The sequence below is a fragment of the Cupriavidus sp. 86D6 genome, from assembly GCF_057815095.1.
The window spans coordinates 1,023,202-1,079,761 of the sequence record NZ_JBYPSB010000001.1 but is presented as its reverse complement, the minus strand read 5'-3'; the positions used below and the strand labels follow the sequence as shown (position 1 = coordinate 1,079,761).

The window sequence follows — 56,560 nt, the reverse complement described above, 5'->3', positions numbered from 1 at the left end:
TCGTAAGCCGGCAGGATCTCGCCGGTAATCTTCATGCCCGCGGGCAGCGTGATAGCCATCAGTCTTCTCCTGTAGGTGCGATGGTGCGATGGTGTGTTCAAGGGGGCCCGCCTGTCAGACCGTTGCGCCCGAGGCGGCAACGAAGGCAAGCAGGTCGTTCATGTCGTGCCCGGTGCCGGTGGGCGCCACGTCCAGGCGCTCCGCCGGATGGCCGGCACGGTTGATCCAGTAGGTGGTGTAGCCAAACCACGTGGCGCCACAGGCATCCCAGCAGTTCGACGAGACAAAGAGGATCTCGCCGGCCGGCAGGTCGAAGGCTTTCGGGCCCAGCGCGTACGCGGCCGGCGCGGTCTTGTACTGCTTCACGGCATCGACCGACAGCACATGGTCGAACAGCCCGTGCATGCCGGCGCTCTTGACCGCGATATCGAGCATCTCCGGGTTGCCGTTGGACAGGATGCCCAGCGGCAGGTTGGCCCGCCGCAGGCGCTTGAGCGCCGCCAGGTTTTCCGGAAACGCCGACAGGCACGCATATTCCTTGAGCAGCTGCGCCTGCGCGGTGTCATCGAGCTTCAATGCCAGCCGCTCGGCGGCATAGCGCAGGGCATCGATCGTGATGTCCCAGAACGGCTTGTAGCGCGCCCCGTCCGGCGCGGCCAGCGAACGCAGCCGGGTGTAGTCGATCTGCCGCTCGCGCCACAGCAGGGCCAGCGCCTCGCCCTTGCCCGGGAACAGCTGCTCGGCGCGCGCCGTGACCGAATACACGTCGAACAGCGTGCCGTAAGCATCGAAGAGGACCGCGCGGATTTTGTTCATCTCTCAAAACGCCAAGGACTGAATGGACCTGTACACGATTGAATGCATGGAATTCTAGTGATGCGCTGCAGTGCGGCAAATAGGCGCGCTGTCACTTGATCTTTTACTTTTGCACTACTAATCTTGGCCATCCTTCTCAAGACTCGCCTACAACCGAGCTATCTTTCGTGGACCACTTCAAGCAACTGGAGACATTTGTATCGGTGGCGTCACGTGGCAGCCTGTCCGCTGCCGCAGCCGCCGAAGGCGTTGCGCCGGCCATCATCGGCCGCCGCATCGATGCCCTGGAAGAGCGGCTGGGCGTCAAGTTGCTGGTGCGCACCACCCGCAAGATCACCCTGACGTTCGAAGGCTCCGCGTTTCTCGAAGACTGCCAGCGCATCCTCAACGACCTCCACAATGCCGAAGCCAGCGTCTCCGCCGGCGGGGTCAAGGCCAGCGGCCACCTGCGCATCACCGCGCCGGCCGGTTTCGGCCGCAAGCACGTGGCGCCGCTGGTGCCGCTGTTCATCGAATCCCATCCCGACGTCACGCTCACGCTCGACCTGTCCGACCGCGTGGTCGACCTGGTCAACGAGGGCTTTGACTGCGCCATCCGCCTGGGCGACCTGCCCGATTCCAGCCTGGTGTCGATCCGCCTGGCCGAAAACCGTCGCGTGGTCGTGGCGTCGCCCGAATACCTGGCGCGCGCCGGGACCCCGGCCCTGCCCGATGACCTGGCCCGCCACAACTGCCTGCACTTCGGCGCCAGCGCCAACGTGCAGCGCGGCTGGGTGTTCCAGCAGGACGGCCGCGCCGTCACCGTCAAGGTGGGCGGCAACATGGAATGCACCGACGGGGCCGTGCTCCACGCCTGGTGCCTGCAGGGTCACGGCCTGGCCTGGCGCTCCTGGTGGGAAGTGGGGCAGGAAATCGGCAGCGGCCGGCTGGTGACCGTCCTCGACGAATTCCAGGCGCCGCCCATCGGCATCCACGCCGTCTTTCCACAACGCAAGCACCTGCCGCTGCGCGTGCGACTGTTTATCGACCATCTCAAGAACACCTACGGCAACCCGGCCTACTGGCGCCGCGCCGAACAGGCGCCCAGCAGCGCCGCCGCCGAAGTCCACGCCGTCGTCGCGTAGCACCGTCCGTGCGCTGTCAATCGCAGAATCTTGATATTTCACAATGACGAACACTGCACACTGACTACAATCGATGCAGACAGGCGCCGCGCTGGCCTGCACCCGTTCCCACTCGCGAAAGGAGTCCGGTATGTTCAAGCACATCCTGCTGCCCACCGACGGTTCGGAGCTGTCCAAGAAGGCCATAGACGGCGGCCTGGAACTGGCCAAGGCCATCAATGCCCGCGTTACCGCCTACGTCTGTCTTGAGGAATATCCGTATACGCCCTTCAGCGAGATCGTGGTCGAGGCGCCCCAGGCGTTCAAGGAACGCATCGAGAACCAGGCCCGGCTGTACCTGAAGGAAATCGAGAACGCTGCCGTGGCCGCCGGCCTGCCCTTCGACGCCGACATGACCACCTTCGCCGTGCCGTACCTGGGCATCATCGACGCGGCGGAACGCCATGGCTGCGATGTGATCTTCATGGCCTCGCACGGCCGGCGCGGCCTGTCAGGCCTGCTGCTCGGCAGCGAAACGCAGAAAGTGCTCACGCATACCGATATTCCGGTGATCGTCTACCGATAGCTCCCACACCGAGAGGTGCCAGAAAAACGAAGGTGCCTCTCGAAAAAAGCCGCGCCGCAGGTCTTGCGGCGCGGTGCCAAACTGACGGCGCGATGGTCGCGCGCCGTCCCCGAATCCCCTTTCCGGTCAGGTGGCTCAGGCCACCTTCTTGTCGAAGAACTGTTCGTCTTCGGTCGATCCCTTGAGCGCGGTCGTCGACGACTGGCCGCCTTCGATGGTCTGCGTCACGGCGTCGAAGTACCCGGTGCCCACTTCGCGCTGGTGCTTGACGGCGGTGAAGCCCTTCTCGGCGGCGGCAAACTCGGCTTCCTGCAGTTCCACGAAGGCCGACATCTGGTTGCGCGCGTAGCCGTGGGCCAGGTTGAACATCGAGTAGTTCAGCGAATGGAAGCCGGCCAGCGTGATGAACTGGAACTTGTAGCCCATGGCGCCCAGTTCGCGCTGGAACTTGGCGATCGTGGCATCGTCGAGGTTCTTCTTCCAGTTGAACGACGGCGAGCAGTTATAGGCCAGCATCTTGCCGGGAAATTTGGCATGCACGGCTTCGGCAAACTTCTTCGCAAACTCCAGGTCCGGCTTGCCGGTTTCGCACCACACCAGGTCGGCCACTTCGGCGTAGGCCAGCGCGCGGGCAATCGACTGGTCGATGCCGGCCTTTGAACGGAAGAAGCCTTCCACGGTGCGCTCGCCGGTCAGGAACGGCTGGTCGCGCTCGTCCACGTCCGAGGTCACCAGATCGGCGGCCTCGGCATCGGTGCGCGCGATCACCAGCGTGGGCACGCCCGACACGTCGGCGGCCAGGCGCGCGGCGGTCAGCTTGGCCACGGCCTCGCGGGTGGGCACCAGCACCTTGCCACCCATGTGGCCGCACTTCTTCACCGACGCCAGCTGGTCTTCGAAATGGACGCCGGCGGCGCCCGCTTCGATCATCGACTTCATCAGTTCGAATGCGTTCAGCACGCCGCCGAAGCCGGCCTCGGCATCGGCCACGATCGGCGCGAAGAAGTCGGTGTCGCCCGTACCTTCGCTCCACTGGATCTGGTCGGCCCGCTGGAACGTGTTGTTGATGCGCTTGACGACCATCGGCACCGAGTTGGCCGGGTACAGCGACTGGTCCGGGTACATCTCGCCGGCCAGGTTGGCATCGCCAGCCACCTGCCAGCCCGACAGATAGATGGCCTTCAGGCCGGCCTTGACCTGCTGCAGGGCCTGGTTGCCCGTCAGCGCACCCAGCGTATTGACGAACGGCTCGGTGTTCAGCAGCTGCCAGAGCTTTTCCGCGCCCCGGCGGGCCAGCGTGTGCTCGATCTGGACCGAACCCCGCAGCCTGACCACGTCTTCGGCCGTGTAATGACGTTGCACGCCCTTCCAGCGCGGGTTGCTATCCCAGTCCTTTTGAAGGGCATCGATCTGTTGTTGGCGGGTCGTCATGTTCACTCTCCTGTAGCAATGTCGAGATGGCATGGAAATCGGCGACGGCTCCCCGGCGGCGGCTTGCCCGGGGGACCCGGGACGCTGTGTCTTTGGCGTCTCAGGTCATGTGTCTTATATAAGAGTGTAGAGAACCTTCCCGCGTTGCAACAAGCGCCGATGGTCGCCGGCGCACAGTTTTTTAATTGATAAAAATCAAAGCGTTAGCTTCGTCTTTTCACGATACGGCAAGACATTTTTCAGGATGAGAAATGCCGGGGCCGTTATCACGCCCGGATTTTTGCGGACCAAAACATCATTCCGCATCATGAAATTCTGGCAGCCTCCGGGTCGACACGGGCGGCTTCCAGCGCAGGTGAAGCGGCCGCGCCATCGAGATGGTCGACAAACTCGCCCACCATCGCCGCCATGCGTTGCGGATGCGACAACGGCAGCCAGTGATGCGCATCGATCTGGCGGCGCCATAGCCGGGCCACCCAGCGGCCCAGATCCTCGGTCACGGCGGGCCGCACGTAGCGGTCGCGCGTAGGCACGATGACCTGCACCGGCGCATGCGCCCGGCGTTCGCGCAGCGCGCGCAGCCGTGCGCGGAGATTGGCGCGATACAGCCGCAGCCCGTGGATGCCGTCCGCCGTCTGCGTGGGATTGGCTGGCACGTGCAGCCCTTCGGTGTGGCGCAGCCAGAACGGCCAGCCGCGCCCGAGCCAGAGCTTCCAGTTCCATTCGGGCAGCAGCGGGATATGAAAGAACACGATGTACCACGACGCCAGCGCCTGGCGCAGCGTGGCGCCCCATTGCCCGAGACTGCGGCGGCCACCGGCACGCAACGCGCTGGCGGCGTGGTCCAGGCACGGCCCCGAGCACGACGTGAACGAGGCGATGCGGCCGTACAGGCGCGGATCGGTCACGAACTCCCAGCCCTGGATCGATCCCCAGTCATGGCCCACCAGATGCACCGGCCGGTCCGCCGACACGGCGTCGATCACGGCAATGAAGTCGTCGGCCAGCCGTTCCAGGCGATAGTCGGCCACGTCAGGCGGTGCATCGGACTGCCCCGCCCCGCGCACGTCGTAGGCAATGACATGGAACCGCGCCGCCAGTGCCTGCGCCACGCCGTGCCACACCTCGCTGTTGTCGGGATAGCCATGCACCAGCACCACCACGGGATGCGTGGGATCGCCCCAGGCCGAGGCGGCAAGGCGGACACGGCCGGACTGGACATGGAATCGAAGCGGAGCCCTTGCGGAAGGCGCGGGCGGGGGCGGCTGGGTCATGGGCGGGCGTTGTGCGTTGACAGCACCGGATGTCATCGCCAGCCATGCTACCGCCGTCACGTGCCGCGTGACGGCGTTTGAAATGTTTCGTCTTCAGGCCGCCGCGGCGGTGTCACGCGCCTGGCGATAGGCCACCCAGTCACCCCCGTCGATGCGGGCCAGCCCGGCCACCGCAGCGTCCGCCACCGGGTACAGCAGGCAATCGGTCGGCGCGCCGTCCAGCATCACGGCCTGCGTTTCGCGGATGAACAGCGTGGCCTGCCCGGGATAGACCTCTTCGATCTCGTCGAGCACCGGCAGCAGCGCGTCGGGAATGTCGTACACGTCGCCCAGCACCGGGCCGGCCGACGCATCGAGCACCAGGCCGGGATACGTGCCGAAGTCATAGAGCCGCCCGGCAATGCTGGCCGTGCCGACCAGCGTCGCCGCGCCGATGCCATGCCGCGCGGCGGCCCGGTTCAGATCGTTGACCTCGCCGGCACGAAGGGTGCCGTAGACAAACACTCGCTGCATGGCGCAATCCTTGGCTGACGGAACAGGGAACAGGGAACAGGGAACAGGGAACAGGGAACAGGGAACCCCATGGTAGAGGAAGCCGCGTGGCAGCGGAACCTTCGCGCCCGTTTTCCCCGCCGTGGTGCAGGCGGCCCATACCGGCCCGGTCGGCCCCGTTCGGCACCGGCCCGGGAGGCCCTACATCTGCTTGAACAGGTGCGCGTACTGCCGCGCAACCGGCAGCGACTCCGGCCGGTCGCGCAGCTTCAGCGACAGGCGCCCCAGCGACTGGTTCACGGCGCTGGCCACGCAATCGATATTGACTACCGTGCCGCGATGGATCTGCCAGAAGCGGTCGGGGTCCAGCCGCTGCGTCAGTTCGCGCAGGCTGGTGCGGATCAGCGCCTCGCCGCCGGTGGACACCACGTTCACGTACTTGTCGGTGGCCTCCAGATACACCACTTCATCGACCGGGATGATGCGTACTTCCTGCCCTACCAGCGCCTTGATAAAGCGCAGGTAGTGGCCGCGCGGGGCGGCGGCGGGCTGCTCCAGCGACTCCAGCCGCTGCAGCAGTTGCGCCAGCCGGTCGGTGTCGACCATGGTGCCGATGTCGGTGGCGGCTGCCTCGTCGCCGTCATCCCCCTCGTCGTTGCCGGCCGCCCTGCCCGCTTCGGCGGCCTTGGCACTCAGGCGCGCCTTCAGGCGCCCCACCGTGGCCTCCAGCCGTTCGTGCTGCACGGGCTTCAGTACGTAGTCCACCGCCGCGCGCTCGAAGGCTTCCAGCGCAAACTGGTCGTACGCGGTGACGAACACCACCAGCGGCGGGTGGTCGAACTCGATCAGTTCGCGCGCCACGTCCATGCCGCTCATGCCCGGCATGCGGATATCCAGGAAGGCCACGTCGGGCCGGTGGGCGCGCGCGGCGTCCAGCGCGGCCATGCCGTCATGCACCACGGACACGATCGTGGCTTCGGGCCACAGGGCTTTCAGTTCGGCTTCGAGAACGCGGGCGAGCAGCAGCTCGTCGTCGGCGATCAGCAGGGTCGGAGACATGGGGGACGGATGTCAGGGACAGAACGGTTCAGGGGGCGGGGCTCGGGCGCGCTCAGGTACGGGAGATGGCCGGCGCCACGGTGGCGGGCGGCGCAGGGCGCGCGTCCGGCGCGGCGCGCATCGGCACGAAGGTCGGCTCGGTGCTGCGCGTGAGCGGCAGCGTCAGCCGCACCACCACGCCGCGCGGCACGTTTTCTTCCATCTGCATCGTGGCCGCCGCGCCAAAAATGCGCGCCAGCCGTTCGCGCACATGGGTCAGGCCCAGGCCGGACCCGCTCTTGCCGCTCTGGCAGAAGCCCACGCCGGTATCGGCAATCAGCACCTGCAGGCTGCCGTCCTCGGCCTGACGTGCGGACAGCACGATCTTGCCGCCGCGCATGCAGGGTTCGATGCCATGCGTGACCGCGTTTTCCACCAGCGGCTGGATCAGCATCGGCGGAATCTCGGCATCGGCCAGCGCCGGCGGCAAATCCACGGCGTAGTCGAGCCGCGCGCCGAAGCGCATGCCCTGGATGTCGAGGTAGCTGCGCAGCAGTTCGAATTCCTGCGCCAGCGTGCAATGCTCGGCGCGCGTGTGCGACAGCGACATGCGCAGGAAGCCGATCAGCCGCTGCAGCAGCTGGCGCGCCGCACGCGGGTCGGTGGCGATCAGGCCGTCCAGGTTGGCCAGCGAATTGAACAGGAAGTGCGGCTCGATCTGCGCCTGCAGCGCCATCAACTGGGCGCGCACCAGCTGCTTTTCGGCCTCCTCGCGCTGCAGGGCGTCCAGCGCCGCCTGGCGTTCCAGATAGGCCAGCTTTTCACGCGACCAGTAGAAATAGATCATGCTGGCCGACGCCAGCATGCCGACGATCAGGCACATGCGCAGCATGTCGCCGGTGGCGGCCGCGGATTTCTCGGGCAGGTGCAGCAGTTCGCGCGTGGCCCAGCTGCCCAGCACCACGCCCATCGGCACGGCTACCACGGCCAGGCACATGAACGGCCAGCGGCGCGGGCGGTCGTTCCACCAGATCAGCACGCGCGGCACGTCGATCAGTACCCAGATCGACAGGCCGATCAGCTGGCTGTAGACAAAGTTCTGTACCAGCGTGCCGCCGGTCTGGAAGCCATAGTTGAGGCTGACCGCGATGACGGTGTTCATGCAGAGCACGAACAGCAGGTCTCGCGCAAGAATATTGAGCCGTGACGGCACCGCGCACGACATGCGCATATCTCTCTCCCTCCTTCTGCTCCACAAACCGCGTGCAAATCTGTGATGCACTGCAGCATAGGCAGCGGCCCGGGCATTCGGTGGCTGCCGGGCGCTGCGATGAAGGGCACTTTACGCCGGAGCGCGACGGGAAGAAAGCGTCGTGCGACGAACCGGCGGGAAATGGCGCGATTGGTGCAGGGATTCGACCAGCGGGTCGTACGCCCGTTTGAAGGCATGCGGCGTCCCGGGCTGGCGCGGGACGGCCCGCCCGGGCGGTGCATCGGGTGGCGGGCCGGTGGCTGCCCGGATGGCCCGGGCAGCGGTCAAGGCGGCGATCGGGCCAGTATCCGGCGGCCCTCAGGCGGCCTCAGGCCGCCACGGCCAGGCGACTGGTCGCTTCGGCCAGCGCGGTTGATACGGTGTCGCGCGACAGGTGCGGCGCGAACATGTTGATGAACGCATGGGCGTAGCCGCGCAGGTAGGCGCCGCGCCGCACGGCCACGCTGGTGGTATTCGGCTCGAACAGGTGAGCGGCCGAAATCTGCGTCAGGCCGGCGTCCTTGCGCGAGTCGTAGGCCATCGACGCGATGATCCCCACGCCCAGTTCCAGTTCGGCATAGGTCTTGATCACGTCGGCATCCATGGCGGTCAGCACGATCTCCGGCTGCAGCCCGGCGGCGGCAAACGCGCCATCGATCTTGCGGCGCCCGGTAAAGCCGGCGTCGTAGGTGATGATGGGGAAGTTGCACAGGTCCTCTAGCGTGGGCTCGGGCAGGCGCGTCAGCGGATGCTCCGGCGACACCACGATCACGTGCTGCCAGCTATAGGCCTCGAACGACGTCAGCCCCGCCTCGCTCGCCACCGCCTCGGTGGCGATGCCGATATCGGCCTGCCCCGTCAGCAGCAGTTCCACGATATGCGACGGCGACGCTTCCTGTAGCGCCAGCGTGACGTGGGGATATTCGCGCCGGAAGCTCTGCACCACCTTGGGCAGCGCGTAGCGCGCCTGCGTGTGCGTGGTGGCCACGGTCAGGCGGCCGGTATGGCGGCCCGCGAACTCGTCGCCGGCCTGGCGCAGGTTTTCGGCTTCGAGCAGCAGCCGTTCGACGATGCGCACGATCTCGCGCCCCGGCTCGGTCAGGCCGGTCAGCCGCTTGCCGTAACGCTCGAAGATCTCCACGCCAAGCTCTTCCTCGAGCTCGCGGATCTGGCGCGACACGCCGGGCTGCGACGTGTACAGCGCGTTGGCCACTTCGGTCAGGTTGAACTGGCGGCGCACCGCCTCGCGAATCGAACGCAGTTGCTGGAAATTCATCGTGCCGCCCCTTGTTCCTGTGTTGTTGTCTGGTTGCGGTTGAACACGCGCAGCTGGCGCGGACGCACCGCCAGCAGTTCGCCCTCGCGGAAGCCCTGGTGCCGGAAGCGTTCCAGCGGCAGCGCCACCTCGATCACGTCCTGGTTGTCTTCGCGCTCCAGTTCCAGCTGGGCCACCGGGCCCAGCGTCAGCGCACGGCGCAGCGTGACAGCAATGCCATCGGTGCCCGGCGCGTAGCGTTCCAGTTCCAGGTCGTGCGGCCGGACGTAGGCCACCGCATCGCCCGCCGTCTCGTGGCCGCTGCCCACCACGGGCAGCACCGCCTCGCCCGTATGCAGCAGCCCGCCGCTGTCGCCCACTTCCAGCCGGCCGTGGAACAGGTTCACGTTGCCGAGGAAGCCGAACACGAACGGTGTGGCCGGATGGTTGTAGACCGCCTCGGGCGTGCCGAACTGCTCCACGGCGCCACGGTTCATCAGCACCACCTGGTCGGCCACTTCAAGCGCCTCTTCCTGGTCGTGGGTCACGAACACGCTGGTCACGTGCAGTTCGTCATGCAGGCGGCGCAGCCAGCGGCGCAGTTCCTTGCGCACCTTGGCGTCGAGCGCACCGAACGGTTCGTCGAGCAGCAGCACACGCGGCTCCACGGCAAGCGCCCGGGCCAGCGCGATACGCTGGCGCTGGCCGCCCGACAGCTGTGCCGGGTAGCGGTCGCCCAGCCAGTCCAGCTGCACCAGTTCCAGCAGCGACTTCACCTTCTCGCGGATCCTGGCCTCGGACGGGCGCTCGGCGCGCGGTTTCACGCGCAGGCCGAAGGCCACGTTCTCGAACACAGTCATGTGCTTGAACAGCGCGTAGTGCTGGAACACAAAGCCCACGTTGCGCTGGCGCACATGCGTCGACGAGGCATCCTGCCCGGCCAGCACCACCTGGCCCGCGTCGGCCCGTTCCAGGCCGGCGATGATGCGCAGCAGCGTGGTCTTGCCGCAGCCGGACGGCCCCAGCAGCGCCGTCAGTTCTCCTTCGGCAAAGTCCAGCGAGACGTCGTTGAGCGCCACAAAATCGCCAAACCGCTTTTGCACGTTCCTGACCTGAATGCTCATGATGGCTGCCCTTCCGATGCGTGTTCACGGCTGGCGCGCACTTCCACCAGCGTCTTGATTCCGAGTGTGACCAGCGCCAGCAGCGTCAGCAGGGACGCCACGGCGAACGCGGCCGCGAAGTTGTATTCGTTGTAGAGAATTTCCACGTGCAGCGGCATGGTGTTGGTCAGGCCCCGGATATGGCCCGATACCACCGACACGGCGCCGAACTCGCCCATCGCCCGCGCATTGCACAGGATCACGCCGTACAGCAGACCCCAGCGGATGTTTGGCAGCGTCACGTGCCAGAACGTCTGCCAGCCCGACGCACCCAGCACGATGGCCGCCTCTTCCTCTTCGCTGCCCTGCGCCTGCATCAGCGGAATCAGCTCGCGCGCCACGAACGGGAAGGTCACGAAGATCGTGGCCAGCACGATGCCCGGCACCGCGAACATGATCTTGATGTCGTGGGCCTCCAGCCACGGGCCGAACCAGCCCTGCGCGCCGAACATCAGCACGTAGATCAGGCCCGAGATCACCGGCGACACCGAGAACGGCAGGTCGATCAGCGTGATCAGCAGGTTCTTGCCCCGGAAGTCGAACTTGGCGATGGCCCAGGCCGCCGCCACGCCGAACACCACGTTCAGCGGCACCGCGATGGCCGCCACGGTCAGCGTCAGCTTGATGGCCTCCACCGCGTCGGGCTCGGTCAGCGCCGCCAGGTAGGTGTCCAGGCCCTTGCGCAGCGCCTCGTAGAACACCGAAGCCAGCGGCACGAACAGGAACAGCGCCAGGAACAGCACCGCCACGGTAATCAGCGTATAGCGCACCCACGGCGATTCGCCCGTGGCGTCGTGCGGATGTCGGGCGGCAGCCTGGCCGCCCAGTCGGGATACAGCGCCGGCCATGTCAGTTCGCCTCCGGGTTGCCGTCAGGCAGCGCGGCCGCGCGGGCACCGGTCTGGTGGCGGCGCGTCCAGGCCTGCAGCAGGTTGATCAGCAACAGCAGCACGAACGAGATCACCAGCATCACCACGGCCACCGCGGTGGCGCCGGCATAGTCGTACTGTTCCAGCTTCGAATAGATCATCAGCGGCGCGATCTCGGACACCATCGGCATGTTGCCGGAGATGAAAACCACCGATCCGTACTCACCGGTGGCACGCGCGAACGACAGCGCGAAGCCTGTCAGCAGCGCCGGCAGGATGGCCGGCAGGATCACCCGCCCGAACGTCTGCAGGCGCGACGCGCCCAGGCTGGCCGCCGCTTCCTCCAGTTCGCGTTCCACGTCTTCCAGCACCGGCTGTACCGTGCGCACCACGAACGGCAGCCCGATAAAGGTCAGCGCCACCACCACGCCCAGTGGCGTGAACGCCACCTTGATCCCGTGCGGCTCCAGCCAGCGGCCGATCCAGCCGTTGCCGGCGAACAGCGCGGTCAGGGCGATACCGGCCACGGCCGTGGGCAACGCGAACGGCAGGTCTACCAACGCATCGATAAATCGCTTGCCGAAGAAGCGGTAGCGCACCAGCACCCAGGCCACCACCAGCCCAAAGGCCGTGTTGACGATGGCCGCAATCAGCGACGCGCCAAAGCTCAGTTCCAGCGATGCCACCACGCGCGGGTTGCCCACCGTCGCCCAGAAGCCATCCCAGGTCAGCGTGAAGGTCTTCAGGAACACCGCCGACAGCGGGATCAGCACGATCAGCGTCAGGTAGAAGATCGTGAAGCCAAGCGACAGCCCGAAACCCGGCAACACGGTAAATCGCTGGGCCGGCGCCGCGCGCAGGGGCGCGGCATTGACCGTCGGCGGGGGCGCGTCCGCCAGGGATATCGAGGAAGGCATGCGTGTCTCGTCTTATGAAACCGGCGCATAAGGCGCCGGCGTACGAGACAAATTTTGCAGATGCGCCCTTATAAAAAGAACGAATCTTTCCGAATTTTCTTAGACGTTTTAGATATAAGGCGATGTCTGTGCGACATCCGCGGACGCTTCCCAGCTGTCCGATCCATCGCCAAGGTGCAGGATACGGCCCTCGGAGTCGATCCGTTGCAGCAAAGTGGCGAGCAAGGCTTGGCCTGCCGGCCAGTCGTCGAGGTGCGAATCGGCATTGATATGGCCAAGCGCCCCCGCATCCACCAGTTCGCTGCCCCACAGCGTGCCCCAGCTGAACGCGGTGCGTTGCGACATCCACGGATCATTGGTGCTGGCCACCAGCACCGTCGGAAACGGCAGCCGCCACGTGGGCAGCAAGCCGCCCACGCCGAACTTGTCCGGATCGGCCGGGGCCACCAGCAGCGCGCCGGCGATGCCCACCGGATCCAGCGACGCCTGGCGCAGCGTCGCCAGGCAGCCAAAGCTGTGCGCCACCAGCACCGCGCCGCGCGACGCCACGCGAAGTGCCCGCGATACCCCTTCCGAGACCCGCTCGGCCCACAGCGGCAGGCTGGGGCGTCCCCAGTCGTGCTGCTCGATGCGCTGCCAGTCCGGGTAGAGCCCTTCCCAACGGCTTTGCCAATGTGCGGGCCCGCTGCCATGCAGGCCCGGTACGGTCAGGATCTGCAGGCCGCGCGGCACTTCCAGCCGCGCGACACCGCCCGATAGAGTCGATGCCGCCATACGCGCTCTCCTTCTCTGCTTCGGTGCTTCGTTGTTCAGGACTTATGGGGAACTGCAACAAGATTGCCGAGCGCCGGTCGATGTTCGCAGACAGGCGCTACCGGCCAGCCAGTGCCGCCAGGGCGATGCCGCCTAGGAAGCACTGCCTGTCTGCAACGGCTCTCGCAAATGCCGTGCCGGCACCGGACCGCCGGCCACGGCCTCGCCCTGCCCCAGCGCGATGCCCGCGTTCTGCAGCCGCTCCACGGCTTCGTCGTTCTGCAGCCGCCGGCCGATCAGCGTGACACCGGCGCCCTCGGCGCTGGCGCGCAGGCCGGCAAGCTGGCGGTCCGTCCAGATACGGCGCATGTCGAGCTTGAGCCAGTCGGGCAGCGCATGCGCCATCAGTGCGCCGGCCTCGGCCGGGTCGGATGCCTGCAGGCTCACCGCAAACCCGTTGCGGCGATAGTTGCCCACCACGTGCAGCAGCAGCGGCAGGTCGTCATTGGCGCTGGCAGGCACCTGAATCACGAAACGGTCCACGGGCAGGCCCAGCGATTCCAACGCGCGTCGGAATGCCGCGCCGTGATCGTCGGCCACCGCCGCCAGCAGGCGGTTATGCACATTGAGCACGAGCTTGCGCTCGCCGTGCGCCGCGAAGTAGTTCATCGCGTGCACCAGCCGCGACAGGCGGTCCAGCGACACCAGCGACGCATCGTCGGCCGCCATCGCGAACAGCTTCCAGGCGGCCAGCCCCACGCCGTCTTCGGCATAGGTGCGGATGGAGCCCTCGTGGGCCACCACCTCGCGGTCGGCCAGCGTCACCAGCGGGTCGAACGCGCTGGTCAGCGAACAGTTGAAGTACTGGCCCTGCACCTGCCCGCGCGCGTCGCGCCACAGCTCGCGGCCGGGCACCGGCTCGCGCGGCAGTGTTTCAAGGTAGCGTTCGAGTGCGGAGGTTGCGGAAGGTGCAAAAGCTGCGGAAGCGTGGCTCATGGTGACGTCCATGTCGGTACGCGCGGTTCGCCTGATTGCTCATGATAGAAGCTCCTCGGCGGGCCGGGCGTGAAGATTCGTTGATGGTGCAGACACTGTCGATGGCTGCCGCATCACGCGGCGCAGGACGGTGTCTTCGAGTTGCGCAAACGCCGCCGATCCGCGCTGGCGCGGACGCTCAAGCGCCACGCGCTGGTCCAACGCGATGCGGCCGTCCTCGATCAGCACCACGCGATCGGCCAGCGCAATGGCCTCCGATACATCGTGTGTGACGAGTAGCGCCGTGAAACCGAGCCGGCGCCACAGCGATTCGATCAGCGCCTGCATGTCGATGCGGGTCAGCGCATCGAGCGCGCCCAGCGGCTCGTCCAGCAGCAGCAGGCGCGGATGGTGGACCAGCGCGCGCGCCAGGGCCACGCGCTGGCGCTGGCCGCCCGACAGCCGCGCAGGCCATTCGTCGGCACGCTCGGCCAGCCCCACCTGCGCCAGCACGGCCGCGGCATCGGCGCGGCGCTCGCGCGGCAGGCCCAGCGCGACGTTGTCGAGTACACGCTTCCAGGGCAACAGCCGCGCATCCTGGAACATCACGCGGATACTGTCCTGCAAGGTCCGGCTTTGCTGGCGATCCAGCTGGCGCCCATGCTGATGGTCGAGCAGCACCGCGCCCTCGTCGGCCGGCTCCAGCCCGGCCACCAGCCGCAGCAGCGTGCTCTTGCCGCAGCCGCTGCGCCCGACGATGGCGACGAACTCGCCCGGCGTCACATCGAGGTCGATGCCATGCAGCACTTCGCGGCCGTCGTAACACTTGACCACCTGCTGCACGCGCAGCGCGATGCCAGCGGCCGCCGGCGTCTGGCGCGCTTCGGCAGCTGCCTCGCGGCGGGCCACGTCACGCCGGGCCAGATCGCGCTCGGCCCACGCCAGCGCGGCCTGCTCCACGGGAAATAGCGTTTGCATGGGGATCTCTCCTTGTCAGTTGGTCTGGTAGCCCGGATGCCAGCGCAGCCAGAACCGCTCCAGCGCGCGCGACAGCACATCGGCCAGCTTGCCCAGCAGCGCGTAGAGCAGGATGCCGACCAGCACCACGTCGGTCTGCAGGAATTCACGCGCATTCATCGTCATGTAGCCAATGCCCGACTGCGCCGAAATGGTCTCGGCCACGATCAGGATCACCCACATCAGGCCCAGCGAAAACCGCACGCCCACCAGGATGTTCGGCAGCGCGCCGGGCAGGATCACTTCGCGATACAGGCGCCAGCCCGACAGGCCATAGCTGCGCGCCATTTCGACCAACCCCGGGTCCACCGCGCGGATGCCGTGGTACGTGTTCAGGTACACCGGGAAGAACACCCCCAGCGCCACCAGGAACAGCTTGGCGGTCTCGTCGATGCCGAACCACAGGATCACCAGCGGGATCAGCGCCAGCGTGGGGATGTTGCGCACCATCTGCAGCGTGCTGTCGAGCAGCGTGGCCGCCGTGCGGAACGTGCCGGTCAGCAGGCCCAGCGCCAGGCCCAGCCCGCCGCCCACGGCCAGCCCGATCAGCGCCCGCCAGGTGCTGACCCAGACGTGGCGCCAGAGCTCGCCGGATACGGCCAGCGACCACGCCGCCTCCACCACGGCCAGCGGTGCCGGCAACACCCGGTTCGACAGCCACCCCAGTTGCGAGGCGGCCTGCCAGACCACGATCAGCAGCACCGGCACGATCCACGGTGCCACGGCCTGCGCCGGGGTTCTCTTCGCCGCCTTGTTCGCGGTTTTTTTGGCGGCCTGGTTCGACAGGGGCGTCGTCATGTGTGCGCCTCCTCAACTCTGCGATGCCCGTGGCACGATGCCGGTGGCCATCACTTCGCCAAACGGGCCCGACAGCACCTGCCCGGGCAGCTTGTCGCGCACCGAGCGCGGCAGCAGCGGGAAGACCAGTTCGGCAAAGCGGTACGCTTCTTCCAGATGCGGATAGCCCGAGAAAATGAACGTGTCGATGCCCAGCGCGGCGTATTCCTCGATGCGCGCCGCCACGGTCTGCGGGTCGCCCACCAGGGCCGTGCCCGCGCCGCCGCGCACCAGCCCCACGCCGGCCCACAGGTTCGGGCTGATTTCCAGCGCCTCGCGGGTCCGCTTGGCGCCGCCGGCATGCAGGGCCGCCATGCGGCGCTGGCCTTCGGAATCCATCTTCGCGAAGACGGCCTGGGCACGGGCCACGGTGTCGTCGTCGAGCCGGCTGATCAGTTCGTCGGCAGCCGCCCATGCCGCCGCTTCGGTTTCGCGCACGATCACGTGCAGGCGGATGCCGAAGCGCACCGTGCGGCCATGCTTCGCGGCCCGGGCGCGCACATCGGCGATCTTCTTCGCCACCTCTGCCGGCGGCTCGCCCCAGGTCAGGTAGGTCTCTACCTGCTCGGCAGCCAGGTCATGCGCGGCCGCCGACGATCCGCCGAAATAGACCGGCGGATGCGGGCGCTGCACCGGCGGGTACAGCACCCGCGCGCCCTTCACGGTGATGTGCTTGCCCTCGAAGCTGATGTCGCCGTTGTCGTGGCTGGCCGCCAGCACGTCGCGCCAGACGCGGATGAACTCGGACGACGCCTCGTAGCGCGCCGCATGATCCAGGAACAGCCCGTCGCCTTCCAGCTCGGCCACATCGCCGCCGGTCACCAGGTTCACCAGCAGGCGGCCGCCCGACACGCGGTCGAACGTGGCGGCCATGCGCGCAGCCAGCGTTGGGGTCATCAGACCCGGCCGCACGGCCACCAGAAACTTCAGCTGGCGCGTCACGGCAGCCAGGGCCGACGCGGCCACCCAAGGGTCTTCGCACGAGCGGCCGGTGGGAATCAGCACGCCTTCGTAGCCCAGCGTATCGGCGGCCACGGCGATCTGCTTCAGGTAGTCGAAGTTGACTTCGCGCGCCCCTTCGGAGGTGCCCAGGTAGCGGCTGTCGCCGTGGGTGGGGATGAACCAGAAAACTTGCATGTCGAGCCTCTTGTTTTATCGGTTGCGATGTACGGCCTTGGCGATTCGACGATTCGGCGATTCACCGCTTCAGCGTTGCGCCGTGGCGGCCGGCGGTTGCCAGGCGGCATCGGCCACCTTGATCGGCTTCGGAATCAGCTTCAGCGTCACGAAGGCGTCGGCAATGCGCTGTTGTTCGGCCAGCACGCCAGCCGTCACAGGCTTCGCGCCATAGGAAAATCTTGAAACAGCAAGATCCAGCACGCTCGGGTCAAGCCCGGTTTCCTTGGCCAGGAACTGCGTGGTGTCCTTCGGATTTTTCTCAGCCCACTGGCCCAGTTGCGCCAGTTCGTCGAGGATCGCGTTCACCACGTCGGGGCGGGCATTCGCATAGGGGCGCGACGCCAGGTAGAACTGATGGTTGCTGACCAGGTTCTTGCCGTCGGCGGTACGGCCATCGGCCAGCACGCGGGCATCGAGCTGCTTTTCGGCGGCGGCCAGGAACGGGTCCCAGATCACCCAGGCATCCACGGCGCCGCGCTCGAACGCCGCGCGGGCGTCGGCGGGCGGCAGGTAGACGGGCTGGATCTCGCTCCAGGGAATGCCGGCCTTTTCCAGCTGGCGCACCAGCAGGTAATGCACGTTCGAGCCCTTGTTCAGCGCCACGCGCTTGCCGCGCAGGTCGGCCACGGACTTCAGCGTCGAGGTCTTCGGCACGACGATGGCTTCGGACGTCGGCGCCGGCGGCTCGTTGCCGATATAGGCCAGCTGCGCCCCCGCCGCCTGCGCGAAGATCGGCGGGGCCTCGCCGACGGTGCCGAAGTCGATGGCGCCCACGTTCAGGCCTTCCAGCAACTGCGGGCCGGCCGGGAACTCGGTCCACTTCACGGTGATGCCCTGCTGCGCCAGGCGCTTTTCCAGCGTGCCCCGCGCCTTGAGCAGCGTCAGCGTGCCGTACTTCTGATAGCCGATGCGCAGCTGCTTCGGATTCACGGTCTGCGACTGCGCCTGGGCCGGCTTGGCCAGCAGGCCGTAGGTCAGGCCGGTGGCCACCACGAGCGCGCCCAGCAGCAGGCGCCGGCGCAGGGAAAGCGGTTTGAACGATGTCATATCGGGGTTCCGGATGAGGAGAAGTTCGAAATCGATGGCGGCACGACGCCCTGCCGGCGCCAGCGCGCGGCATGCGGAAAACGTCATGCGTGGAGGAAACTTCAGGTCAGGCGGGACATCGCCCCATGGCGACGCGGGAAGGCAGGACAGCGCGAACAGCGGACATCTCGGGCTCCTTCGTCAGGCGCACCGGGGCGGCGGGCACGATCGCTGGCGCAATCGGCCGGGGCCGCCCCCGGCACTGTGATTACCGCTTGCCGGGCTGGTACACCTGGTCAAACGAACCGCCATCGGCAAAGTGCGCCTTCTGGGCCTTGGCCCAGCCGCCAAACACTTCGTCGATCGTGAACAGCTTCACCTTCGGGAAGTTGGCGGCGTACTTGGCAGCCACCTTTTCCGAGATCGGACGGTAATAATTCTTGGCCGCGATTTCCTGGCCCTCGTCGGTGTACAGGAACTGCAGGTAGGCCTCGGCGGCCTTGCGCGTGCCCTTCTTGTCCACCACCTTGTCCACCACGGCCACCGGCGGCTCGGCCAGGATGGAGACCGACGGCGCCACGATGTCGAACTTGTCCGGACCCAGTTCCTTGATCGCCAGGATGGCTTCGTTTTCCCATGCGATCAGCACGTCACCCAGGCCACGCTCGACGAACGTGGTGGTGGCGCCGCGCGCGCCCGAATCCAGCACCGGCACATTCTTCAGCAGCTGTCCCACGAATTCCTTGGCCTTGGCTTCATTGCCGCCCGGCTGGCGCAGCGCATAGCCCCAGGCAGCCAGGTAGTTCCAGCGGGCGCCGCCCGACGTCTTCGGGTTCGGCGTGATGACCTGCACGCCCGGCTTCACCAGGTCGTTCCAGTCCTTGATTTGTTTCGGGTTGCCCTTGCGTACCAGAAAGACGATCGTCGACGTGTACGGCGAGGCGTTGTGCGGCAGGCGCTTCTGCCAGTCGGGCTTCAGCAGGCCCTTCTCGGCGATGGCGTCGATGTCGTAGCCCAGCGCCAGCGTGACCACGTCCGCGTCCAGGCCGTCGATCACCGACCGGGCCTGCTTGCCCGAACCGCCGTGCGACTGGCGAATCTGCACCGTATCGCCGCTTTGCGCCTTGTAGGCCTTGGCAAACGCGGCGTTCACGTCCACGTACAGCTCGCGCGTGGGGTCATAGGAAACGTTCAGCAGGTTGGTGTTGGCCAGGGCGGCCGGCGCCGCGCCGATTGCGGACAGTACTGCGAGGCCCAGGGCCAGCTTGCGAATCATGTTCAATTGCTCCCGTCAGAGTTGTCGTGAATGCCCCCGCCTGGATCGGCGGGGTTTCTGTCAGGGAGAAAGGCTACCGGCCGGCCCTTCTGAACGGAACGAATGGTTTCGCCGATCCAAGCACGTTTTCTGCATAAGATCGGACGGGAATATGGGAATGCTGGAAAACGTGCGTCATGCTCTTGACAACGCAACATAAATGTTGCATTTTCAACGTTGTCAGGCACAACATATATGTTGCACAATGCCCGCCTCTCAACCGACAAGGGAGGGGCATGAAATACAGCGAGTTCAAGCGGTGGCTCGAACAGCAGGGTGCGATCTTCCAGAAGCACCGCAGCGGCTCCAGCCACTACCGGGTCACGCTGAATGGCTTCACGACGATCTTTCCCTACCACGGCAGCAAAGAGATGGGCAAGGATCTGGAACTGAGGATCAGAAAGCAACTCGGCCTGAAGTGACGGGCAGGCCCGCGAAGGGCCTCCTCTCACTCGAACTCGCCATCCCGTACCTGGCATCGACGACTTACTACAGGACGCACCACATGTTCTCGTACCCCGTAACGCTGACGCCCGATAGCAACGGCACGCTGCTGGTCACGTTTGCTGACATCCCCGAAGCCAATGCCGTCGGCGTCGATGAAACCGACGCGCTCAAGCAAGGGCTGGACGCCCTTGAAGCCGCCCTGGACATCTATTTCGACTTGCGCCGTCAGATTCCGCTGCCGTCCAAGGCCCGTCGCGGCCAGCCAACGGTCACGTTGCCAGCGTTGGTCACCGCCAAGGTGCTCCTTGCCAATGAGATGCTGGCACAAGGCGTGCGCAAGGCAGAACTCGCGCGGCGGCTCGATGTTCACATGCCGCAGGTGGATCGGCTCCTGAACCTGCGGCACTCCTCCAAACTGGAAATGATCGAAAAGGCGCTGGATTCGCTGGGTCGGAGGCTCGACGTCCAGCTTGCCTGATCGCCGGGCTGTCACTGCGCGTCCGGATGGGCGGGCCGTCGCCCTTTCCGGCGGCCGCTCAAAGAAAAAACCCGCAGCACCGGAGTTGCGCTGCGGGTCAAGTTTCCATTCCGGAAACGGGTAGACAAGTCATGAAGAGCGCCCCCGCATCTCCATGACGGTTCAGATATTAGCCATCCGCTCCCATTTGCAAGTTGATGCAGGTCAACCACCCCACAATCGGAGGCGGTGGGCAGCGAAATCAGGCCAACGCGGCCGGATGGCCCTGCGGAACGGTGCAGTTCAGGCGGCAGTCATGGCGTGAAGGTGTTGCCCAGCACAACGCCCTCGCGCCGGGCGTCGGTGCCGCCCTGCAGCACGGGCGCGCCGCCGGCCTGGCTGCGCAGGATCGTGTTGACGCCGCTGGACTGCGCCGAGGTGGAGATCGTGTGCCCCAGCGCCTTGAGGCCGGTGATCAGCGGATCGTTGGCGCCGCCGTTGCTGGCATCGATATCGGGATGCTCGCCGCCGAGGGTGGTGGTGGCGCTGTTGCTGGCGCCAAAATCCACCAGGTTCGACGCCTGCTGCGCGTCCAGCCCCCAATCGAGCACGCCCACGAGCGTCTTCACCACGTATTGCGGAATGGTGCCGCCGCCCGGCGACCCCGTGGCCATCAGGAAATCGCCCATCGACCCGTCCGGCGCCTTGCGGAACACCAGCGTGGGTGCCATCGAGCTGCGCGGCCGCTTGCCGGGCTGCACCCGGTTGGCCACCGGGTTGCCGCTGGCGTCGGTCGGGGCGGCCGAGAAGTCGGTCAGCTGGTTGTTGAGCAGGAAGCCGTTGGTCATATGAAACGAGCCCATGCTCGACTCCACCGACGTGGTGGCGCTGACCACATTGCCCTGCGCGTCGACGATCGAGTAGTGGTTCGTGCCGTGCTCGACCAGCGGCACCACACCCAGGGGCACCGCACCGAAGTTACCCGCCGTGGCCGTACCCATCGAACGGTTCGGATCGATCAGCGCGGCGCGCGTCTGCAGATAGGGCTTGTTCAGCAGCGTGTCCCACGTTCCGCCGGGCAGCGGCACGAAGTCGGTATCGGCCACGTACTTGTCACGGTCGGCATAGGCCAGCCGTTCGGCCTCGCTCACCCGATGCACGCCCTGCACGGTGGGCTTGCCGCCTTCGTTGTCGACGGGGTTGGGCTTGAGCGACGCCATATCGAAGTTCTCGATGATCTGCATCGCCGATGCCACGGTGATGCCGCCCGATGTCGGGGGCGGCGCGCCGCAGATCCAGTACGCGCGGTACGTCACGCAGACTGGCGTGCGCAGTTTGGCCTCGTACGCGGCCAGGTCGGCCAGCGTGGTCTTGCCCGGGGTGGTCGGCGAGCCGTCCGTGGCGGTGGTCGCCCCGATCTTGGCGATGATGTCGTTGGCGATGGCACCCTTGTACAGCGCGTCGGCGCCCTGCGCGGCCATGGCGGTCAGCGTGTTGGCATAGGCCGGGTTCTTGAGCACCGTGCCCAGCGCCTTGGGCGTGCCATCGGCGTTGAAGAAATAGGCGGTGGCTTCGGGGTCGCGTTTCAGGCTGGCAGCGTTCGACGAGATGGCCTGCGCGAGCCGCCCGCCGATGGGGAAGCCGTTGGTGGCCAGCGAGATGGCGTCGCCAAACAGGTCCTTCCAGGCCAGCTTGCCGTGTTCCTTCTGCACGCGCTCGATCAGCCGGGGCACGCCGATGGTGCCGATCGACCGGCCGCTGGCGCGCGCGCTGGGCTTGGGCGGCGTCTGGTCGGTGGCGTCGTCCACGTAGCGCAGGTAGTTCTCGGTGGCCGCCGCCGGCGCCGTTTCGCGCCCGTCGTAGGCCTGCACCGTCTTCGCGGCGGCATCGTAATAGAGCATGAAGCCGCCCGACCCCATCCCCGTGGCCTCGGGGACGGTCAGGCCCAGCACGGCCTGCACGGCCACGGCGGCATCGGCGGCCGTACCGCCATGCTTGAGCACCGCGCAGCCCGCCGCGCTGGCGTAGGCGTTCGATGTCGACACCATATAGGTCCTGGCGTAGACCGGCTTCAACCCGGTGCGATAGCCGGTGGCCGCTTCCGGCAGTGCCGGGTCGCCGGGCTGGTTCGACCCGACCACCACCGTGCTGCCGTTGCTGGCCAGCACCTGGCAACTGTTGTCGGCCTGTGGCGTGGTGGGCGTGGTGGGCTTCGAATTGTCGTCGCTGCCACCGCAGGAAACGACCAGCAGTGTGCCCGCAACCGCGGCAGCCAGGGTCAGGGGGACCTTCCGTATTGGCAACACCATATTTCCTCCAGACTACAAAGAAGCGCCAGGGGGAGGCGCGATCCGCGGATGTCGGACGGGCAGGCGTGGCGCAGCAAGCAATGGGACGTCTGCCGTTATTTTGTTGGATGCAAGGACGAACGGAGGCCGCCGGGCTGCATGGCTCGGAAAATTCAGGCGACGGACCGGGAAGCAAGGATTGCCCGCGCGGCGGCGCGGGCGCGGCGCGCTATGACGAATTGGTCAGGGCAACAGGGGGATTCATGACCGTGCTGACTGTTGGCTTGTCAATCAATGCAATGTGTCAACACTAGACCATCGGGATCGTGATGGCCAAGTATCTTTCGCGCGGTATGGGTGAGGCAGCGGACATACGCCCTGCCCCACCTTCCGGCATCAGCCTCAGGCCGCGGCCGCCTGCTCGATTACCGCTTCGCACCGGATCGGAAAATTGACCGAATTGGCGATGTAGCACTTCTCGTGCGCCACGTGATGCAGGTGCGCGGCGCGTTCCGCATCGTCGCCGGCCCGGATCGTCACGCGCGGGCGCAGCACGATTTCCGAGAACTGCCCGCCTGCCGGGCCATCGGTCATGGTGCCCTCGGCGTGGTCCACATAGGCCAGCACCGCAATGCCGGCGTCCGAGCACAGGTGCAGGTACCAGAGCTTGTGGCAGGCGCTGGCCGACGCAACGAGCAGGTCTTCCGGATTCCAGCGCGTGGCATCGCCCAGGAAGGCCGGGTCAGAGGAGCCGGGGATCTCCGGCTTGTCGCCGGCGCGGATCGTGTGATCGCGTCCGTAGGCGCGGTAGCCGCTGGTGCCGGTGCCGCGGTTGCCAGTCCATTCCACGGTGACGTGGTACTTGTGCTCGCCATGAGCCATGGGATTGCTCCAGGGGGTGGGAATCGGGCAGAGCCGGTATTGTGGCGCAAAAGGCCGAAGCCAACAGACAAAAAAAGGACCTCCGAAGAGGTCCCTGGTTCTGTGGCGATGCCGGCGATGCCGCCGGCCGCCCGGCTTAGTGAACGACGCGTCCGAACGTGAAGTGATCGCCCTCGTAGTCCACCGGCACCACGTCCTTGGCGGCAAACTTGCCTTCGAGGATGGCGCGGGCCACCGGGTTCTCGATCTGCTGCTGGATCGCGCGCTTCAGCGGACGCGCGCCGAACACCGGATCGTAGCCCGCGCTGGCTATCTTCTCCAGCGCACGCTCGCTGATATCCAGCGTCATGTCCATGCGTGCCAGGCGCGACTGCAGGCGCTGGAGCTGAATCCGGGCGATGGACTCGATGTTCTTCTGGTCCAGCGCGTGGAACACCACCACCTCGTCGATCCGGTTCAGGAACTCGGGCCGGAAACGCGTGCGCACCTCCTGCCAGACCGCGCCCTTGACCGCTTCCTGCGGCTCGCCGGACATGGCCTGGATGATGTGCGAACCCAGGTTCGACGTCATCACGATCACCGTGTTCTTGAAGTCCACGGTACGGCCCTGCCCGTCGGTCAGGCGGCCGTCGTCCAGCACCTGCAGCAGCACGTTGAACACGTCCGGGTGGGCCTTCTCGACCTCGTCGAGCAGGATCACCGCGTACGGCTTGCGGCGCACGGCCTCGGTCAGGTAGCCGCCCTCGTCATAGCCCACGTATCCCGGCGGCGCGCCGATCAGCCGGCTCACGCTGTGCTTTTCCATGAATTCGCTCATGTCGATGCGGATCAGGTGCTCTTCCGAATCGAACATGAACTCGGCCAGGGCCTTGCACAGTTCGGTCTTGCCCACCCCGGTCGGCCCCAGGAACAGGAACGAACCATACGGCTTGTTCTCGTCCGACAGCCCGGCGCGCGAGCGGCGGATGGCATCGGACACCAGCCGCACGGCCTCGTCCTGCCCCACCACGCGCTGGTGCAGCTTGTCTTCCATCTTGAGCAGCTTCTCGCGCTCGCCCTGCATCATCTTGGCGACGGGGATACCGGTGGCGCGGCTCACGACCTCGGCGATTTCCTCGGCCCCGACCTGCGTGCGCAGCAGCTTGTTGGGCTGCTTCTGCTCGGCCGCCTCGGCCTTGTTCGCGGCCTGCAGCTTGCCTTCGAGTGCCGGCAGCTTGCCGTACTGGAGCTCGGCCACCTTGTCCAGCTTGCCTTCACGCTGCAGGCGCGAGATGTCGAGCTTGATCTTCTCGATCTCTTCCTTCAGCGCGGCCGCACCCTGGGCGGCGCCCTTCTCGGCGCGCCAGATTTCATCCAGGTCCGCGTATTCCTTCTCCAGCCGCGTGATTTCCTGCTCGATCAGTTCCAGCCGCTTGCGCGATGCCTCGTCGGTTTCCTTCTTCACCGCCTCGCGCTCGATCTTGAGCTGGATCGTGCGGCGTTCGAGCTTGTCCATCGCCTCGGGCTTCGAGTCGATTTCCATCTTGATGCGCGCGGCCGCCTCGTCGATCAGGTCGATGGCCTTGTCCGGCAGGAAGCGGTCAGTGATATAGCGGTGCGACAGCTCCGCCGCCGCCACGATCGCCGGGTCGGTAATCTCCACGCCATGGTGCAGTTCGTACTTTTCCTGCAGGCCGCGCAGGATGGCGATGGTCGATTCCACGCTCGGCTCATCGACCAGCACCTTCTGGAAGCGGCGCTCCAGCGCGGCGTCCTTCTCGATGTACTTGCGGTACTCGTTCAGCGTGGTGGCGCCGATGCAGTGCAGCTCGCCGCGCGCCAGCGCCGGCTTGAGCATGTTGCCCGCGTCAATCGCGCCCTCGGCCTTGCCCGCGCCCACCATCGTATGGATTTCGTCGATGAAGACGATGGTCTGGCCTTCGTCCTTGGCCACGTCGCTCAGCACGGCCTTCAGCCGTTCCTCGAACTCGCCGCGGTACTTGGCGCCCGCCAGCAGGCCGGCCATGTCCAGCACCAGCACGCGCTTGTTCTTGAGCGTCTCGGGCACTTCGCCGTTGACGATCCGCTGCGCCAGCCCTTCGACGATGGCGGTCTTGCCCACGCCCGGCTCGCCGATCAGCACCGGGTTGTTCTTGGTGCGACGCTGCAGGATCTGGATCGCGCGACGGATTTCGTCGTCGCGGCCGATCACCGGGTCGAGCTTGCCCGCGCGGGCCCGCTCGGTCAGGTCCACCGTGTACTTCTTGAGTGCCTCGCGCTGCGATTCGGCGTCGGCACTGTTCACGTTCTCGCCGCCGCGCACGGCCGTGATGGCCGCCTCCAGCGACTTGCGCGACAGCCCGTTCTCGCGCGCGATGCGGCCGGTGTCGCCCTTGTCGTCGGACACGGCCAGCAGGAACAGCTCGCTGGCGATGAACTGGTCGTTGCGCTTGATCGCCTCCTTCTCGGTGGCGTTCAGCAGGTTGTTGAGGTCACGGCCAACCTGGACCTCGTTGGTGCCCTGCACCTGCGGCAGACGGCCGATGGCCGCATCCAGCGCGGCCTGCAGGCCGTTCACGTTCACGCCGGCACGCGACAGCAGCGTACGGGCCGAGCCGTCTTCCTGGGCCAGCAGCGCACGCAGCAGATGCTGGGGTTCGATATATTGGTTGTCGTGCCCCAGGGCCAGGCTTTGCGCTTCGGCCAGCGCTTCCTGGAACCGGGTAGTGAGTTTGTCAATTCGCATCAGGCGCCCTCTCTCTAGTCGATGAGTGTGTCCTGCTGCGGGGCGGCGGCGTGGCAGCACAGCGGCTGCCGTTCGCGGATGCCCTGCCGGACACGGTACTCCCGAAAGATAGGGCTTTGCATTGACATTTCAAGACACCCGCCACACAACTTGTACAGACTGCAAGTGCATGGCGGGCTACATCACCTTCCGCGCGCTGCCGCGCGGCTAGTTCGGCACGTCGACGGTCGTACCGCTGACCGAAATCGTATCGGCGGCGGCCGGGTTGGCCGCGATAGGCGGCACGTTGGAGGGCAGGATCTGCGGCCCCACCGCGACGGTGTTGCTACCGCCACGCGGGGTGGTCCGCACGACCTGCGACGGTGGCAGCGCGGTGCCGTTCTTGAGGTTCGCGTAGACGGCGTCAAGTGCGCGGTTCAGATACAGGTGCATCGGGATATACCGCGCACCGTAGCCGGCGATCACGTCGATAAAGCCGTCGAAGTGCTGCCCGTTTGTCACCTCGATATACGACAGCCGGCTGGCGCTGCCCTCCACCGACTTGTTCAGGCCCAGGTAGGGCCGCGACGTGTGGTTGACCGGCAGCAAGGCATCGCTGCGGCCGTGGACGATCATCGCCGGCTTACCGCGCAGGTTGCCGTTACGGTACGTCTGACCGATCCCGGCCATCAGCGCCGCGTTCCGGTTGTCGAGCAGGGCACGCAGACACAGGGCGCCGTCGAGGTTGGCATCGGCCAGGTTGGTCGATGGCGATTGCGAGACCAGATCGCGGAACGGGCCGCTGGGGTTGGCGTCGTTGATCAGCGTGACGGGCCCGGTCGGCGGAATGCCATTGCCGGTCGAGAACATGCCGACCAGCGATGCCGCCGGGATCGCCACCGGCGTCAGCGCCGTACCGACCGCCGCAAAGCTGTAGTTGCACAGCCGGTCCGTCACACTGGCGCGCGAATAGGCGTTGGCATAAGTGACCGAGATCGAACTGGCAACTTCCAGCGCCGACAGCGACGAATGCAGCTCATCGGATTCCGTTTCCCACCCAGCGGCATGCAGGGCCGCCAGTGCCGAGGTGCCCCGGTCGCCGGCAGTGGCCCCGGTCACCTTGCCCTTGCCGGTCAGCGACGCGCAGCGGTTGATGCCGATCTGGCCTGGCGCCGCCGCGAGCGGCGCGTTGACCAGCGTCGGGTCCTGGCTGGCACACAACTGGAACAAGTTCGCCGTCGTCGTGTAGTCATAAAGATGCTTGCCGGACGCCGCCACCTGCGTACCGCCGCGCCGCACGGTAATGACCGGGCTCGGCGGCATTTCCACGTTCGGCTCGCCCACGGCCACGCCGTCGATCAGTCCGTCGGTGTCCTGCTCGGCCGCTGCCACTGCCGCCCCGCCGCCATTCGAGATGGCCGACGCGATGACCAGCACGTTGTTCTTCGTAAAGGTGGCCTGCCGCACGCCGTCCGAGCCCATCGTGCCAAAGCGGTCATTGATGGCGAACAGGGCAAACTGGATGGCCTGCAGCGTGTTCTTGCCCCAGTCGGCTTCGGGGTTCTGCTGCGAATGGGCGTGCTTGAACGCCAGTCGGTGGGGGTTGGCCGTGGTGAAATCCGCCAGCGATTGCGCGCCCGGCTGGGCCGCAAACTGGGCCGCCTTGCCCGCGCCGCGCCGGTCGGCGCGCGTGCCGTCGATCAGCGGCACGGTGTCGGTATCCAGGTCGTGCGGTGCCGCGCCCGTGCCCTTGTCGGTATAAGCCACCGCACAGCCGCGCTTCAGACCCCACTCGCCGACCGCGATGCCACCGTACACCCCGCGCGAGCCGGACGACGTCGCGGAAATGACGCATGGGTTGCTTTTATCGAACGAATCCGGCACTTGCACCATCATCGTTACGTTTTTCGTGCCAGTACCGTCATCGGCAAAAGCCAGGTATTCGGTGCCGGGCACCTTGCCCTGGCTGTTTGTGACATTGCCTTGGGCGTCGACGTTCGGCCCATACAGCGAGCCGTATCCACCGGCCGCCTGCACGTCCACGATGGCTCGGTAGTTGACGAAGATGGCATTGCGGCGCAATTCCGCGGCCGTGGGCGCCGTCGGATCGGCAAATGCCGGGGCCGCAGCGGCCGCCAGCCCGTCCTTGCCCAGCCCTGCCGTCAGCAGGTCGTCCGATGTGCCGTCGTAGGATTTGACCGAAATCGTCCCGACAATAAACGTCGGCCGATTGTTTGGATTCTGTGTAGTGCTGCCTCCGCCACCTGGCGTGCTGTTTGAATCCCCGCCTCCACAGGCCGAGATCAACAGGGTGGCAGCGGCCGCGGCGACGGCGGTCTGCTGGAACCGGCGCCGCAGTTGCGGGCTTGCGGACGAGGCATGGCGATGCTGCATGGGGATGTCTCCTTGTTATGAACGGAACGGTAAGCCGCGATAAGACAAGGACTGCTTGGGGCAAAAACTGATGGCCACCGACGGATCGCCGGATTCTTGAAGGCCACGGCGGGCCGGCAAGCGACCGTAGCTGCACTTTCTAATGATTGTGAAAGCAGACAGGCAAACCGCGCGAGGTGCGTTGCACACCTCAATGCCCATGCGGGAAATAGTAGTCGGTCCCGGACGGCCCGGCAGTAGCAAAAGTATCGGGAATGTTACCTATGCCCCAGAACGGGGGATTCGTGCGGGAACTCCCGCCCGGTCCGACGGTTCACGACAGCGTGCGGTACGTCCAGATGCCCAGCGCGGTCAGCAGCAGCGAACCGCCCAGGTGGGTGGCCAGATGCGCCAGCGCCCAGCGATAGTCGCCAGCCAGCAGATTGCCGATCACCTCGCTGGAAAACGTCGAAAACGTGGTCAGGCCGCCGAGGAAGCCGGTGACGGCGAGCAGGCGCCATTCCGGCGGCAGCGACGGATGGGTGTCGAAGAACGCCACCGCCAGGCCAATCAGGTAGCCACCGACCAGGTTCGACGCCAGCGTGCCGTACGGCAGCGCCGGATTGATGGCATTCCACATCACGGAAAACCCCCAGCGCAGCCATGCCCCCAACGCGGCGCCCACGCCGACCGCCACAAACCCCATCGGACCCATCGATTCGACCTTTCGTCCGTTCGAATGCTTTCGAACTTATTTGTTGTTGTCGGGCGTGCCCGCCGCGTCGGCGTTGAACGATTCGATACCCCAATGGCGCAATGCCGCATCGTCCGACACCCGTGCATCGACCCAGCGCGCGCCCTCCGGCGTGTCTTCCTTCTTCCAGAACGGCGCCTCGGATTTCAGGTAATCCATGATGAACTCGCACGCGGCAAAGGCGTTGCCGCGATGCGCGGAAGCCACCGCGACCAGCACGATCTGGTCCAGCGGCTGCAACAGCCCCACCCGGTGCACGATCGTCACGCCCAGCAGCGCCCATCGCTGGCACGCGGCGGCCTCGATCCGGGCCAGCGCCTTCTCGGTCATGCCCGGGTAGTGCTCCAGTTCCATCGTGCTGACGCGGGTGCCATCGCTGACATCGCGCACCGTGCCGATAAAGCTGGCCACGGCACCCACGCCCGGGTTGCCGGCGCGCAGCGCGGCCACTTCGGCACCGAGATCGAAATCCTCCTGCTGCACACGGACCGTCATTTTCAGCCCCCGGTCACGGGCGGGAAGAACGCCACCTCGCAGCCGTCGGCCAGCGGGGTGTCGGCACGGGCCACGGCATGGTCCACCGCCATGCGCAGCGCCCGGCCTTCGGCCAGCGTCTCGGCCCAGGCACCGCCGCGCGCGCGCAGCCAGCCACGCAGATCGCCGACGGTACGGACGTCGGCGGGCACCTCGGCGCGTTCGGCGGCCCGGCCTACCTGCTCGCGCACACTGGCGAAATAACGAAGTTCAAGTTGCATCGGATAAAACCTAGGCCAGCAGGCTGGCAAACGGGATGAACTGCACGGTGTCGCCTCGCGCAATGGGCTGGTTGGGTGGATTGTCGATCAGGCCATCGCCCCAGACCGTGGACGTCAGCACGCCCGAACTCTGATTCGGGAACAGGTCGAGCCCGCCCGCATCGTTCAGGCGCGCGCGCAGGAATTCGTTGCGGCGGTCGCCTTTCGGCAGGTCGAAGTCGGCGCGCATGGCAATGCGGCGCGGCGTCACGTCCGCGACGCCCTGCAGGCGCAGCAGGAATGGCCGCACGAACAGCAGGAACGTGACGAAGCTCGACACCGGATTGCCGGGCAGGCCGATAAAGAAGGTCGGCTGGTCGGTGCCGTTGGCCACCTCGCCGAACGCCAGCGGCTTGCCGGGCTTGATCGCGATCTGCCAGAGATCCAGGCGCCCTTCCGCCGTCACGGCCGGACGGATATGGTCCTCCTCGCCCACCGACACCCCGCCCGACGTGATGATCAGGTCGTTGCCTTCGGCCGCGCGCCGCAGCGTGTCGCGCGTGGCGGCCAGGGTATCGGGCACGATGCCGAAGTCGGTGATCTCGCAGCCCAGGTTTTCCAGCAGGCCGCGCAAGGTGAACCGGTTGGAGTTGTAGATGGCGCCCGGCTTGAGCGGCTCGCCCGGCATCGCCAGTTCGTCGCCGGTAAAGAACACGGCCACGCGCACGCGGCGAATCACATCGAGCCTGGCCTGCCCGACCGAGGCAGCCAGCCCCAGCGCCTGCGGCGACAGCCGTGCGCCCACGGGCAGGATCTGGCTGCCGGCCTCGATGTCCTCGCCCGCGCGGCGGATCCACTCCCCCGACGCCGGCACATGGTTCACGATCACCGCATCGCCGTCGGCCTGGCATTGCTCCTGCATGACCACGGCATCGGCGCCCGGCGGAATCAGGCCGCCCGTGAAAATGCGCGCGGCCGTGCCCGGCGCCAGTTCGGACCCGACATGACCGGCCGGAATGCGCTGCGACACCGGCAGGCGCGTGCCTTCGGCCGGCACGTCGGCCGCGCGCATCGCGTAGCCGTCCATCGACGTGTTGTCGGCGGGCGGCACGCGCAGCGTACTGGTCACGGGCGCCGCCAGCACGCGGCCGTTGGCATCGAGCGTATCGACGGTTTCCGTTTCGGTGATGGGACGAACGCCGGCCATCAGGGCTTCCAGCGCCTGGGCCATCGTCAGCATCGGGGGGCGCGCTGCGGGTTGGGTCATGGGGGTCTTGGGGATCTGGGTTGGCCCCAGAAAGCAAAACAGCCCCCGGGGGTAACGTCCGGGGGCCGTGGCAGCGGGGCCCGGCAAACCCGATTGTAGCGAGTTGGCGCCGGAACCACAGGGGTCTGTGGCAATACCCCTTATTACAGGCCCGTGTGCTGCACGATATACGCCTTGACCGTGTCGGCGTCGGCCGGCATGACCTCGAACCGCTGCGGCAACGACTCGATGCCGTCGAACGCAGCCGGACGCTCGGGCTCGTGGCCCAGCGCCTCGCGGATCGTGTCGGCAAACTTGGCCGGCAGCGCGGTTTCCAGCACCACCATCGGCACGCCGGCCGACAGGTGCTCGCGCGCCACCTTCACGCCATCGGCGGTATGGGTGTCGATCGTCACGTCGTAACGCTGCTTGACGTCGCGGATGGTCGCCAGCCGGTCATCGTGCGTGCTGCGGCCCGACACGAAGCCGAACTGGCGGATGCGGTCGAATTCCGGCGTGCCGGACAGGTCGAAGCCGCCCTTGGCGTCCACGTCGCGGAACAGCGCGGCCAGCTTGCCGGCGTCCTGGCCCAGCAGGTCGAAGATGAAGCGTTCGAAATTCGACGCCTTCGAGATGTCCATGCTCGGGCTCGACGTGTGGTACGTCTGCGCCGACGTGCGCACGCGGTACGTGCCGGTGCGGAAGAACTCGTCCAGCACGTCGTTTTCGTTGGTGGCCACCACCAGCCTGTCGATCGGCAGGCCCATCATGCGCGCGATATGGCCGGCGCAGACGTTGCCGAAGTTGCCCGACGGCACGCAGAACGACACCTTCTGGCCCGGGCCATCGGTGGCCAGCAGCCAGCCCTTGAAGTAGTACACCACCTGGGCCACCACACGCGCCCAGTTGATCGAGTTCACGGTGCCGATGCACTGGCGCGCCTTGAACGCGTGGTCGTTCGACACGGCCTTGACGATGTCCTGCGCGTCGTCGAACACGCCTTCGATGGCGATATTGAAGATGTTCGGGTCCTGCAGGCTGAACATCTGCGCGGTCTGGAACGCGCTCATCTTGCGGTGCGGGCTCAGCATGAACACGCGGATGCCTTCCTTGCCGCGCATTGCGTACTCGGCCGCGCTGCCGGTGTCGCCCGACGTGGCACCCAGGATGTTGAGCTTCAGCCCGGCGCGCTTGAGCGCGTACTCGAACAGGTTGCCCAGCAGCTGCATGGCCATATCCTTGAAGGCCAGCGTCGGGCCGTTGGACAGGCCCAGCAGTTGCAGCCTGGTGCCGCCTTCCTCGCCCAGCGTGCGCAGCGGGGTGATGTCGGCGGTGTTGTCGCCCGGGCGCGCGTTGCAGTACACCTCGGCCTTGTACGTCTTGCGCGTCAGCGCGCGCAGGTCGTCGGCCGGGATGTCGTCGCAGAAGCGCGACAGCACTTCGAACGCCAGGTCGGCGTACGGCAGCTTGCGCCACGCTTCGAGTTCATCGGCGGTGACTTGCGGATACTGCTTCGGCAGGTACAGGCCGCCGTCCGGGGCCAGGCCTCCGAGCAGGATCTCGGAGAACGATTGCGGCATGTCATGGCCGCGCGTCGACTGGTATTTCATGGCAATTCGTCCAGTTTCGGCGTCTTAGTTCAGTTCTTCCATGCGCAGGCGCGTGACCGGCGACAGCACGGTCTGCAGGCCTTCGATGCTGCGGATGGCGGCATTGACGTGCTTTTCGCGCGTCAGGTGCGTCAGGATGATGATGTCGGTCTGCGGCTCGCCCTCGCGCGATTCCTTTTGCAGCATCGCGTCGATGCTGATGCCGGCTTCGGCCAGGATGCGGGTGATTTCGGCCAGCACACCGGTCTGGTCGGCCACGCGCATGCGCAGGTAGTACGAGCTGGTGACTTCGTCGATCGGCAGCACCGGCACGCTCGACAGTTCGTCCGGCTGGAACGCCAGGTGCGGCACGCGATGGTTCGGATCGGCCGTGTGCAGGCGGGTCACGTCCACCAGGTCGGCAATCACGGCCGACGCAGTCGGCTCGGCGCCGGCGCCCTTGCCGTAGTACAGGGTGGCACCCACGGCGTCGCCCTGCACGAGCACGGCGTTCATCGCGCCTTCCACATTGGCGATCAGGCGCGAGGCCGGCACCAGCGTCGGATGCACGCGCAGTTCCACGCCGTCTTCGCGGCGGCGCGTGATACCCAGCAGCTTGATGCGGTAGCCCAGTTCCTCGGCGTACTTGATGTCGATGGCGGCCAGCCGGGTGATGCCCTCCACGTGGGCGCGGTCGAACTGCACCGGCATGCCGAAGGCGATGGCGCTCATCAGCGTCACCTTGTGCGCGGCGTCGATGCCTTCGATGTCGAAGGTCGGATCGGCCTCGGCATAGCCCAGCTGCTGCGCTTCCTTGAGCACGGTGTCGAAATCCAGGCCCTTGTCGCGCATCTCGGACAGGATGAAGTTCGTGGTGCCGTTGATGATGCCGGCAATCCACTGGATGCGGTTGGCCGTCAGGCCTTCGCGCAGCGCCTTGATGATGGGGATGCCACCGGCCACGGCCGCCTCGAACGCCACGATCACGCCCTTCTTGCGGGCGGCCTCGAAGATCTCGTTGCCATGCACGGCCAGCAGCGCCTTGTTGGCGGTGACCACGTGCTTGCCGTTTTCGATGGCCTTCAGCACCAGCTCGCGCGCGATGCCGTAGCCGCCGATCAGCTCGACAACGATGTCGATGTCGGGGCGCGTCACCACGTCGCGGGCGTCGCTGACCACGTCCACGGTACCCCCGGTCAGTTCCCGGGCGCGTTCGGTGTTGAGGTCGGCCACCACCGCAATCTCGATGCCGCGGCCAGCACGGCGGCGAATTTCCTCCTGATTGCGCTTGAGCACGTTGAACGTGCCGCTACCGACGGTACCGATGCCGAGAAGGCCGACTTTGATGGGATTCATGGACGTCTGACTCTGGGTTGCTTGATACGAAAAGGGGGCGCCCCGGCGGCTCAGGCCGTGCCGTGACGTTTGCGATAGTTCTCAAGGAAGCGCGCCACGCGGCTGACCGCCTCGCGCAGGTCTTCCTCGTGTGGCAGGAACACGATCCGGAAATGGTCCGGCGCGTCCCAGTTGAAGCCCGTGCCCTGCACCAGCAGCACCTTCGACTCCTGCAGCAGCTCGTAGATGAATTCCTGGTCGTCCTGGATCGGATACATCGACAGGTCGAGCTTCGGGAACAGGTACAGCGCCGCCTTGGGCTTGACGCAGGTAATGCCGGGGATCTGCGTGATCAGTTCGTGGGCCAGGTCGCGCTGCCGGCGCAGACGCCCGCCTTCGGCGACCAGGTCGTTGATGCTCTGATAGCCGCCCAGCGCGGTCTGGATTGCCCACTGGCCCGGCACATTGGCGCACAGGCGCATCGACGACAGCATGTTCAGGCCTTCGATATAGTCCTGCGCCGGGCGCTTGTCACCCGACACCACCATCCAGCCGGCACGGTAGCCGCACGAGCGGTAGTTCTTCGACAGGCCGTTGAAGGTCACGGTCAGCACGTCGGTGGACAGCGAGCCGATCGACGTGTGCGCGTTGCCGTCGTACAGGACCTTGTCGTAGATCTCGTCGGCGAAGATGATCAGCCCGTGCTCGCGCGCGATGGTGACGATCGATTGCAGCAGTTCGTCCGAATACAGCGCACCGGTCGGGTTGTTCGGGTTGATCACGACGATGGCCCGCGTGTTCGGCGTGATCTTGCGGCGGATGTCGTCCAGATCTGGCATCCACTCGTTGGCCTCGTCGCACACATAGTGGACGGGCGTGCCGCCCGACAGGCTCACCGCGGCCGTCCAGAGCGGATAGTCGGGCGCCGGCACCAGCACTTCGTCGCCGCTGTTGAGCAGCGCGTTCATCGACATCACGATCAGCTCGGACGCGCCGTTGCCCACGTAGATGTCGTCCAGCTCCACGCCCTGGATTTTCTTTTCCTGGGTGTAGTGCATGATCGCCTTGCGCGCGGCGAAAATGCCCTTGGAATCGGAATAACCTGCCGAATTCGGCAGGTTGCGCATCATGTCCTGCTGGATTTCCTCCGGCGCATCGAACCCGAACACGGCCAGGTTGCCGATGTTCAGCTTGATGATCTTGTGCCCCTCTTCCTCCATCTGCTTGGCCTTTTCCAGCACCGGGCCGCGGATGTCATAGCAAACGTTCTGGAGCTTGTTCGATTTCTGGATGGGTTTCACGGCGGTTTCGGCGATGTCAGGGCAAGCTGCCGGTCTCGGCGGCAGCGGTCTTGGGAATCTTCTGGATTGTCCTGGACGTCTGGCGGCGCGCGTCGCTGGGCAGCAGTCGGGCGTGGCAGACCGGGAGGGTAGGGTAGGAGAACGGTCATTACTGACCCCCTCCCCCCTAAGAACCGTACGTGCGAGTTTCCCCGCATACGGCTCAAGCCTCTACAAAGTATATGGACGAATCATACACCGGCTTCACAGCAACTTGGCCGTGGAAATGGACTTGAATATGACAATCGGGGTGCACCAGAACGCGGTTCCCTAGAGCATCCGAGCCCCCGGATACCCGAGGTTCGATGTGATGGTCATCCCATCCTGTCTCTTTGGTAATCTTGCTCTGGCATACCGCACACAAGCCCCGCTGGGACATGAACAGCTTTGCCCACTGCCTTCGGTACGACATGCTTTCTGCCATACGTTCCTGCCGCAGCGTCTCGCCATACATTTCCTGCGCTGGGTCGAAGGGATGGTAGTCCCCGCGAACCTTCTTGTGCCTCCGGATAGGCGTACTCGGCATCGAATACAGTTCCATCCAGTAGCGCTCACCCGCCCTATTCCACATCGTGGCACCGAACACCCAGTTCCGGTTCCCAACTGAGGCGAAGTATGTCCTTCGCACCCACTCGGTATCCTTCCTTCGGTGTCGCCGCTTTGCCCACCTCCATAGAGACCTAAAAATCAGATGCTCCATGTGGGCGAACATCGCTTTCGCAACCACTGGGCTGTGATACTGCGCCCAGCCCCTCAGCATCGGGTTCAACGTCTGGATTAAATCTGCCGTCCGTTTCCCCCTATGTGTCCCGATGACCTCCTTGACCTTGCGATAGAACGCTTGCGCGTTTTTCTTGCTCGGTTTGATGAGCAGCGTTCCCGAGTATTTCCGGAAATTCCACCCAAGAAAGTCAAAGCCGTCAGCGATGTTGACGATTCGTGTTTTCTCCGTGGAGAGCGTCAGTCCCCGTGTTGCTAGGAACTGCTCTACCCACGGCTTCACTTCGTGCTCCAAAACTTCCGGCGTGTTGCCGGTGATCACAAAGTCATCCGCGTACCGTACGACGTTCACTTTCAGCTTCTTCGTGTTGGCAACGCCCAGTCTTGCCCGCAAGGACTCGATCAGTTGTTGCTCCAACCCGTTCAGTGCCACATTTGCCAAGGTCGGGGAAATGATGCCCCCCTGTGGTGTTCCAGCGTCGGTCGCCTGAAACTGGCCCTGAAAGACCACGCCAGCTTTCAACCACTTCCGTAGGATTGCTTTATCCATAGGGACATTGCGCTCCAGCCAGTCGTGGCTGATATGGTCAAAGCACCCTTTGATATCTGCTTCCAACACCCATTGAGCCGAGGCTTTCTTGGATAGGGAAACAAACAGCTGGGACATGGCATCCGCAGTAGAGCGATTGATCCGAAACCCGTAAGAGTTCGGGTCGCTCGTTCCTTCGGACACCGGTTCCAGCGCCAGCAGATACAGCGCCTGCATGGCCCGGTCGTGCATGGTCGGAATGCCCAGAGGGCGTTCTTTCCCATTTGCCTTGGGGATGTACACCCGCCTTAACGGCAGCGGGCGATACCCCCGGCGCTTCAACCTCCCAATGGCTGCCCATCGGGCTTCAGGTGAGTCCCACTCGACGCGGTCGACTCCCGCCGTCCGCGCTCCTTGGTTCATCGCCACTCGTCGTACCGCCGATGCTTTGGCGGAAAACGAGCGGGTCAGAGATCGTTGCAAGGCTTTCACCCTGCGCCAATCCCCTTCCTGTGTTGCCTTCGCAATTCGAATCTGCATTGCCCGAACATTCCGGTCGACGCGGCGCCAGTTGATGTCGCCCCATCGCTGCGGGATGCCGGAGGGCGCAGATTCATCCTCGCGGATCAATGCTTCCATGCTGCTCTCCTATCTTGAGGGCTTCCCCAAACAGCAGAGACAACATGCCCCCTTGGGGGCATGTCACCCCCCAAAGGGAAGAAAATTAAACAAGCGAGTTCAGTCAGCCGTCTTGCGACGAAAGACCAGTTGGAAGTCTGCTCGCTTTCGCGTGGGATGATGTTTCAACCCCTATCCGGATCATTACAACCCGGCGTTCGCTTTCTCCAACCTCCCATACCCGCACAGCCAACAGCGTCCCTTGCGGTTCGCCTGCCAGAGCCATACGGCGCTCCGGCAGCCATACGGGCTTACCACGTTCCCTGCGCATTACACGACTGGCTTAGGGCCTGCCTCTTCGCCGGTGATCTATCTAGCGACGTACTCCGACTTTCGAGCGGAGCATCCGATCACGTACCGTTTGGTTAGTGCCTATCAGCAGCTTTGGCACCGCCTTATTTACGACGTTTATCAGCAGTTCACTTACATTACCCATACCAGTCAGCCTGGCTCCTTGACCCCATTGCTGCTCGGAGTCTCTGCGAACCTATCTCACGACAGGGACGCACCCTTACAGGGGCTACGTTGTCAGGAGAGCTTCACACCCCACCGTTACCAGTGACGCATGTCTCCCTAGGCTACTGCTAGTCGCATAGCAGGTTCTCTATCGAGGCACCCTCGCGGGTGTATTCGACCGAACCATAACGCGCAGAGCTATCGCTCCGGGAACCTCACTTCATTACTTCAGTGCCTCCGTGCTGGCAGGCGCTTGACGACAGACGGGCTCTTGCGAGCGCATGGCCTGCGTCCCAAAGAACCTAGCGCCGACCCTATTGGGCCGGTTTAAATGCTATGTAGCGAACACGCAGCGAAACTGCTGCTGCATGTCCACCCGCACCCTCCGGGGAGCGTGCGTACTGCAAAGACACCTGCCCAAAGGCAAGCGTCCCCGCCTTTGGGCAACGGCTGGAGATCCATCCAGCAAATAGCAAGCTGCGAGTTAGCGGATACGCTGGCCTTCCCACAACACATGGACTCGCTCCAACCTTGCGGCTGGGCTTGTCAAAGCAAGAAATGGCTGAGATGGGACGGTTCAGGCCGAGGCCTTCCCCTTGTCTCAGCAAAGGTCGATGCTCTATTGAGCGTGCTCTTAACGATGAGCTACCGGACACGAAGAGTGCGTGTCGCACCAAAAGCTATAAGATATCGGATTATGACAGACTTCGGCATGGATTCTTGCATTGCAGCGAGCCTTTTGGCTCCCCGCGCGCACGATCCTGCCACCAACCCGCCGCCCGCCCCTTCCGTAGCCGATCCGGCCGCCCGTCCCACCCCAGGGAGCGGCCTCCGGACACCCCGGGCGGCATGAGGCCCCCTCCTTGAAACTCCACGCCGACCAACCCCAGAACCTGAATACCGTGACCGGCTACGGCCCCGGCTATGTCGAAATCAATGCGGTGCGACACGACCAGTCGGTGCTGGTCATGCCCGAGGGCGATGTCGCGCCCTGGCCGGTGGGCCGCTTCGAAGACCTGGAACCGACCCACTTCGAGGCGCTGCTGGAGAAGAAGCCGGAAGTCGTGCTGCTGGGCACCGGCAACCGGCTGCGCTTTCCGCATCCGCGCCTGACGGCAGCGCTGGCGCGCCTGCATATCGGCGTGGACGCCATGGACCTGCAGGCTGCATGCCGCACCTACAATATTCTGATGGCCGAGGGCCGCAAGGTCGCGGCGGTGCTGCTGGTGGAGCCCGCTGCACAGGGCTGACGTGTCGGTCTCGGCTGCCCAGGCGCCGCTTTTTTGCCGGGTTGCGGCTGCGCCACGCTTGAAGTCCGGCCAACTGCCCCAATCTGCACCCGCCATGGCGCAGGTCCGGGCGAACACCACCAATAATCGGCCGCTGCCGTCACCGATGATGCACTGCCATCCAGGAGAGCCACCAGCATGACCGTCAGTCTCAACAAGGCCGTTCCCGACTTCCAGGCCCCCGCTACGGGCGGGGATTTCCGTCTTGCCGACCAGCGCGGCAAGACCACGGTGCTGTACTTCTACCCGAAGGACAACACGCCGGGCTGCACCACCGAGGCCATGAATTTCCGGGACCAGCATGACGCCTTCGAGGCCGCCGGCGTAAGGGTCTTCGGCATTTCGCGCGACAGCCTGAAGTCGCACGAGAACTTCAAGGCCAAGCTGGAGCTGCCCTTCGAGCTGATCTCCGACGCGGACGAAGCCATCTGCAGCCTCTTCGATGTCATCAAGATGAAAAAGATGTATGGCAAGGAAGTGCGCGGCATCGAGCGCAGCACCTTCATCCTCGACGCCAAGGGCGTGCTGCGCCACGAAATGCGGGGCATCAAGGTGCCGAACCACGTGGACGAGGTGCTGGAAATCGTCAAGGGGATGTGAACCGGAACATCCTCGGCGAGGCAACCCGCGCGTTGCGCGGCCCGATGACAGTTGCGCAACCGCGACGAGAGTCTGACCGATTGCAAAAGCCAAAACCTTCGGGTAGATTTGGCCTCAATGCGTTCCGATCACAGTTGCCACGCTGCAGTAACGTCCCGGCCCGACAGGCACAGTCCCAGGGCTGGTAGCGGACCTGCCGCGTCGCGGGACCGCAGACAAGCCGCCACCCCTGTATTCCAGGACTGGCGGCTTTTTTGTTTCCTGGTTGGTTTCCTTCCGGGACGCCTTGCGTCCCGCCACTCCGGTTTTCCCGATTTCCGCCGTTTCCTGGTTGTACGCCCGGCTGTAAGCCAGCTTTTTCGCCCCCGTTTGCTCCCCTGAAAGGAAAGCCAAGCATGCCGCTGCCTACCATGCCCGCCAAGCCTGCCCAACTGCTGGACCCGAGCGAGTTCGCTCCGGTGACACTGCCCAAGGCCAAAGCCGCGCAGGGTAAGAAACCCGTGCCGGTCCTCGAGCGTGTGGCACTGCTCGAGACCGGCGACACCGAGGCGCCCGCCACCCGCGCACGCGCCGGCAGCACAACCCGGGCCAAGACCGCCGACGCCCCGGCGCCGGTCGCCACCCCGCCGGCATCGCCGTCCGTCAGCCTGGTCAAGCCGGCCGCCGGCCCCACGCGCCGCACGCGCAAGTCCGCAGGCCCCAGCAAGCTGTTCGTGCTCGACACCAACGTGCTGATGCACGACCCGAGCTCGCTGTTCCGCTTCGAGGAACACGACATCTATCTGCCGATGATGACGCTCGAGGAGCTGGACAACCACAAGAAGGGCATGAGCGAAGTCGCACGCAACGCGCGCATGGTCAGCCGCACGCTGGACCAGCTCGTGGGCGGCACCGACGGCGTGCTCGACGAAGGCCTGCCGCTGGCCACGCTCGGCAACCGCGACGCGGCCGGCAAGCTGTTCTTCCAGACCCGCCTGAACGACATCAAGCTGCCCGAGGGCCTGCCACAAGGCAAGGCCGACAACCAGATCCTGGCCGTGGTCAGCGCGCTGCAGCAGCAGTATCCGGAGCGCCAGGTGGTGCTGGTGTCGAAAGACATCAACATGCGCATCAAGGCCCGCGCGCTGGGCCTGCCGGCCGAGGACTACTTCAACGACCAGGTCCTGGAAGACAAGGACCTGCTGTACTCGGGCGTGATGCAGCTGCCCAACGACTTCTGGGCCAAGCACGGCAAGGGCGTGGAAAGCTGGCAGGACCCGAAGTCGGGCACGATGTTCTATCGCCTGACCGGCCCGCTGGTGCCGTCGTTCCTGGTCAACCAGTTCGTCTATCTGGAGCCGATGGACGGCAGCCTGCCGCTGTACGCCCAGGTCAAGGAGATCAACGGCAAGACCGCCCTGCTGCAGACGCTCAGGGACTACACCCACAACAAGAACAACGTGTGGAGCGTGGTGGCCCGCAACCGCGAGCAGAACTTTGCGCTGAACCTGCTCATGAGCCCCGACGTCGATTTCGTGACGCTGCTGGGCCAGGCCGGCACCGGCAAGACGCTGCTGGCGCTGGCAGCTGGCCTCGAACAGGTGCTGGACCAGAAGCTCTACAACGAGATCATCGTCACGCGTGCCACCGTGCCCGTGGGCGAGGACATCGGCTTCCTGCCGGGCACCGAGGAAGAGAAGATGCAGCCGTGGATGGGGGCCTTCGACGACAACCTCGAAGTGCTGCAGAAGAGCGACGACAGCGCCGGCGAATGGGGCCGCGCGGCGACGCAGGAACTGATCCGCTCGCGTATCAAGGTCAAGAGCATGAACTTCATGCGCGGCCGTACCTTCGTCAACAAGTTCGTGATCATCGATGAAGCGCAGAACCTGACGCCGAAGCAGATGAAGACCCTGGTTACCCGGGCGGGCCCCGGCACCAAGATCATCTGCCTGGGCAATATCGCGCAGATCGACACGCCGTACCTGACCGAAGGCTCGTCCGGCCTGACCTACGTGGTGGACCGCTTCAAGGGCTGGAGCCATAGCGGCCATGTGACGCTGGCCCGCGGCGAGCGTTCGCGCCTGGCCGACCACGCTGCGGACGTGCTGTAACGCGTCAGTCACTGCAAACCTGGCACTTCCACGGCCGGCCTGTTCCATGGCCGGCCGTGGCCGCATCGCGTAGTGTGGTGCAACCCACAGCGTCGGCGTTTGGCCGACAGCCAGCACCGCACGACCCGGCTATGATGACCGGGTGTTCATGTCGATACGGAGGCGTCGATGAACAGGCAACAGTCTTTCAGCAGATACCTGTCCACCAGTAGGACCCTGTTTTCCCATAACGCGCGCGCCGCCCGGCGCAAGCGCCTTGCCGTGGCTGCGCTGATTGGCGCCACGGTCATCGTGGCGGCCGCCCTGCAGCCGGCCAAGGCCGCGGACGCCAGCACGCCGGCAGGCAGTGCCCCGGCAGCGAGCGCCCCGGCAGGCAATGAAATGGTGATCCGCACCATGGGCCCGGTCAGCTATGTCTGCGGCGGCATTGCCGAGGACGAACGGGCCAGGCTGGCCGAACAGGAGAAGAACTTCAACATGGGCATCCTGTTCACCCGGGGGGCCAATGGCGAATACCTGGCCGATGTTGACGTAAAACTGACACGCGACGGCCAGAATGTGGCCGATTTCCGTGCGGGCGGCCCGCGCTGCCTCATACGTGCGCCGGAAGGCAGCTACAATATCGAGGCCAGTTACAAGGGTCAGCCAAAGTCCATCAAGATCAGTACCGGTACGCGCAACGCGCAGTTGCGCTGGTAGTGCTACTTGGTAGTTCCACCTGGAAATTTTCGCTGGCACCCACCCTGTACGGTGGGGCGGACGCCTGACCCGGCAACCGAACGACAAGAAGGATGCCGCAGCGCCCGCTTTTATTGCCGCCCTCACCGCGCCCGGCGCGTGTGTCGATGTCCCCGGCTCCGCCATCGCGGAGTTCGTCCCGGCTCGCCCTGACTGCACTGTGTGCCAGCGCCCTGTTGCTGGCCGCTTGCGCCGGCGGCCCCCCTGCCCGCCATACGTCTTCGCTGCCCCGGACCCCGGGCAAGCCCATGATCGACCCGAGCGCCGGCCTGGAAGAAATCTCGATCCAGGCGATGTCGCTGGTCGGCACGCCCTACCGCTACGGCGGCAACACGCCCGATTCCGGCTTCGACTGCAGCGGCCTGGTCCGCTACGTGGTGCAGCGCGCCGCCAGCGTCAACCTGCCGCGCACCACCGAGCAGATGGGCCAGCGCGGCGTATCGCTCGACCGTAGCGACGTGGCATCGGGCGACCTGGTCTTCTTCAATACCACCGGCCGCGCCAACTCGCATGTCGGCATCTATGTCGGACAGAACCGGTTCGTGCACGCGCCGGCCACCGGCGGCACGGTCCGGCTCGAAGACATGGGCAAGTCCTACTGGGCCTCGCGCTACAACGGCGCGCGGCGTGTCGTGGCGGCCAGCAATCTGCCAATGACGCCTGCGCCTGCGCCGGCCCCTGCACCGTCGATCACGCCCGCCCCGACCTCGCCCATGCCGGCGCCCGCCGCACCCTCAGCCCCACCGCCGGACGACGACCCGATCGCGGCATTCGCTAATCAATAGCAAAAAAGCCAGGCGCAATGCCTGGCTTTTTCATCTGCCGATACGTCCGGCAAGGCTTACAGGATCTGCTTGCCGATCCACCAGGCGATGGCCGACATGAACGCCGATGCTGGAATCGTCAGCACCCACGCCCATACGATATTGCCCGCCACGCCCCAGCGCACGGCCGACATCTTCTGCGCCGAGCCAACGCCGACGATGGCGCCGGTGATGGTATGCGTCGTCGACACCGGCACGCCCAGCGCCGAAGCGATGAACAGCGTAATCGCGCCGCCGGTTTCCGCGCAGAAGCCGCCCACGGGCTTCAGCTTGGTGATCTTCTGGCCCATGGTCCGCACGATCCGCCAGCCGCCGAACAGCGTGCCCATGCCAATGGCCACGTAGCAGCTCACGATGACCCACATCGGCGGCTCCGCACCGCCGACGGCCACGTGGCCACTGGCGATCAGCAGCATCCAGATAATGCCGATGGTCTTTTGCGCGTCGTTGCCGCCGTGTCCCAGGCTGTAGAGCGACGCCGAAACCAGCTGCAGCCGGCGGAACCAGCGGTCCACGCGCGACGGCGGCGTCCGGAAGAACGTCCAGCCCACGATCACCATCATCAGCGAGCCCAGGATAAAGCCCAGCAGCGGCGAGATCAGGATGAAGGCCACCGTCTTCAGCAGGCCGTTGCCCACCAGCACGCCCGTGCCGCCCTTGGCCACCGCGGCGCCCACCAGGCCGCCGATCAGCGCGTGCGACGACGACGACGGAATACCGTACAGCCAGGTAATCACGTTCCACGCAATAGCGCCGACCAGCGCGCCGAAAATCACGTAGTGATCGACGATATGCACGTCAATCGTGCCCGTACCCACCGTGGCCGCCACCTTCAGGTGGAAGATGAAGATCGCCACCACGTTGCACATGGCCGCCATGGCCACGGCATGGTGCGGCTTCAGCACGCCCGTGGAGACCACCGTGGCAATCGAATTGGCCGCGTCGTGAAAGCCGTTCATGAAGTCGAACAGCAATGCCAGCGCCACCAGCAACCCGATGACCCACAAGCTCATTTGTACTGTTTGCATGCCAGTGGGAGCCTCAGGCGTTTTCCAGGACGATGCCTTCGATGATGTTCGCCACGTCCTCGCACTTGTCGGTGATGGACTCCAGCTGCTCGTAGATCGCCTTCAGCTTGATCAGACGCTTGACGTCGGTCTCGTCGCGGAACAGCTTCGACATGGCCGAGCGCATGACGCGGTCGGCTTCCGATTCGAGCTGGTCGATCTGCTGGGCCGTCTTCAGGATCGTGCTGGCGTTGCCCATGTCTTCGAGCAGTCCCACGGCGATCTTGACGGCTTCGCAGCACTGCACGCAGATCGTGGCCAGCCGGCGGGCTTCGTCGGTCAGGTGCGTGACGTCGTACAGCGAGATCGTCTCGGCCACGTCCTCCATCAGGTCCAGGATGTCATCCATGGTCGTGATGAGCTTGTGGATCTCGTCACGGTCCAGCGGCGTGATGAAGGTCTTGTGCAGCAGGTCGATCGTGTCGTGCGTGATACGGTCTGCCTTCTTTTCGGTAGCCTGCACGCGTCGGGCATGGCCTTCGGCGTTGGGCAGGTCATTGACCAACGCTTCCAGCTCGTGCGCGGCGGTAACGGCGCAATCGGCGTGCTGGTTGAAGTATTCGAAGAACTTGCCCTCGGTGGGCATGAAACGGCCGAACATGAAATGTCCTTGTGGCGTACCTGACGGCACGCTCGGTTGTGTGTTGCAAATGGGAGGCAGAGCAATCGCACGACAGCCGCCTCGTGGGCGGCTGTCATCAAAGCGCAATATTTTACAGGGTTGCACCGTCCAGCGGTGTAACCCCCTGAGAATCAGGTGTCGTTGTCGAAGAACGCCGGGCCGCCGCTGAAGTTGTCGAACTTCGTGAATTGACCCAGGAACGTGAGCCTAACGGTGCCGATCGGCCCGTTACGCTGCTTGCCGATGATAATTTCGGAAGTCCCCTTGTCCTGCGAGTCAGGGTTGTAGACCTCGTCGCGATAGATGAACAGAATGACGTCGGCATCCTGTTCGATGGCGCCCGATTCGCGCAGGTCGGACATGACGGGGCGCTTGTTCGGACGTTGCTCCAGGCTTCGGTTCAGCTGCGACAGCGCGATAACCGGGCAGTTGAGCTCCTTGGCCAGCCCCTTCAACGACCGAGAAATTTCGGAAATTTCCGTGGCCCGGTTTTCCCCGCCACCCGATCCCGACATCAGCTGCAGGTAATCGATGATGATCAGGCCCAGCTGGCCGCACTGGCGCGCCAGCCGGCGCGAACGGGCCCGCAATTCCATTGGATTCAGCGCAGGCGTCTCGTCGATGAACAGCTGCGCATCGTTCATGCGCTGGATCGAGTGCGTCAGCCGCGGCCAGTCCTCGTCCAGCAGGCGGCCGGTACGCAGGCGGTGCTGGTCCAGGCGACCCACCGAGCCCAGCATACGCATGGCCAGCTGCACGCCTGCCATTTCCATCGAGAACACGGCCACGGGCAAGCCCTGCTCTACCGCCACATGCTCGCCAATATTCAGCGAAAACGCGGTTTTACCCATCGAGGGGCGACCGGCGACGATAATCAGGTCGCCCGGCTGCATACCGCTGGTCATGCGGTCCAGGTCGATGAAGCCGGTCGGCACGCCGGTCACGTCCGTGGTGCTGTCGCGGTGATAGAGCTCGTCGATCCGCTCCACCACCTGCGTCAGCAGCGGCTGGATCTCCTGAAAGCCCTTCTGGCCACGCGAGCCTTCTTCCGCAATCGCAAAAACCTTGGATTCGGCCTCGTCGAGCAGTTCGCGCACCTCGCGCCCCTTGGGCGCGAAAGCCGCGGAAGCGATGTCGTCGGCAACCGTCACAAGCTTGCGCAGGACCGAGCGTTCCCGAACGATCTCGGCGTAGCGACGGATATTGGCTGCGCTCGGCGTATTCTGCGCCAGCGAATTCAGATAGGCCAGCCCGCCCACTTCCTCGGCCTTGCCGGCCACCTGAAGCATTTCGAAGACCGTGATCACGTCCGCCGGCTTGGTGGCGGAGATCAGGCGGGCGATGCTCTGGAAGATCACCCGATGGTCAAACCGATAGAAATCGGCTTCGGACAGGAAGTCGGCGATGCGGTCCCAGGCGGCGTTATCCAGCAGCAACCCGCCAAGCACCGATTGTTCGGCCTCGATCGAGTGCGGAGGAACCTTGAGGTTGTCTAGTTGGGGATCTGCGGCGGGCGCGTTCATGGGAGGGAATTATAACGGCGCCGGGCGCCACGCAAAAAACAAAAAAAGGCAGGAGCGTGGCTCCTGCCTTTTTTGTGCATCCGACGCGCCGGTCCGGACCGGCACATCGTGGACGCGTACAGCTTAGACGTGCTCGCCCAGCACCGAAACGGTGATGTCGACCAGCACGTCGGTGTGCAGCGACACGCCAACGGCGTAGTCGCCAACCATCTTCAGCGGGCCGTTCGGCAGGCGCACTTGCGACTTCTCGACCTTGAAGCCTTGGCCTTCCAGGGCTTGGGCGATGTCGGCGTTGGTCACCGAACCGAACAGACGGCCGTCCACGCCCGACTTCTGCGTGATCTGGACGGTCAGACCGTTCAGCTTCTCGCCTTCGGCTTGCGAAGCAGCCAGCTTGGCGGCAGCGGCCTTTTCCAGCTCGGCGCGCTTCACTTCGAATTCGGCGATGGCGGTTTGCGTAGCACGGCGAGCGCGCTTGGTCGGGATCAGGAAGTTACGTGCGTAACCGTCCTTCACGCGAACGATGTCGCCCAGGTTGCCCAGGTTGATGACTTTTTCCAGCAGAATGACTTGCATCGTGTATTTCTCCTTGCGGTCCCGGGACTATCAGTTCTTGTGCAGGTCGGTGTACGGCATCAGCGCCAGGAAGCGGGCGCGCTTGATGGCCGTATCCAGCTGACGCTGATAGTGCGCCTTGGTACCGGTCAGACGAGCCGGCGTGATCTTGCCGTTGTCGCCGATGAAGTCCTTCAGCGTGTCCAGATCCTTGTAGTCGATCTGTTCGACGCCAGCCACGGTGAAGCGGCAGAAGCGCTTGCGCTTGAACAGCGGGTTCTGTTGCTGGAAGCGCTTCTTGTTCTTGTTGTCACGTTTGACGAATGCCATGATTCAATCCTTTTCGAATGCTTTACATCGAGTGATGTGAAAGACCAGTGTCTTGCTGTTGCGGTGCTTGCGGGCCAGAAAGCCTTCGCAGTCGAGCAGCGTGCCGAGCGGCATGCGCTCGAGCCGCTGGCCAATCGGGCCGATGCCCATGGCCACCACTGCGAATTCCACCTGCCTGGGCGTTTCCGCCTCCATCACCTCGCCGGCATGCTGCAGGATGCAGTTGACGACAGGGATGCCGGCTGGCGTATAGCGCAGCGTATCTCGCTCGGCGAGCGTGGCGGTCAGCCGAAGCTGGTTCACCGCGACACAGCAGTCCGCACTCAGGCGGCCTGGCCTTCCGTGGTCGTTTGCGCGGCCTTGCGGGCTTCTTCGCGCTGCACTTCCTTCATCATCGGCGACGGCGCGGTTTCAGCCTTCTTGGTCTGGACGATCAGGTGACGCAGCACGGCGTCATTGAACTTGAACGCGTGCTCGAGTTCAGCCAGCGTGTCCTTGCCGCATTCGATGTTCAGACAAACGTAGTGAGCCTTGGCCAGCTTCTGGATCATGTAGGCCATCTGACGACGACCCCAGTCTTCCACGCGATGGATCTGGCCATTTTGCGACGTGACGAGCTGCTTGTAACGCTCGATCATCGCCGGCACTTGTTCGCTTTGGTCCGGATGGACGATAAATACGATTTCGTAATGACGCATTGACGCTCCTTTTGGGATGAGCCACCCGGGCGTCACGTCCGGTGCGGCAAGGTTGAATAGCCGGCGAGTATAGCCCGGAAACCCGGGAATCCGCAAGGTACGCGGTGCAGGCGGCTCAGCAGGCGGCAAAAAGCGACTGCAGGCGCCCGGCATCGACGCCGAGCGCGGGGTCGGCTGCCAGCGCCACCAGCAGCAGCACGCGCGCCTTGTAAGGGTTGAGGTCGGCCGCCGACGCAAACAGGCCAGCCCCCGCCGCCGGCCGCGCCGGAATCGACACATGGCCGGCGCCAGTACGTGAACTGCGCACCACTGCCACACCAGCCGCCGCCGCATCGGCCAACGCCGCCACCAGGGTTTCGTGGACCGAGCCATTGCCGGTGGCGGCCACGACCAGCCCCTTCACACCAGCCGACACCAGTGCATCCACGGCCACCCTGCCCGGCTGGGCATGGCTGACCACGATCTCCACCATCGGCCAGGCCGACGGCACCGGCAAGCACGGCGCCTCCCGCCGGGACGGCGTACGCGTGAATCGAATATAGGCGTCCTGCACGTAGCCGACCGGACCGGCATTCGGCGAGACAAAGGCATCGACGGCGGACGTATGCGCCTTGGTCACGTCGCGCCCGGCGTGGATCTGCTGGTTCAGCACCACCAGCACAGCCAGGCCCCGCGCGTCCGGATGGGCCGCGACGCGCACCGCATCGAGCAGGTTCAGCGGGCCATCCGCCGACAGCGACGTTGCCGGGCGCATCGCCGCAGTGATGATCACCGGCACGGGACACGGCTGCGTCAGGTGCAAAAACATCGCCGTTTCTTCAAGCGTATCGGTGCCGTGCGTAATCACGATGCCGGCCACGTCCGATTGGCCGGACCAGTACGCCACCCGCGCCGCCAGCTGCTGCCAGAGACCGAACGTCATGTCCTTGCTGTCGACCTGCGCCACCTGCTCGGCCTCCACGCGCGCGACATCGGCCAGCGCGGGCACGGCCTGGACCAGTTGCGACACCGGCACGGTAGCCGCCTGGTACTGGGCACTGCTGGCGGGGTCGCCGGACGATCCGGCAATGGTGCCGCCGGTGGCAAGCACGACGACACGGGGCAACGATGAGGAAGACGCTGACATGTAAATAGGCTGACTGAGGGGGCTGGCCGGGCGGGCGCGGCCCGGGATCTGGCCGACGATTGTAACTGCCACCCCGCCCCAGCGCCCCCTTGGCAAACCCGCGAAGCCACCGGTGCCGCCGTCGCCCATGTAGAGCCCACTGCGCAAATTGTGCTTGCACTTCACACGATACTGTATAAAATCACAGCATACTGTTTAAACATACAGTGCTTCGGCACGAGAGACCGGCGAACCATGGCGACCCTGACACCCCGGCAGCAGCAGATTTTCGATCTGATCCGCGACACGATCCGCAACACGGGCTTCCCGCCCACGCGCGCAGAGATCGCCGCCGAGTTTGGTTTTTCCTCGCCCAATTCGGCCGAGGAACATCTGCGGGCGCTGGCACGCAAGGGCGTCATCGAACTGACCCCCGGCGCATCGCGCGGCATCCGGCTCAAGGTGGCACGCAGCGATTCGGAACGTTCCGACCAGTTCTCGCTGCCAATGGCAGGCGTGCTGCAGTTGACGCTGCCGCTGGTCGGTCGCGTCGCTGCGGGCAGCCCGATCCTTGCCGCAGAACATATCGACCGTCAGTACCAGGTGGATGCATCGGTCTTCGACGAGCGTCCGGACTACCTGCTGCGCGTACGCGGCCTGAGTATGCGCGACGCCGGCATTCTCGATGGCGACCTGCTGGCCGTGAAGAAAGCCAGCGAGGCAGCCAACGGCAAGATCGTCGTAGCCCGCCTGGGCGAGGACGTCACGGTCAAGCGCCTGAAGAAACGCGGCGACACGATCGAACTGATCGCAGAAAACCCCGATTTCCAGAACATCGTGCTCCATTCGGGCCGCGACGAGTTCTCCCTTGAAGGTATCGCTGTCGGCCTGATCCGATCGTCAGGCTTCTAGCGTGATCGGAGGCGCCTGACAGCGACTCCGGCTCCCGAGACTTAGGCAGCACGGCCGTCTGCCCTGGTCACCCGCTTTGCTTTGCCCATGCCGCCCCGTCCTTGCTGGACGACGGGCGCGGACCACTGCTGTCGCAAATTACGAGGTGTTGCCATGCTGCAATCGAATCCCATCGCTTCCCGCCGCCCGGTCAAGCCGGTCCCGTTCCGGCAAATCAAGGGCGTCCGCGTCTACCAGGGCGCGCAACGTCGCACGATGGTCGGCAACATGGCAGCCATCTGCCGCATGCTGGAACTGGCAGAACCGACCACGAAACTGCTCGATTGAAATCTGGCCGCGTGCCACGCGGATCAGCGCGCAACCGCATCACTGCGCATTCGCGTCATGCGCAGAACCGGACCTTGTCGACCCCGCCAACGTCCGGTTTTTTTCGCCCATCGACCGGCTTCGCCTTGGCGTATGCGATCGCAATCGGATGCTGTCAGGTCGGTTGCACCAGGCGGAAGGGATGGTGGGAAGGGATGCGTGCAAAGCAAAACAGCCGCTTGACTAAGCGGCTGTTTTGCAAGGGAATTCTTTGGGGTGGCTGATGGGACTCGAACCCACGACGACAGGAATCACAATCCTGGACTCTACCAACTGAGCTACAGCCACCGTAGAGATTTTTCGTTGACCGTTGTGTCGATCAGCGAAGAACAAGACTATACAAGCATTCTCTGCTGATGGCTAGTATTCCGCACAAAAAAATTTCGGATTCGCTGGCGGATGGCTTCCGGACTTCATCGGGGGCCCACCCACTTCGCTTCCAGCAGCACGGCTTCCTTGATCGCAGCGATGATCTCTGCCTCGCTCGGAAAAAGTCCAAGCAAGCGTTTCGACTTGCCATTCAGGACGTCGCGCTGCAACGCCTTGCCGGCGTCGATCGATGTGCCTGGGTGCCAGCAATAGCGCGCAGTCCATTTGCCGTCCTGCAGTTGCTCGGCTACCCAGATCACCCGGTAGTCCTCGAAGACTTCACCGAATGGTTCTTCCGCTTCCATTTCGTTTCCTCAGGGCTCGCTTCCGATTCACTGGCTTCGACATTCCCCGTCACACCGCTCGAACCGGCCAGCCCAACTGCTTTTCCCCCACTTGGCGCCGCATCCGTGAAGATACGACTCCCACGCCATGCCGGCTAATGTCGCGGCATTTTTCAGCGCATCGTAACATGACCTACGCGCCGCTCGACAGGGCATGTCTTAACAATAGCCCGAGCTTGACGTATCGGCCTGCCCTTCAAAAGCGGAGGTCTTGCCCCACCACGGCAGGGTTCTGTCGCAAATAATGCTGTTGGATACTCTTCCCCGAGGGACATTGACCCCCTCGACATTCCCGACAGGCGATCACTCCCGACGAGCATCGCCTGCTTTTTTTTGGTGTTCAGGTACGCCACGGTTTTATGCGCGATTCGTGCATGGCGCGACCCACGAAAAAAAAGAGCCCGCTCGCAAGCGGACTCTTAAATTAGCGATCTCAATGCCCTGAAGGCACATTCAATGTAGACCCCGAACGCACGGCGCACCATCCGGGCAAACCCACGGTTGCTGTGGTAACAACGAGACGGGGCAGAAAAAAAGCCCGCACACGGCGGGCTCAAAAATCAGTTGAAGAAAGCCCTGTATTCGAGGGCAGGCACAGTGTAAGAACATGCCGCAGGACTGGCGAATTAGGGGAATCCCTTTGCCCACGCGGGTTTCCAGTCACCTCAACCGCCGCAAACGCCCTTGGGGCATACATTTGCGGCATGTGCATAGCACGATCGTTCGAAATTAGAGTTTTTCCTCCAGTCCAGCCCGCATACGATCGTCACGTTCGGGGGTCGCTCAGGCCGCCTCCAGGAGGTCTGGACGCAGATGGGAACGCGCTTCTTCGAATAGCGCATCCACGTCGGCCCGGGTGCGGGCAGCGTTCATGCGCCGTGCATCCGACAGCACCCGGCGCCAGCCGCGTCCGCCATAGACCCCGCGATGGAGGCCCAGCATATGCCGGGTGGCAGCGCCCATATAGCCGCCCCGCTCCACCAGATGGCCGATATAGGCTTGCATGGCCATTTCGGCGTCTTCGCGCGTTGGAATCGGCGATTCAACGCCGTAGAAACGGCTGTCCATTTCGGCGAGGATATAAGGATCGTGGTAAGCCTGACGGCCGATCATTACCCCATCCACGTGGCGCAAATGTTCTTCCATTTCGCCATAAGAGACAATGCCGCCGTTAATCAGGATTTCCAGCTGCGGAAATTCTTTCTTCAGCTGGTATGCAACTTCGTACCGCAACGGCGGAATTTCCCGATTTTCTTTCGGGCTAAGGCCTTTCAGAATGGCATTACGGGCGTGCACGATAAATGTTTCGCAACCGGCGTCGGCAATAATGCCAACGAAGTCGCGAACAAAGTCATAGTGCTCGATCGTGTCGATACCAATGCGATGCTTCACCGTCACGGGCACCGACACCACATCCCGCATCGCCTTGACGCAATCGGCAACCAGCTGGGGCTCTGCCATCAGGCACGCGCCGAACGCACCGCGCTGCACGCGCTCCGAGGGGCACCCGCAATTGAGGTTGATTTCCTTGTAGCCCCACTGCTCACCCAGCTTCGCCGCCTGCGCGAGATCGGCAGGTTCACTACCGCCCAGCTGCAGTGCCACGGGCTGCTCGGCCGCGTCGAAATCGAGATGCCGCGCCACATCGCCATGCAGCAGCGCGCCCGTGGTGACCATCTCGGTATAAAGCCAGGTGTGCTGGCTCAGCGCGCGATGGAACGTGCGGCAGTGGCGATCAGTCCAGTCCATCATCGGGGCAACCGAGATGCGGCGCGGATTTGCAGTCATGGGTATGGCGTCGAGGGAGCGTCCGGGTACGGTTCTGGGTCCACGGACTGAGGAAGACCCGCAAGTATACGCGAGATGACGTTCCTGAGCAGCGCCCCGGAACGCTCACATCGGGTGCGCGGCACGCGGCCAGTAAAAACGGCGCCCGGAGGCGCCGTCTCTCATGTTGGGCGGGCTGCACTCAGTGCATGAAGAGCCAGATCAGGATCAGGACGAAGGCCGGGACGCCGAGCAGCCAGGCGAGAATGTACGGCATGGTGTTTCCTCCTTGTCTATGTGTTTGAACATGGCTTCACTATAGAAAGCAGGGGTCACTGCCGGTGTCGGGTCTCCCCCGCTTCGCCTTGTAGGACGGGGCTTACCGACGTTTGAATCGGACTGGCGCGATCGGCGGCCGACTGTCAGCGCGCCGCGGCGTTGCGGTCGATCCAGGCCGCGAAGGTCGTCAGGTACTTGCTCAGGAAGCCCCGGGTCGAGTCGTTGCTGATGCCGCCCTGCTCATCGAACAGCTTGTCCACCCCGCTGATATAGGCTTCCGGCTGTTGCAGCACCGGAATATTCAGGAACACCAGCGACTGGCGCAGGTGGTGGTTGGCGCCAAAGCCGCCGATATTGCCCGGCGACGCGCTGATCACGCCACCCGGCTTGCCGTCCCAGGCGCTTTCCCCATACGGGCGCGATCCCACGTCGATGGCATTTTTCAGCACGCCCGGCACCGAGCGGTTGTATTCAGGGGTAACGAACAGGACGGCATCGGCGCGGCGGATACGGTCACGGAAGGCCACCCATTCCGATGGCGGATTGGCGTCGTCATCCTGGTTGTAGTGGGACAACTGGCGAATCTCGACGATATCGAGCTTGAGCTGCGGCGGCGCAATCGCGGCCAGGGCCTTGGCCAGTTTCAGGTTCAGGGATTCCTTGCGCAGGCTTCCCACCAGTACGGCGACATCACGAGGATTGCTCATTACGGTTCCTTTCACTGTTCACACACGGTCGAAGTGAATCACAGGCCGGCTCCGGCAGCAGGGCCAGCCCTGCCCACACTGTACTTGACTTGCATGGCCGCCGCCGGCCACCGCGCGCAACGCCCATGCCGATGCAAATGGCGCAGCGGGCGGAGCGACTACGCCAGCGATGCCAGCGGATGTTCCTCGCGCCGCCACTTGCTGTCGAAGAACGCGCGCACGCGGCCCGGCGTCACTTCGTCAAGGCGGGCCGGATTCCATTTCGGCTGGTGGTCCTTGTCGATGACCAGCGCGCGGATGCCCTCGATGCCGTCGCCATGACGGAACACGTCGTACATCATGTCGAGCTCCATGCGCAGCTCGTCTTCCAGCGTCATCGTGCGCGCACGGCGGATCTGTTCCAGCGTGACGCAAAGCATCAGCGGTGACCGGCTGCGCAGCGTGGCGGCGGTCTGGGCCGCCCAGTCGCCGGCCGTGTCACTGACCGCGCTCAGAATCTCCTGCGCCGTGGCGCCGGCAAACAGCGTGTCGATCATGCCGGCATGCTGGGCCAGCGGGCTGGCGTGCGGCACGCACGCCGCCGCGTGCTGACCCGTGAAGGTGGCGATATGGGCCAGCACGGCGTCGCCGCTGTCAAACGCATGCGCCTGCAGCGATGCCGCCAGTTCCGCCATCACATTGGCCGGCAGATAGGCATCGGCCAGCTTCGCGTACAGGGCGTCGGCGGCGTGAATCACCGTGCCGGTCAGGCCCAGGTACTCGCCGATATGGCCCGGCGTACGCGCCAGGAACCAGCCGCCGCCCACATCGGGGAACAGGCCGATGTTCGTCTCCGGCATCGCCATCTTGGTACGGTCGGTGACGATGCGCAGCCGGGCGCCCTGCGAGATGCCCATGCCGCCGCCCATCACCACGCCGTCCATCAGGGCGATATAGGGCTTGCGGTAGCGGTGGATCAGATGGTTGAGCGCGTACTCCTCGACAAAGAACTGGTCGAGCATCGGGTCGTTGGCGTAGTACGCCTGATGGAACCAGCGGATATCGCCGCCGGCGCAGAACGCCTTGCCGCCCGCGCCGGCCACCACCACCGCATGCACGGCGGCATCGGTTTCCCACTGCTGCAACGCCTGCGTGATCGCGCGAATCATGTCGAGCGACAACGCATTCAGGGCCTGCGGGCGGGTCAGCGTCAGATAGGCCACACCGCCCTGCACCGCCGTCGATACAAACTCCGTCATATCCGTCTCCGTTCCAGTAGGCGGCAATTTTACGCCACCTGCCTTGCCCGGATTCGATGACGGCGCCGTTTCAGAATCGGCTTATCGTCTGTCGAGCCGCTGCAGCCCTGGCGATCACGCCAGCCGGAAGGCCGACATCAGCCCTGTCAGCCGTTGCGCCTGGTCTTCGAGCGACCCGGCCGCCGCGGCGGCTTCCTCCACCAGCGCCGCGTTCTGCTGCGTCATGCCGTCCATATGCGAGACGGCCACGTTCACCTGTTCGATGCCGCGCGACTGTTCGTCCGACGCCGCGCTGATGCCGCCGACGATATCGCTCACGCGGCGCACCGCATTGACGATGTCCTGCATGGCGCGCTCCGCGTCGTCCACCAGCGATGTGCCTTCGCGCACATTCGACACCGAGGCGCCGATCAGCGTGCGGATTTCCTTCGACGCCGCCGCGCACCGCTGCGACAGATCGCGCACGTCGCCCGCCACCACCGCGAAGCCACGGCCGTGCTCGCCGGCCCGCGCGGCCTCCACGGCCGCATTGAGCGCCAGGATATTGGTCTGGAAGGCGATCTTCTCGATCACCTCGATGATGTCCACCACCTTGTTGGCGCCGGTGTCGATCTGCTGCATCGTGCTCTGCACCCGCGACACGGCCTGGCTGCCGGTCTCTGCCAGCCGGCGCGCATCCACCGCCAAGGTGCTGGCCTCGCGGGCGCTATCGGCGTTGTGGCGCACGGTGCTGGTCAACTCCTCCATGCTCGAAGCGGTCTCCTGAAGCGACGCGGCCTGCTGCTCGGTACGCTGCGACAGGTTGGCATTCCCGCTGGCAATCTGCTGGCTCGCCGCCGCAATCGAATCGGCGCCGCTGCGCACTTCGCCCACCATCTCGGCCAGACGCCCCTGCATGCGCCCCAGCATGCCGAGCATGCGGCTGGTCTCGCTTCTTGCGTGCTCGTCGGCGATTGCAGCGCCATCGCGCATCGCCGAAATACTAAGATCGCCGTCCGCCATGCGCGCGAAACGGCCAATGGCGATATCCAGCGGATGGACGATCGACGCACGCAGGCGCCAGGCCACCACGGTGCTGAACGCCAGGCCAAGCACCAGGACCGCGATGGAAACGGTCAGCAGCCTGTCGTAGCGATGCTGGGAATTCTCGTAGACGGCCTTGGCGCTTTCCACTTGCAGGCGCCCAAGTTCCGTATTGACGGCGGTGAACTGGATATCGAGTTTCGGAATTGTCTCCATGACCGCCTTCATCATCGCCTCGCGGTTGCCCGCGTTGAGGGCGGCGATCATCGGCGTCACGCCCTC

54 protein-coding genes and 1 tRNA gene (2 of these 55 running past the window's edge) are annotated in these 56,560 nt (G+C 65.0%); 11 read left to right on the top strand and 44 right to left on the bottom strand.

Annotated features, from left to right (window positions below):
* Together aceB and AC3G88_RS04945 are read right to left on the bottom strand one after the other, a co-directional pair.
* A protein-coding gene (gene aceB, locus AC3G88_RS04950; RefSeq protein ID WP_153945169.1) for a malate synthase A crosses the window boundary here: on the bottom strand, positions 1 to 59 show its beginning. It extends 1,525 nt beyond the left edge of the window; the window shows 59 of its 1,584 coding nt (coding positions 1–59); its start codon is at positions 57 to 59; its stop codon lies beyond the left edge, outside the window.
* Between the two features lie 55 nt (positions 60 to 114).
* Positions 115 to 816 (bottom strand): haloacid dehalogenase type II, encoded by a 702-nt coding sequence (locus AC3G88_RS04945; RefSeq protein WP_400394846.1) that lies wholly within the window; start codon positions 814 to 816, stop codon positions 115 to 117.
* Between the two features lie 167 nt (positions 817 to 983).
* Between AC3G88_RS04945 and AC3G88_RS04940 the strand changes: the two genes are divergently transcribed.
* Together AC3G88_RS04940 and AC3G88_RS04935 are read left to right on the top strand one after the other, a co-directional pair.
* Entirely contained in the window at positions 984 to 1,940 is a 957-nt protein-coding gene (locus AC3G88_RS04940) for a substrate binding domain-containing protein (RefSeq protein ID WP_488770277.1), read from the top strand.
* A gap of 130 nt (positions 1,941 to 2,070) precedes the next feature.
* Entirely contained in the window at positions 2,071 to 2,505 is a 435-nt protein-coding gene (locus tag AC3G88_RS04935; protein ID WP_153945171.1) for a universal stress protein, read from the top strand.
* A gap of 135 nt (positions 2,506 to 2,640) precedes the next feature.
* Here AC3G88_RS04935 and aceA read toward each other — a convergent pair whose 3' ends face one another.
* The 16 genes from aceA to AC3G88_RS04855 form a co-directional block, all read right to left on the bottom strand.
* A complete protein-coding gene (gene aceA / locus AC3G88_RS04930) occupies positions 2,641 to 3,936 on the bottom strand; it encodes an isocitrate lyase (RefSeq protein WP_488770278.1) in 1,296 nt (431 codons plus the stop codon).
* Positions 3,937 to 4,241: 305 nt separating this feature from the next.
* Positions 4,242 to 5,210, bottom strand: coding sequence for an alpha/beta fold hydrolase (locus AC3G88_RS04925; protein WP_488893142.1), 969 nt, complete (start codon positions 5,208 to 5,210; stop codon positions 4,242 to 4,244).
* 93 nt (positions 5,211 to 5,303) lie between these two features.
* Complete coding sequence (locus AC3G88_RS04920; RefSeq protein WP_488770280.1) at positions 5,304 to 5,723, bottom strand: gamma-glutamylcyclotransferase family protein; 420 nt, start codon at positions 5,721 to 5,723, stop codon at positions 5,304 to 5,306.
* A 180-nt stretch (positions 5,724 to 5,903) separates the two neighbouring features.
* Positions 5,904 to 6,761: a LytR/AlgR family response regulator transcription factor gene (locus AC3G88_RS04915; protein WP_488893141.1), complete on the bottom strand. Its 858-nt coding sequence runs from the start codon at positions 6,759 to 6,761 to the stop codon at positions 5,904 to 5,906.
* 52 nt (positions 6,762 to 6,813) lie between these two features.
* Entirely contained in the window at positions 6,814 to 7,971 is a 1,158-nt protein-coding gene (locus AC3G88_RS04910) for a sensor histidine kinase (RefSeq protein ID WP_488893140.1), read from the bottom strand.
* A 349-nt stretch (positions 7,972 to 8,320) separates the two neighbouring features.
* Positions 8,321 to 9,268 (bottom strand): CysB family HTH-type transcriptional regulator, encoded by a 948-nt coding sequence (locus AC3G88_RS04905; protein ID WP_153945177.1) that lies wholly within the window; start codon positions 9,266 to 9,268, stop codon positions 8,321 to 8,323.
* Positions 9,265 to 10,371 (bottom strand): sulfate/molybdate ABC transporter ATP-binding protein, encoded by a 1,107-nt coding sequence (locus AC3G88_RS04900; RefSeq protein ID WP_400394866.1) that lies wholly within the window; start codon positions 10,369 to 10,371, stop codon positions 9,265 to 9,267. The genes AC3G88_RS04905 and AC3G88_RS04900 overlap by 4 nt, the downstream gene beginning before the upstream one ends.
* Positions 10,368 to 11,258: a sulfate ABC transporter permease subunit CysW gene (gene cysW / locus AC3G88_RS04895; protein ID WP_488770283.1), complete on the bottom strand. Its 891-nt coding sequence runs from the start codon at positions 11,256 to 11,258 to the stop codon at positions 10,368 to 10,370. Before cysW ends, AC3G88_RS04900 begins: the two co-directional genes overlap by 4 nt.
* A gap of 1 nt (position 11,259) precedes the next feature.
* Positions 11,260 to 12,195, bottom strand: coding sequence for a sulfate ABC transporter permease subunit CysT (gene cysT / locus AC3G88_RS04890; RefSeq protein ID WP_153945180.1), 936 nt, complete (start codon positions 12,193 to 12,195; stop codon positions 11,260 to 11,262).
* A gap of 108 nt (positions 12,196 to 12,303) precedes the next feature.
* A complete protein-coding gene (locus AC3G88_RS04885; protein WP_400394859.1) occupies positions 12,304 to 12,969 on the bottom strand; it encodes an RBBP9/YdeN family alpha/beta hydrolase in 666 nt (221 codons plus the stop codon).
* Between the two features lie 132 nt (positions 12,970 to 13,101).
* Positions 13,102 to 13,944: an EAL domain-containing protein gene (locus AC3G88_RS04880; RefSeq protein ID WP_488770284.1), complete on the bottom strand. Its 843-nt coding sequence runs from the start codon at positions 13,942 to 13,944 to the stop codon at positions 13,102 to 13,104.
* Between the two features lie 39 nt (positions 13,945 to 13,983).
* Positions 13,984 to 14,901: an ATP-binding cassette domain-containing protein gene (locus tag AC3G88_RS04875; protein ID WP_488770285.1), complete on the bottom strand. Its 918-nt coding sequence runs from the start codon at positions 14,899 to 14,901 to the stop codon at positions 13,984 to 13,986.
* Between the two features lie 15 nt (positions 14,902 to 14,916).
* Positions 14,917 to 15,738: an aliphatic sulfonate ABC transporter permease SsuC gene (ssuC, locus tag AC3G88_RS04870; RefSeq protein ID WP_488770286.1), complete on the bottom strand. Its 822-nt coding sequence runs from the start codon at positions 15,736 to 15,738 to the stop codon at positions 14,917 to 14,919.
* 12 nt (positions 15,739 to 15,750) lie between these two features.
* The gene (gene ssuD / locus AC3G88_RS04865) at positions 15,751 to 16,914 is read right to left on the bottom strand and encodes an FMNH2-dependent alkanesulfonate monooxygenase (RefSeq protein WP_400395017.1); all 1,164 of its coding nucleotides are present in this window, start codon (positions 16,912 to 16,914) and stop codon (positions 15,751 to 15,753) included.
* Between the two features lie 69 nt (positions 16,915 to 16,983).
* Complete coding sequence (locus AC3G88_RS04860; protein ID WP_153945185.1) at positions 16,984 to 18,003, bottom strand: sulfonate ABC transporter substrate-binding protein; 1,020 nt, start codon at positions 18,001 to 18,003, stop codon at positions 16,984 to 16,986.
* 247 nt (positions 18,004 to 18,250) lie between these two features.
* Positions 18,251 to 19,258, bottom strand: coding sequence for a sulfate ABC transporter substrate-binding protein (locus AC3G88_RS04855; protein WP_153945186.1), 1,008 nt, complete (start codon positions 19,256 to 19,258; stop codon positions 18,251 to 18,253).
* Positions 19,259 to 19,533: 275 nt separating this feature from the next.
* Here AC3G88_RS04855 and AC3G88_RS04850 point away from each other — a divergent pair, with 275 nt between their 5' ends.
* The gene (locus tag AC3G88_RS04850) at positions 19,534 to 19,719 is read left to right on the top strand and encodes a type II toxin-antitoxin system HicA family toxin (protein WP_153945187.1); all 186 of its coding nucleotides are present in this window, start codon (positions 19,534 to 19,536) and stop codon (positions 19,717 to 19,719) included.
* An 83-nt stretch (positions 19,720 to 19,802) separates the two neighbouring features.
* Positions 19,803 to 20,222, top strand: a complete 420-nt coding sequence (locus tag AC3G88_RS04845; RefSeq protein WP_487523698.1) for a type II toxin-antitoxin system HicB family antitoxin — start codon at positions 19,803 to 19,805, stop codon at positions 20,220 to 20,222.
* Positions 20,223 to 20,515: 293 nt separating this feature from the next.
* Here AC3G88_RS04845 and AC3G88_RS04840 read toward each other — a convergent pair whose 3' ends face one another.
* From AC3G88_RS04840 to ltrA, 12 genes are all read right to left on the bottom strand, one after another.
* Entirely contained in the window at positions 20,516 to 22,498 is a 1,983-nt protein-coding gene (locus tag AC3G88_RS04840) for a gamma-glutamyltransferase family protein (RefSeq protein ID WP_488893155.1), read from the bottom strand.
* Between the two features lie 393 nt (positions 22,499 to 22,891).
* Positions 22,892 to 23,371: an OsmC family protein gene (locus AC3G88_RS04835; RefSeq protein ID WP_488770287.1), complete on the bottom strand. Its 480-nt coding sequence runs from the start codon at positions 23,369 to 23,371 to the stop codon at positions 22,892 to 22,894.
* A gap of 136 nt (positions 23,372 to 23,507) precedes the next feature.
* Positions 23,508 to 26,096: an ATP-dependent chaperone ClpB gene (gene clpB / locus AC3G88_RS04830; RefSeq protein ID WP_488770288.1), complete on the bottom strand. Its 2,589-nt coding sequence runs from the start codon at positions 26,094 to 26,096 to the stop codon at positions 23,508 to 23,510.
* Between the two features lie 207 nt (positions 26,097 to 26,303).
* Positions 26,304 to 28,469 carry a D-(-)-3-hydroxybutyrate oligomer hydrolase gene (locus AC3G88_RS04825; RefSeq protein ID WP_488770289.1) on the bottom strand — a complete coding sequence of 722 codons (2,166 nt, stop codon included), beginning with the start codon at positions 28,467 to 28,469 and terminating at the stop codon, positions 26,304 to 26,306.
* A 313-nt stretch (positions 28,470 to 28,782) separates the two neighbouring features.
* Positions 28,783 to 29,163 carry a fluoride efflux transporter CrcB gene (gene crcB / locus AC3G88_RS04820; protein WP_488770290.1) on the bottom strand — a complete coding sequence of 127 codons (381 nt, stop codon included), beginning with the start codon at positions 29,161 to 29,163 and terminating at the stop codon, positions 28,783 to 28,785.
* Between the two features lie 36 nt (positions 29,164 to 29,199).
* On the bottom strand, positions 29,200 to 29,697 hold the full coding sequence (locus AC3G88_RS04815; protein WP_488770291.1) for a molybdenum cofactor biosynthesis protein MoaE: 498 nt from the start codon (positions 29,695 to 29,697) through the stop codon (positions 29,200 to 29,202).
* Positions 29,698 to 29,699: 2 nt separating this feature from the next.
* Positions 29,700 to 29,957, bottom strand: a complete 258-nt coding sequence (gene moaD, locus AC3G88_RS04810; RefSeq protein WP_488770292.1) for a molybdopterin converting factor subunit 1 — start codon at positions 29,955 to 29,957, stop codon at positions 29,700 to 29,702.
* 10 nt (positions 29,958 to 29,967) lie between these two features.
* A complete protein-coding gene (locus AC3G88_RS04805; RefSeq protein WP_488770293.1) occupies positions 29,968 to 31,203 on the bottom strand; it encodes a molybdopterin molybdotransferase MoeA in 1,236 nt (411 codons plus the stop codon).
* A gap of 143 nt (positions 31,204 to 31,346) precedes the next feature.
* A complete protein-coding gene (gene thrC / locus AC3G88_RS04800; RefSeq protein WP_029051690.1) occupies positions 31,347 to 32,792 on the bottom strand; it encodes a threonine synthase in 1,446 nt (481 codons plus the stop codon).
* Between the two features lie 24 nt (positions 32,793 to 32,816).
* Positions 32,817 to 34,127, bottom strand: a complete 1,311-nt coding sequence (locus tag AC3G88_RS04795; protein ID WP_488770294.1) for a homoserine dehydrogenase — start codon at positions 34,125 to 34,127, stop codon at positions 32,817 to 32,819.
* 50 nt (positions 34,128 to 34,177) lie between these two features.
* Complete coding sequence (locus tag AC3G88_RS04790; protein WP_400393186.1) at positions 34,178 to 35,407, bottom strand: pyridoxal phosphate-dependent aminotransferase; 1,230 nt, start codon at positions 35,405 to 35,407, stop codon at positions 34,178 to 34,180.
* Between the two features lie 202 nt (positions 35,408 to 35,609).
* Entirely contained in the window at positions 35,610 to 37,334 is a 1,725-nt protein-coding gene (ltrA, locus tag AC3G88_RS04785) for a group II intron reverse transcriptase/maturase (RefSeq protein ID WP_029051481.1), read from the bottom strand.
* Positions 37,335 to 38,692: 1,358 nt separating this feature from the next.
* On the opposite strand from ltrA, the gene AC3G88_RS04780 reads away from it, so the two are divergent.
* The 5 genes from AC3G88_RS04780 (at position 38,693) to AC3G88_RS04760 (ending at position 43,334) form a co-directional block, all read left to right on the top strand.
* Positions 38,693 to 39,079 carry an Mth938-like domain-containing protein gene (locus tag AC3G88_RS04780; protein WP_488770296.1) on the top strand — a complete coding sequence of 129 codons (387 nt, stop codon included), beginning with the start codon at positions 38,693 to 38,695 and terminating at the stop codon, positions 39,077 to 39,079.
* A 177-nt stretch (positions 39,080 to 39,256) separates the two neighbouring features.
* A complete protein-coding gene (locus AC3G88_RS04775) occupies positions 39,257 to 39,718 on the top strand; it encodes a peroxiredoxin (RefSeq protein ID WP_488770297.1) in 462 nt (153 codons plus the stop codon).
* A 395-nt stretch (positions 39,719 to 40,113) separates the two neighbouring features.
* On the top strand, positions 40,114 to 41,811 hold the full coding sequence (locus AC3G88_RS04770) for a PhoH family protein (protein WP_488770298.1): 1,698 nt from the start codon (positions 40,114 to 40,116) through the stop codon (positions 41,809 to 41,811).
* A 168-nt stretch (positions 41,812 to 41,979) separates the two neighbouring features.
* A complete protein-coding gene (locus AC3G88_RS04765) occupies positions 41,980 to 42,510 on the top strand; it encodes a hypothetical protein (RefSeq protein WP_488770299.1) in 531 nt (176 codons plus the stop codon).
* A 146-nt stretch (positions 42,511 to 42,656) separates the two neighbouring features.
* Positions 42,657 to 43,334: a C40 family peptidase gene (locus tag AC3G88_RS04760; RefSeq protein WP_488770300.1), complete on the top strand. Its 678-nt coding sequence runs from the start codon at positions 42,657 to 42,659 to the stop codon at positions 43,332 to 43,334.
* Between the two features lie 56 nt (positions 43,335 to 43,390).
* Here the strand turns inward: AC3G88_RS04760 and AC3G88_RS04755 are convergent, their stop codons facing one another.
* The 8 genes from AC3G88_RS04755 to AC3G88_RS04720 all read right to left on the bottom strand — a co-directional run bounded on the left by AC3G88_RS04755 (position 43,391) and on the right by AC3G88_RS04720 (position 49,294).
* On the bottom strand, positions 43,391 to 44,401 hold the full coding sequence (locus AC3G88_RS04755) for an inorganic phosphate transporter (protein WP_092594047.1): 1,011 nt from the start codon (positions 44,399 to 44,401) through the stop codon (positions 43,391 to 43,393).
* Between the two features lie 13 nt (positions 44,402 to 44,414).
* Positions 44,415 to 45,041, bottom strand: coding sequence for a DUF47 domain-containing protein (locus tag AC3G88_RS04750; protein WP_029051063.1), 627 nt, complete (start codon positions 45,039 to 45,041; stop codon positions 44,415 to 44,417).
* Positions 45,042 to 45,193: 152 nt separating this feature from the next.
* Entirely contained in the window at positions 45,194 to 46,585 is a 1,392-nt protein-coding gene (locus tag AC3G88_RS04745; RefSeq protein ID WP_029051062.1) for a replicative DNA helicase, read from the bottom strand.
* 123 nt (positions 46,586 to 46,708) lie between these two features.
* Positions 46,709 to 47,161, bottom strand: a complete 453-nt coding sequence (rplI, locus tag AC3G88_RS04740) for a 50S ribosomal protein L9 (RefSeq protein WP_029051061.1) — start codon at positions 47,159 to 47,161, stop codon at positions 46,709 to 46,711.
* A 30-nt stretch (positions 47,162 to 47,191) separates the two neighbouring features.
* Positions 47,192 to 47,470, bottom strand: a complete 279-nt coding sequence (gene rpsR / locus AC3G88_RS04735; protein WP_006163606.1) for a 30S ribosomal protein S18 — start codon at positions 47,468 to 47,470, stop codon at positions 47,192 to 47,194.
* Between the two features lie 3 nt (positions 47,471 to 47,473).
* Positions 47,474 to 47,773, bottom strand: coding sequence for a primosomal replication protein N (gene priB / locus AC3G88_RS04730; RefSeq protein ID WP_029051060.1), 300 nt, complete (start codon positions 47,771 to 47,773; stop codon positions 47,474 to 47,476).
* Between the two features lie 20 nt (positions 47,774 to 47,793).
* Positions 47,794 to 48,168 carry a 30S ribosomal protein S6 gene (gene rpsF / locus AC3G88_RS04725; protein WP_029051059.1) on the bottom strand — a complete coding sequence of 125 codons (375 nt, stop codon included), beginning with the start codon at positions 48,166 to 48,168 and terminating at the stop codon, positions 47,794 to 47,796.
* Positions 48,169 to 48,283: 115 nt separating this feature from the next.
* The gene (locus tag AC3G88_RS04720; RefSeq protein WP_488770301.1) at positions 48,284 to 49,294 is read right to left on the bottom strand and encodes an asparaginase; all 1,011 of its coding nucleotides are present in this window, start codon (positions 49,292 to 49,294) and stop codon (positions 48,284 to 48,286) included.
* A 234-nt stretch (positions 49,295 to 49,528) separates the two neighbouring features.
* Between AC3G88_RS04720 and lexA the strand changes: the two genes are divergently transcribed.
* Together lexA and AC3G88_RS04710 are read left to right on the top strand one after the other, a co-directional pair.
* On the top strand, positions 49,529 to 50,185 hold the full coding sequence (lexA, locus tag AC3G88_RS04715) for a transcriptional repressor LexA (protein ID WP_153945205.1): 657 nt from the start codon (positions 49,529 to 49,531) through the stop codon (positions 50,183 to 50,185).
* Positions 50,186 to 50,338: 153 nt separating this feature from the next.
* A complete protein-coding gene (locus AC3G88_RS04710; protein ID WP_194946421.1) occupies positions 50,339 to 50,512 on the top strand; it encodes a hypothetical protein in 174 nt (57 codons plus the stop codon).
* Between the two features lie 251 nt (positions 50,513 to 50,763).
* Here the strand turns inward: AC3G88_RS04710 and AC3G88_RS04705 are convergent.
* From AC3G88_RS04705 to AC3G88_RS04680, 6 genes are all read right to left on the bottom strand, one after another.
* A tRNA-His gene (locus tag AC3G88_RS04705) sits at positions 50,764 to 50,839 on the bottom strand.
* A gap of 125 nt (positions 50,840 to 50,964) precedes the next feature.
* Positions 50,965 to 51,225 (bottom strand): hypothetical protein, encoded by a 261-nt coding sequence (locus tag AC3G88_RS04700; protein ID WP_488770302.1) that lies wholly within the window; start codon positions 51,223 to 51,225, stop codon positions 50,965 to 50,967.
* Between the two features lie 822 nt (positions 51,226 to 52,047).
* A complete protein-coding gene (dusA, locus tag AC3G88_RS04695) occupies positions 52,048 to 53,052 on the bottom strand; it encodes a tRNA dihydrouridine(20/20a) synthase DusA (protein ID WP_488770303.1) in 1,005 nt (334 codons plus the stop codon).
* A gap of 401 nt (positions 53,053 to 53,453) precedes the next feature.
* Positions 53,454 to 54,017: an NADPH-dependent FMN reductase gene (locus AC3G88_RS04690; RefSeq protein ID WP_153945208.1), complete on the bottom strand. Its 564-nt coding sequence runs from the start codon at positions 54,015 to 54,017 to the stop codon at positions 53,454 to 53,456.
* A gap of 158 nt (positions 54,018 to 54,175) precedes the next feature.
* Positions 54,176 to 55,255: an enoyl-CoA hydratase/isomerase family protein gene (locus AC3G88_RS04685; protein WP_488770304.1), complete on the bottom strand. Its 1,080-nt coding sequence runs from the start codon at positions 55,253 to 55,255 to the stop codon at positions 54,176 to 54,178.
* Positions 55,256 to 55,369: 114 nt separating this feature from the next.
* On the bottom strand, positions 55,370 to 56,560 hold the 3' portion of the coding sequence (locus tag AC3G88_RS04680; protein ID WP_488770305.1) for a methyl-accepting chemotaxis protein. 378 nt of this gene lie beyond the right edge of the window; only the last 1,191 of its 1,569 coding nucleotides appear in the window; its start codon lies off the right edge, out of view — the gene reads right to left on this strand; it ends in the stop codon at positions 55,370 to 55,372.

Bases quoted from the DNA above. Each gene is read 5' to 3' on its own strand.
- lexA (WP_153945205.1), top strand. From the start codon at position 49,529: ATGGCGACCCTGACACCCCGGCAGCAGCAGATTTTCGATCTGATCCGC.
- AC3G88_RS04750 (WP_029051063.1), bottom strand. From the start codon at position 45,041: ATGTTCGGCCGTTTCATGCCCACCGAGGGCAAGTTCTTCGAATACTTC.
- AC3G88_RS04860 (WP_153945185.1), bottom strand. From the start codon at position 18,003: ATGACATCGTTCAAACCGCTTTCCCTGCGCCGGCGCCTGCTGCTGGGC.
- AC3G88_RS04685 (WP_488770304.1), bottom strand. From the start codon at position 55,255: ATGACGGAGTTTGTATCGACGGCGGTGCAGGGCGGTGTGGCCTATCTG.
- AC3G88_RS04875 (WP_488770285.1), bottom strand. From the start codon at position 14,901: ATGCAAACGCTATTTCCCGTGGAGCAGGCCGCGCTGGCGTGGGCCGAG.
- AC3G88_RS04920 (WP_488770280.1), bottom strand. From the start codon at position 5,723: ATGCAGCGAGTGTTTGTCTACGGCACCCTTCGTGCCGGCGAGGTCAAC.
- AC3G88_RS04910 (WP_488893140.1), bottom strand. From the start codon at position 7,971: ATGCGCATGTCGTGCGCGGTGCCGTCACGGCTCAATATTCTTGCGCGA.
- AC3G88_RS04905 (WP_153945177.1), bottom strand. From the start codon at position 9,268: ATGAATTTCCAGCAACTGCGTTCGATTCGCGAGGCGGTGCGCCGCCAG.
- AC3G88_RS04755 (WP_092594047.1), bottom strand. From the start codon at position 44,401: ATGCAAACAGTACAAATGAGCTTGTGGGTCATCGGGTTGCTGGTGGCG.
- AC3G88_RS04805 (WP_488770293.1), bottom strand. From the start codon at position 31,203: ATGACCCAACCCGCAGCGCGCCCCCCGATGCTGACGATGGCCCAGGCG.
- thrC (WP_029051690.1), bottom strand. From the start codon at position 32,792: ATGAAATACCAGTCGACGCGCGGCCATGACATGCCGCAATCGTTCTCC.
- AC3G88_RS04915 (WP_488893141.1), bottom strand. From the start codon at position 6,761: ATGTCTCCGACCCTGCTGATCGCCGACGACGAGCTGCTGCTCGCCCGC.
- moaD (WP_488770292.1), bottom strand. From the start codon at position 29,957: ATGCAACTTGAACTTCGTTATTTCGCCAGTGTGCGCGAGCAGGTAGGC.
- AC3G88_RS04765 (WP_488770299.1), top strand. From the start codon at position 41,980: ATGAACAGGCAACAGTCTTTCAGCAGATACCTGTCCACCAGTAGGACC.
- ltrA (WP_029051481.1), bottom strand. From the start codon at position 37,334: ATGGAAGCATTGATCCGCGAGGATGAATCTGCGCCCTCCGGCATCCCG.
- AC3G88_RS04710 (WP_194946421.1), top strand. From the start codon at position 50,339: ATGCTGCAATCGAATCCCATCGCTTCCCGCCGCCCGGTCAAGCCGGTC.
- AC3G88_RS04775 (WP_488770297.1), top strand. From the start codon at position 39,257: ATGACCGTCAGTCTCAACAAGGCCGTTCCCGACTTCCAGGCCCCCGCT.
- dusA (WP_488770303.1), bottom strand. From the start codon at position 53,052: ATGACTGCAAATCCGCGCCGCATCTCGGTTGCCCCGATGATGGACTGG.
- cysT (WP_153945180.1), bottom strand. From the start codon at position 12,195: ATGCCTTCCTCGATATCCCTGGCGGACGCGCCCCCGCCGACGGTCAAT.
- clpB (WP_488770288.1), bottom strand. From the start codon at position 26,096: ATGCGAATTGACAAACTCACTACCCGGTTCCAGGAAGCGCTGGCCGAA.
- aceA (WP_488770278.1), bottom strand. From the start codon at position 3,936: ATGACGACCCGCCAACAACAGATCGATGCCCTTCAAAAGGACTGGGAT.
- AC3G88_RS04720 (WP_488770301.1), bottom strand. From the start codon at position 49,294: ATGTCAGCGTCTTCCTCATCGTTGCCCCGTGTCGTCGTGCTTGCCACC.
- AC3G88_RS04795 (WP_488770294.1), bottom strand. From the start codon at position 34,127: ATGAATCCCATCAAAGTCGGCCTTCTCGGCATCGGTACCGTCGGTAGC.
- AC3G88_RS04855 (WP_153945186.1), bottom strand. From the start codon at position 19,258: ATGATTCGCAAGCTGGCCCTGGGCCTCGCAGTACTGTCCGCAATCGGC.
- AC3G88_RS04770 (WP_488770298.1), top strand. From the start codon at position 40,114: ATGCCGCTGCCTACCATGCCCGCCAAGCCTGCCCAACTGCTGGACCCG.
- AC3G88_RS04815 (WP_488770291.1), bottom strand. From the start codon at position 29,697: ATGACGGTCCGTGTGCAGCAGGAGGATTTCGATCTCGGTGCCGAAGTG.
- AC3G88_RS04700 (WP_488770302.1), bottom strand. From the start codon at position 51,225: ATGGAAGCGGAAGAACCATTCGGTGAAGTCTTCGAGGACTACCGGGTG.
- AC3G88_RS04825 (WP_488770289.1), bottom strand. From the start codon at position 28,469: ATGCAGCATCGCCATGCCTCGTCCGCAAGCCCGCAACTGCGGCGCCGG.
- AC3G88_RS04690 (WP_153945208.1), bottom strand. From the start codon at position 54,017: ATGAGCAATCCTCGTGATGTCGCCGTACTGGTGGGAAGCCTGCGCAAG.
- AC3G88_RS04845 (WP_487523698.1), top strand. From the start codon at position 19,803: ATGTTCTCGTACCCCGTAACGCTGACGCCCGATAGCAACGGCACGCTG.
- AC3G88_RS04925 (WP_488893142.1), bottom strand. From the start codon at position 5,210: ATGACCCAGCCGCCCCCGCCCGCGCCTTCCGCAAGGGCTCCGCTTCGA.
- AC3G88_RS04900 (WP_400394866.1), bottom strand. From the start codon at position 10,371: ATGAGCATTCAGGTCAGGAACGTGCAAAAGCGGTTTGGCGATTTTGTG.
- AC3G88_RS04935 (WP_153945171.1), top strand. From the start codon at position 2,071: ATGTTCAAGCACATCCTGCTGCCCACCGACGGTTCGGAGCTGTCCAAG.
- AC3G88_RS04880 (WP_488770284.1), bottom strand. From the start codon at position 13,944: ATGAGCCACGCTTCCGCAGCTTTTGCACCTTCCGCAACCTCCGCACTC.
- AC3G88_RS04945 (WP_400394846.1), bottom strand. From the start codon at position 816: ATGAACAAAATCCGCGCGGTCCTCTTCGATGCTTACGGCACGCTGTTC.
- AC3G88_RS04850 (WP_153945187.1), top strand. From the start codon at position 19,534: ATGAAATACAGCGAGTTCAAGCGGTGGCTCGAACAGCAGGGTGCGATC.
- ssuD (WP_400395017.1), bottom strand. From the start codon at position 16,914: ATGCAAGTTTTCTGGTTCATCCCCACCCACGGCGACAGCCGCTACCTG.
- AC3G88_RS04760 (WP_488770300.1), top strand. From the start codon at position 42,657: ATGTCCCCGGCTCCGCCATCGCGGAGTTCGTCCCGGCTCGCCCTGACT.
- crcB (WP_488770290.1), bottom strand. From the start codon at position 29,163: ATGGGTCCGATGGGGTTTGTGGCGGTCGGCGTGGGCGCCGCGTTGGGG.
- cysW (WP_488770283.1), bottom strand. From the start codon at position 11,258: ATGGCCGGCGCTGTATCCCGACTGGGCGGCCAGGCTGCCGCCCGACAT.
- AC3G88_RS04835 (WP_488770287.1), bottom strand. From the start codon at position 23,371: ATGGCTCATGGCGAGCACAAGTACCACGTCACCGTGGAATGGACTGGC.
- AC3G88_RS04745 (WP_029051062.1), bottom strand. From the start codon at position 46,585: ATGAACGCGCCCGCCGCAGATCCCCAACTAGACAACCTCAAGGTTCCT.
- rpsR (WP_006163606.1), bottom strand. From the start codon at position 47,470: ATGGCATTCGTCAAACGTGACAACAAGAACAAGAAGCGCTTCCAGCAA.
- rplI (WP_029051061.1), bottom strand. From the start codon at position 47,161: ATGCAAGTCATTCTGCTGGAAAAAGTCATCAACCTGGGCAACCTGGGC.
- rpsF (WP_029051059.1), bottom strand. From the start codon at position 48,168: ATGCGTCATTACGAAATCGTATTTATCGTCCATCCGGACCAAAGCGAA.
- AC3G88_RS04885 (WP_400394859.1), bottom strand. From the start codon at position 12,969: ATGGCGGCATCGACTCTATCGGGCGGTGTCGCGCGGCTGGAAGTGCCG.
- ssuC (WP_488770286.1), bottom strand. From the start codon at position 15,738: ATGACGACGCCCCTGTCGAACCAGGCCGCCAAAAAAACCGCGAACAAG.